The sequence below is a fragment of the Microaerobacter geothermalis genome, from assembly GCF_021608135.1.
Classification (GTDB): Bacteria; Bacillota; Bacilli; order DSM-22679; family DSM-22679; genus Microaerobacter; species Microaerobacter geothermalis.
In genome coordinates, this window is the sequence record NZ_JAKIHL010000004.1 from 57,672 (window position 1) to 115,342 (window position 57,671).

A 57,671-nucleotide genomic window follows, 5' to 3' on the forward strand; every position below is an offset into this window, starting at 1 on the left:
CAAAAAGATCAATCGGTTATTGAAGATTTCGATGGGTAAAATGGGTTCTTCTATGCTCTTCTCATAATAAATAAAAAAGAAAAATAGTAAAATACTCCCTGCAAATAACGATATACTTGGGATGGAAAGCCAAGGCCAACTCACACCGCCTTGTAAAATGGTCATAAGAAATAATGTAACACCCACCATTAAAACCACTGAACCGGTATAATCCATTCTGTGTTTTTTCTTATCCAGCTTTTCTTTTAAAAATAGAGAAATTCCAGCCATTGCTAAAAGACCAAATGGTATGTTCAGGAAGAATATCCACGGCCACGACCATTCATCGACGATATATCCTCCTAAAGCTGGACCAACGATGGAAGATACAGCCCATACACTACTTAATAATCCCTGTATTTTCGCTCGCTGTTCCAAGGAATACATATCTCCGACGATGGTGGTTGCCATAGGGATCACTGCGCCGGCCCCCAACCCCTGTATTCCCCTAAAGAAAATGAGCTGCACCATGTTCGTGGCTAATCCACATAATACTGAACCGATCAAAAAAAGAAAAGTGCCTCCAAGGAATACAGGTTTTCTACCAAACATATCGGCCCATCTTCCATACAGGGGAATCATGGCGGTTTGAGTTAACATAAATATAGAAAAAGTCCAAGTAAATTGGGAAAATCCCCCAAGATCCCCAACAATGGTAGGCATCGCAGTAGCGACGATGGTCGCTTCCATTGCTGCTAAAAACATAGCCAACATAAGGGATGCTGTAACTAACAGTTTATTTGTACTTTGATCAACCATTGGAAAGGAGCCCCTTCATTTTAAATTTTTTTCTTTATCTCATAGAGGAAATTGATAGCCTCCAAAGGAGTCATGTTTATGAGGTCCACCTCTTTTAACTTTTTTATCACTTCTTCGTGCTTATCGTTTCTTTTTTTCTCTTTCTCTAATTCTCGGGAAGAAAATAGCTCCAATTGGATGGGCTCTTCAATTGTTACAATATTTGTTTCATTAGAGGTTGCAGTTTCTTGAACCTGGTGTTTCATTTCCTCATGAACTGAAATTAATTCAATGGCCCGGTTTATAATATCATTAGGAACCCCAGCTATTTTTGCGCAATAAATACCATAGCTCTTATCTGCAGCACCTCTTTTTATTTTTCGAAGGAAATGAACCTGATCTCCTTCCTCCTTAACTGCCATGCAAAAGTTTTTTAATTTGGGTAGCTGATTTTCTAAGGCAGATAACTCGTGGTAATGGGTAGACACCAAAGCCTTGCAATGTATACGGTCATGCAGATATTCAATCACGCTTTGTGCAATAGCCATCCCATCTTGTGTAGATGTTCCCCTTCCAATTTCGTCAATCAGCACCAAACTTCTATCGGTTGCTTGGGTGGTTGTCACACAAATGTCATGCATTTCAACCATGAAGGTACTCTGTCCGCCCACTAAATCATCAGCCGCTCCGATACGGGTAAAAATACGGTCGAAAATAGGCATCTTCGCTTTTTTGGCCGGAACAAAACAACCCATCTGCGCCAATATGACAGATATGGCAATCTGCCTCATATACGTACTTTTTCCGGCCATATTAGGTCCAGTGATTAAAAGAATTTGTTGATCATCACCAATAAACACATCATTGCTGACAAATGGACCATCCTGCAGAACAGATTCCACCACCGGATGACGGTTATCTGTAAGATGAAGAACCCCCTTTTCAGTAAGAACTGGTTTTACGAAGCCATGATCATCACTTACTGTTGCCAATGATTGCAAAACATCAATTTGTGCTAAATCCTTGGCAATTTTTTTTAAACGATGAATTTGCTGGGCAACTTTGTCTCTTACTTCGCAAAAAAGATCATATTCCAGGGTTTGAATCTTCTCCTCGGCCTCAAGAATTAGCGCTTCCTTTTCTTTTAATTCTGGAGTGATAAAGCGTTCTGAATTGGCAAGGGTTTGTTTTCGTTCATAGCGATCTTTAGGTAGAAGGTGAAGATTAGGTTTGGTCACTTCTATAAAATAACCAAATACTTTATTAAAACCAACCTTCAATGAACGAATTCCCGTTTCCTGTCTTTCCCTTTGTTCCAACTGGGCAATCCAATGTTTACCTTCCTTCCGCGCCGATCTTAACTGATCAAGATAGGAAGAGTAACCATCACGAATGATACCACCCTCTTTAACGGATAATGGTGGATTATCGACAATAGCTGATTGTAGCAATTGAACAATATCTTCAGCTAAATCCATTTGATCAATAATCCGGAAAAGGTACGGATACTCGAATTTATTTCCTTCACTGTAAAAGAGGTTTGCCAGTTTGGGCAATAAGCTTAAAGATATGGATAAATGGGCTAAATCCCTTCCATTGGCATTGCCAAATGAAATGCGACTGATCAACCTTTCAATATCATAAACACGTTTTAGAATTGTGCGAATTTCATTCCGGGGAATTACATGATTGATAAAATAGGTAATGGCCTGATGCCTCTCTTCTATCTGATCAATATTGATCAAGGGCTTGTCCAACCAATGCTTCAATAACCGTCCACCCATAGCTGTCATGGTTTTGTCTAAAAACCATAGAAGGGAGCCTTCACGTTTTTTCTGGCGGATCGTTTCGATCAACTCGAGATTTCTTTTCGAAACAGGATCGATCATTAGGAACTCTTCTTTTGCATAAATCTTTACGGAGTTTAGATGACGAAGAGAGGCCTTTTGATTTTCTTTAATATATTGTAAAAGACCCCTTACTGCAGCATGAATACCAGGTGAAGCATTTTCTCCAATAAAATTAATGTCTTGATCCTCATCTTTTCCATGATTGATGGCAATGGTCGAAATGGTAGCGTTTGTCAATTGGCGAATCAATTGAATTCTCTCCTGATTTAACTCCTGTTCAGGTATCAATAGTTCAGCAGGCTGAAATTGTGCGGCTTCATCCAATGCCTGTTGAAAATTTTCTGATAGTTCCGTGGCCAAAAAATCACCGGTAGTGACATCGCAGGCGGCAATACTCCAACCCGATGGAACTGAAAATAAAGAAACCAGGTAATTATTTTCTTTTTCCAAAAGTTTCTTACCCTCCATGGTTGTCCCAGGAGTGATCACCCGAACAACTTCCCTTCTTACAACCCCTTTCGCCTCTTTTGGGTCTTCCACTTGTTCACATATGGCCACCTTATAACCTTTTTCAATCAGTTGAGAAATGTAATGTTCAGCAGCATGGTACGGAACTCCACACATGGGGATTTTTTCATCGGTGCCTCCATCCCGTCCGGTTAAAGTAATTTCCAGTTCCCTTGCTGCTTTTTCCGCATCCTCAAAAAACATTTCATAAAAATCTCCTAGGCGAAAAAACAAAAGCGAATCTTTATAATTGGCTTTAATCTGAAGATATTGCTGAATCATGGGAGTATATTGACTGCTAGTCATGATTAGTCCTCCAACGTCAAAATTACATTTATGAAGATTATACCAAAACAAAAGTTTGGATGCTAACATTCAGATAGGAGATTGCCCATATACCTAATTCTTAAATAGTCATTCATTTGGCAAATGGAGGCAATTGCCAATTTGGACGGATATCTCTCGTTTCATCCCAGGTTCTCAAGGAAAAAATCAGATCACGAAAGGGATTCAGGTATTGTTCATATGATTGATAAATAGGAAGCTGCTCCAACTGATTCCACAGGTTCTGTACCACAGGAAGTAGATTTTTCTTATCTCCCTTATAATAGGCTTCCTGAGTGTCCATATACATTAATGGATAATACTTTAATTGGCGGTAGGAAGAGACGATTACCTTTGAAAGAGCAAAAACACCCTTGGTAATTCTTGGGGAAATCAACCAACTGGGAGGGGTTCTATATTCAAATCCCCCGTGAAATTGCTGGCGAAAATCTCCCAGATATCCATATCTGGGCCTTCTAGCTGTTCCTCTGGGATCTTCATTAAGAATTAAAGGAAGGGTTAAGTAATTATCCAAAGCCCTTAATAATTGGAAAGTAAAAGGTATGCCGCTAAAATGAATATGACCGCCAATAGGGTAGCCTTTATATGGTAATCCACCTGCAAGCCATTCAATTGACGGATTATTTATTTTCCTTATCCCAAGGAGCATCGTACGATAGAGATTGATGGTAAGTTGACGGGGGTTGTTGGAAGGGTCGGGCCTTAATTCAGCTAAAGGATGTCTGTTGCGACTGTTGTCGCCTCTCATTGATACGGCATCATAACCTACTTTTCCATGTTTTTGAAAAAATTTTGATGCAAGCACCATTTTTCCTTGGGGATTTCTTAATACAAACTCGGGATCTGCTCCAAGTAATACTTGGTTATCTTCTTTATAATAACGTTTTCTAAATTCTTCAATACATTGTTTAAATTTTAAAAGAGATTCCCTGGTCATAAAAGGAGTGACATGGATATCCATTACCTTACATTTGTCACCAGGCAAGATTCCTACAAATACTCCTCCGAAATCAAGTCCCAAAGCATAGATGGTTCTCATGGATATTTTCTTTATCCTTCTGATTTCTCCTCCGGGATGATTAACAGGAATATGGATAAATTGCTTTTTGTTTTTAAATTGATCTTCATTGAACCAAATGTTTTTTCTGGAAGAACGATAGATTGAAATAATTTGATCTTGAAACAAAACGACATAATACAGACGAATAAATGATTGGCTTTGAGTAGCAGTGGCGATTCCGTTAAGCTGCAAAAAAGATAATTTCTTTTCATGTGTAGCGTATTGAATGCCTTGAGCGGTATTTAGAACAGGGACAGAAATATCTCCATGTTTAAATTCCTCTGCCCCCCATTGAACAATCAAAGAATATTGACCAGCATCTAAAGATGTAAGGGATGTTCCGTGATTCATTTGTAAAATGTCTATCAACAGGTCAATTCCCTTTTGCTGTTGATGAAGAAGATATCCTGACATGAGTTTTCTTCCTTTCCTCATCTGGCTCATATCAAGATATGCGTCTGGACAAATGAAGGTGAGAAAAAAGGAGGGATTTCCCCCTCCAATTTCCTTCCCGTTAATCTAAGTCATCAATAATGACATCTGGATCCAGTTCCGTATAATCTCCCGTTTCAAAATCATCGTTACTTAAATCAAATTCTTTGTCATCATCTGAGCATCCATGGGGACTTACAACAACACATACTTTTGTTTCTCCTATAACCTCCACTAAAAATTCCCTTTCTACCTTTACCAGGGCTGAGCCATTTGAACTTATGCTCGCTTCAACACAGTTCGGAGCTTGAGTAGCAGATGCATTTACTTCCACTTGGTCTTTCACAAGATTACCATCAAGGTATGAAAGTGGAACCCTCTCAACATAGGATACCATTTCTTTCGCTACATCCGTTTTCGTGTTGTTGTTATAGGAATACCAGACATTAATATCGTAGGTACCTACAACTTCAATCACGTCCCCTGCTTTTTCTGCGTCGAAGGAGTGGTTGATGATCCAGCAGCCGAGAATACTGGAAGGGCTATGGGTAGGTGTAATGGTATGGTTGGCAACTGAATACTTTCTACCCTTACCGCAAACAGCTTTTGTGATAATTTCCCGGAACAGCAAATCTTTATCGAGAATAGCCATCACTTAACCTCCTCCATACAATCGTTCAGTATCAATTGTATGCAGGACATTGGCCTAGAGTGCCTATTTTTTTAAAAAATTGGAACCAGAAAAAAATCACAGGCTTATTCGCAACGGCATGCAGTATCTACATGGGCCTTTGGCCCTCCTGTTTCTCCGGTAATCGGATTTCCGCCGGTGGAAACAATAATTTTTTCGGAAACTGTATTTGCAATGACATTGGTAATCAATTGCAACAAATCATTAATATCTACCTGAGTTTGCTTAAATTCTTGAACGATGGGGATTGAATCCAGTTCATCCTGAAGCCTCTCAATCTCTTCTTCCACCTTTTTAGCCAAATCGTCTTTTTTCAGATGTTCATAAGATACAAGCTGCTTTTGTTTTTTCCGAATTTGGCTTATAAGGGTTTGTACCCGTTCATTAATTTTAATTTTGGCCTCCGCTTTTTTAAAAATGTCCACTTCAGGAGAATTGGAAATCAGATCAGCCAATTCTTCAGCCTTCTTTAAAATCTGTTCTCGATTTACTACTTCCATGTTTCTATTAAACCTCCACCCTTGTTATTGCTTCTCCCTTAAGAGTCCAAGTTTTTGGCTCAGTAATTTTAACTTGTACTAATTTCCCGATATCTTTTTCATTCCCTTTAAAATTGACCAATTTATTTGTACGGGTTCTTCCGGATAGCATTTCTGGATTATTTTTGCTGACTCCTTCAACTAGTACCTCAACCACTTGATTTTTCAGGGCATCATTTTTTTTGCGGCTGATGGAATTCTGTAAATCCATCAAACGTTGAAGCCGATCTTTTTTTATTTCTTCGGGAATATCATCTTTCATCTCATAGGCAGGCGTTCCATGTCTGGGAGAGTATATAAATGTATAGGCTGCATCATACTCTACTTCACGAACCAGGGACAAAGTATCCTGGAAGTCATCTTCGGTTTCACCTGGGAACCCTACGATGATATCGGTGGTCAATACCACATTAGGGATGGCTGATTTTATTTTATTAACCAATTCCAAATATTCTTCTCTTGTATATTTTCGGGCCATTTTCTTTAAAACAACAGTGCTTCCGGATTGAACGGGGAGATGAATATGCTCCACAAGATTACCGCCTTTAGCCAGCACTTCGATTAAGTGATCATCAAAATCCCTAGGGTGACTGGTGGTAAAACGAACCCTTGGAATATCAATCTTTCGAATGTCATCCAAGAGATCGCCAAAACCGTAATTTACATCTTTCAAATCTTTTCCATAAGCATTTACATTTTGACCCAAGAGAGTAACTTCCCTATATCCCTTACTGGCAAGGTTGCGCACTTCCTGAATGATATCTCGGGGATGTCGGCTTCTCTCTTTCCCCCTAGTATAGGGAACAATACAATAAGTGCAAAATTTATCGCAACCATACATGATGTTCACCCATGCCTTTAATCCATCTTGACGGACTTTGGGCAGATTTTCTACGATATCTCCTTCTTTAGACCAGACTTCAACGACCATCTCTTTAGAGAATAAAGCGTTTCTAAGTAGATGAGGAAAACGATGAATATTGTGGGTACCCATAATTAAGTCAACATGCTGATACTTGGTTAAAATGCGATTAACAACCGCTTCTTCCTGAGACATGCACCCGCAGATTCCAAGGATCAATTCAGGTTTTTCTAGCTTCAATGGTTTTAGCCGTCCCAACTCGCCAAAGACTTTATCTTCAGCGTTTTCACGGACGGCACAGGTATTAAAAAGTATCACATCAGCAAGATGTTCATCTTCAGTAGGGGTATACCCCATTTGTTCCAACATTCCGGCAATCGTTTCACTATCATGTTCATTCATTTGACAGCCATATGTTCGAAGAAGGTAAGTTTTCCCTTCTCCAATTCGTTGCATATCTTCCGGAATTGGATCAAAATGTAGGATTTGTGTTTCTTCTTTCCCTCGTTTTTTTGCTTCCTTTAAATTAGGTCCGATAAAATATTTATCAAAATCCTTTGTTTTCGTCATCTGAATCACTTCCTTCAAAATAACAATTCAATATTCTTAATGAGAGGAACTAAAAGATTTGCACGTCCTCAAGTCGAGTTCTACGAAGAATTAACAGTCTGATTGGAGTTTAAAGAACGGAAAGGCTGTCCTTAGCAAATCCTTAGTTCCGTTGTTATATATCATACACTAATTTTCATTAAAACATTTTCAATGAAAATTTTCAATGGATGTCGTCATTTTTGAAGGAAATGATATATTCGATAAGCAACTGTTCTCCCTTAAAAAATTTCCTTTAGTTTCTTGATTACTTCTTCCACATCAGCGTTTGCCTGCTTTGCTCCCTGTTCCAATGTATTGAAAGTTCCACAGCAAGTATCAATATTAAATTGGTTTAACAATGCCATAGCGTTAGAATTAGCTTCAATAATGTCGTTAATCACCGTTTCTTTGGTAATGTTCATAATAAATCCCTCCATTGAAATTTTATTTTTTTAATGAAACATTCTGATTTGGGACTTGCCAGCTAATCGAAAAGTCATAAATATGTTAAAAGCAAAGATTAGAATACCGATCCACTGAATGATACCAAATACCCCTGCAATGGGATAAAATAGCTTATTTCCACTGTAGGCAACAAAAAGGGTGGCAATCATTCCGATTAATCCGATATTGGCAAGATAGACATGGATCCAGGCCAGTTTTTCTTTATATAAAGGATGTCCAATAAAACGGGGAAGCACATGATATAATACTCCATAAATCATCATTGCCATGAAGCCGAGCAGATTTAAGTGTACATGTATTACCCTAAATTTAATCATTTCGGGCCAAAAAAGGAAAAGCACCCCCATAAATGTCCCAACTACTAAATACGAAATGCTTCCAATGATAAAGTACTTCGTATAACCTTTCACCGATGCGGCCTCCTCTACTCCATCTCTTTTCTAGCTTATATTTTAATCTGTTTTTTTATTTCGTGTCGTGATAAATATCACATTTACCATATCATATTCATTATGTGACTAAAATCACTAAGTTTACTGTGAATATATGCTAAAATAAAGAAAATTAAAGATTAGGAAACCAAATGATTAGGAAACCACAGAAATGAGGGAAAATATATGGGTGAAAGGCTATACAAATCAGCACTTCTTTATCTTTTTTTAATTATGCTCATTGGCGTGATATTAAGGGGAAAATTTGTTATCGCATTATTTCCTGATTTAGATTTTAATTTTCTATTACAATCCCATTCCCATGTGGCTTTTTTAGGTTGGGTTTACATTGCATTAATTGGACTTGTCTTTACTTTTTCACACGTCGGAGAAAATAAAGGACATCCGATATTATTTACTCTTCTTCATATCGCAAATATCGGGATGCTGATTTCATTTGCACTTGAGGGATACGCATTTTGGTCCATTCTTTTTGCCACATTACATATATTTATTTCCTATTACGTGTTTTACCTTTTTTTAAAGGAGAGGAAAAAAGGTTCTACTAAAGCCCATCCGTTTTTCTTGATGGCATTTATATTTAATATCATATCATCAATTGGACCTTGGGGATTGGCTTACTCCATGAGCGGTTATACAGGAATCATGAATTTCTTTGATGCTGCCCTTTATTTCTACCTTCATTTTCAATATAATGGCTGGTTTACTCTGGGAATCATGGGAGCTATATATGCCTTGTTGGAGAAACTGGGAATTTCTTATTCAAAAAAATGGATGAATGTTCAGTTTTGGCTTTCTACGCTGGCGGTTATTCCCACTTACTTTTTATCCATTATGTGGCTTGACTTATCTCCAAGTCTAATTCTGATCGCTCAATTCGGAGGAATTTTATATTTTGTGGGGATCACCATGTTTTTGTTAAACGTAACGAAACCGCTTTTGTCTATAACCGCCTCCTGGGTTATACAATTAACTTTTTCCTTGGGATTACTCTCCCTTGCAGTGAAAGGGTTTATGGAGTTGATGACAATTAGCCCTTCGTTGGCAAAGAGTGTATATGAGGTGCGACAGATTATTATTGGCTACCTCCATCTGACCCTATTAGGTTTTGTCACTTTCTTATTACTTGCTATCGCTATTATTTTGTACCGATGGAAAGTGTCTAATTTTTCTCTCTTATCTATTATACTGGGAAGCTCATTGATGATAATTCTCCTTTTTCTTACTGGGCTTTTTCAATGGATAAAATCCCCTGTTTCTTATTCCTTACTGTATTGGCTGCTTTTTATATCAAGTATTTTCCCCTTTATTGGTGCAGGGGTATTGTTATTTCATAGGAAGTCATACGAAAGATGAACCTACTCAAAAAGGAGAAATATCCTTGCCCAATCATAATGATATCTTTCGAAACAAAAGAGATTTTGCCAGGGCGGAGTTTGCAACAGAATTTTACAAACCTGCTAACAGACCCGGACCATGGGAAGTAAAATCTCAACACAGACAATATGCCTCTGAGCATTATGAAGGTATCAAAGGGATGTTTAGTTTCGTTATAGATTGATTGTCAACCCGATTTCTGCGATGTAGATCTCCCCGTCGAAATAGGGGGAAGCTTCTTTCATCACTTCATCATAAGTATATTGATGGAATAAATGGGTGAGTAATAGCTTTTTGGTTCCCATTCGAGAACCTGTTTTAGCCGCTTCCTCGGCAGTTAAATGCCCCTTCAGAACTGGCGGTTTATTTTTGTTCAAGTAGGTTGATTCCACTATGAACAGATCAGGATGGTTGGCAAATGGAAACCAAGGTGTACCAGGTCCTGTATCTGCTCCGTACAGGATAGTTTTCCTATGATCCGTTAATTTCACCGCAAGGCAAGGAATAGGATGATCCGTCTGAAGGAATGAAATATCCAAACCAATGAGACGCAATGTTGAATTCTGATCAATTGGATGCAAGCTAAAATAGCGATAAAACAATTGTTTAAAAATATCTGTCGGATAATTTGGCGCATAAATAGGTAATGGTTTTTTCCTTTTTCCCTGAGTGGCTGCCATCATCATCACATATTTCAAGATATGAATATCTGTGATATGATCAAAATGAAGGTGGGATAAAATCACCCCATCCAGCAATTCAGGGTCAAAAACCTTCATTAGCTGAGAAATCACGCCGCTTCCGCAATCAAGTAATAAGGCCCCCCTTCCTGTTTCAATCAAATAACCTGGAGTAGCTCCTCCAGGTCCAGGAATGGGGGATTGATACCCCAATACTGTTAATTTCATTCGTACCTCCAAATTTTTTAACTAATAATCTCCACAAAATCGCCATTTTTTAATCCAGAAGCATTGGCTTCATCTGTATCCACATGCATTTCAAGGGCATAGGTATCATGGACACGGCAAAGAACATTTTCAAAAATAACTCCTCTTTCACCTTCCACTTTTATTCTAACCCTGTCCTTATCTATTACTCCGAATTTTTCACCGTCGCTGGTATGAAAATGAATATGCCTCGCGGCCAAAATGACCCCTTCTTCAATTTCGACCTGACCCTCAGGACCCCTGATGATGATCGATGCCGAGTCCTTGACATTTCCGGAATCTCTAACAGGTGGATTTACTCCCAACACGAAGCTATCGGTTCTGGAAATTTCAACTTGAGTCGTTCCTCTTACAGGGCCTAATATGCGAACGTTTGTAATTGTCCCTTTTGGTCCAATTAAAGTAACGGTTTCTTCTGCTGCATATTGACCCGGTTGCGATAGAGGTTTTTTTATTGTCAGTTCATAATTAGGTCCAAACAGCAATGATAAATGCTCTTTAGACAAGTGAACGTGCCGATTGGAAATACCTACTGGAATTTTGTTGTGCATGAAATCTCATCTCCTAAGACAAATATTGTTTACCAGTACTATAGTAACATTTTTTCAAACCGAATACATATAGATCAGGAACTAAACATGCATGATCCGAAGGATCTCATATTGATATGAAACTGTATTTTCATATCAAATTTATTTGAATCCCTTTACTTTCAAGAAAAATAGTTCTTTAGCATATTTGTGGTTTTGTTTTTTTAAACGAAGATTTTCCCTTTGTAATTCAGCAATCATTTGGTTGCTTTCTTCTTGGGTAATCTCCAACAGGTTCATTAATACCCGTCGACCGACACGCAGATTATCTAATGTTTCTTCCAGTTGATTAATCTTTTGTTGAAGATCTTTTATAGAAACGACCCGCTTAGCCACTTGAAATCACCCCGATAACAATCTCCTCTTTAAGTTTATGTAATTTGTAGTAAAAAAAAGACCATCATTCGATGGCCTTTATATGGAATATCACATAAATTCTTTTATTAATGAAGAGAATTGTTCTTCAGTTATTTTCAGATCCTTATAAGCCAAGGGTTCTTCAGCATAACCAACCACTCGATTTTGATAGGAAGGCTTTTCTTTGTCTTGATAAATCAAGCCAGTAATCAGTCCATTATGTTCCATTACGGTTTTCATGGCCTGGATTCTGTCTGATGGATTATAACCCTCAATGGAGTTAATGGAAACAAGATTTTCCTTAAACCAATCGTATGTGTTGATTTTATTGAAAGTCACACATGGACTAAATACATTGATAAAGGAAAATCCTTTATGCCTCATTCCCAATTCAATCAATTCAGTAAGCTCTTTTAGATCGCTGGAAAAGCTTTGGGCAACAAAACCTGCACCTGCCGTTAAAGCCATTTCGATTGGCGCAAGGGGGGATTCAATGGAACCCTTTGGCGTACTTTTGGTGACAAATCCCACCTGACTCCTTGGAGAGGTTTGTCCCTTCGTTAATCCGTATATTTGATTGTCCATCACAATATAGGTAATATCAATATTTCTGCGAATGGCATGGATCGTATGGCTTAAACCAATGGCAAAGCCGTCGCCGTCACCACCAGCAGCTACCACGGTCAAATCGCGATTTGCCATTTTTACGCCCTGGGCAATAGGAAGGGCTCGTCCATGAATACCGTGAAATCCGTAGGCATTTACGTATCCGGAAATACGTCCGGAGCAACCAATTCCTGAAATCAATGCAAAATTTTCCGGCTCTAGGCCAACGTTTGCAGCCGCTCTTTGAATGGCAGCCTGAACAGAAAAATCACCACAGCCTGGACACCAATTGGGTTTAATATGATTTCTAAAATCTTTAAAAGTAGCCATATTATATCAGCCCCTTACACCGATTATAAATTTCAGAAGGCAGGAACGGATTTCCATCATACTTTAAGATATTTTCAATCTTTTCTACCATTCCGACATGAAGCTTGATTTGATTGGAAAGTTGACCTGTTGCATTATTTTCAACCACAACCACTTTTTTGGCCTTACTCATTAACTCCTTGATTTCCTGTGCAGGAAAAGGTGCAATCAGCCGGACTTGGGCATGATTAACCTTATAACCATCCTGTTCCAACCGGGCCTTTGCTTCGTTAATCGTTCCACGGGTAGAACCAAAACCTACGATAAGGATATCAGCATCATCATATGGAGCATTGGCATAAATAGGTTCCTTAAAGTTTAACATATTTAATTTTTTCAATCGTTTTTCCATCATTGCCTTACGATTAACCGGGCTTTCCGACGGAGAACCGGTTTCACCATGCTCTACACCTGTAACATGGTGAATTCCATTTTTCGTACCGGGAATCACCCTTGGGGAAATTCCATCTTCAGTTAATTCGTAGCGCTTAAACATGGAACCTTCATTGGCTTGTACTTCTTTATCCAAAATTAATTTTCCCCTGCGAATTTCAATGCGTTCATAATCTAATGGTTCAACTGTTTGTTTTCCGAGGGAAAGAACCAGATCAGAAAGAATGATGACAGGACATTGGAATTCTTCGGCAATATTAAATGCTTCAATGGTATCATAAAAACACTCCTCTACGGTACTTGGAGCAATTACTACCTTTGGAATCTCACCATGCGTTCCATAAATCATGGCATTTAAATCACTTTGTTCCTGTTTCGTCGGAAGTCCAGTACTTGGACCACCACGCTGAGTATTTACGATTACCAATGGAGTTTCTGTCATACCAGACAATCCAATTGCTTCCATCATCAGGGCTAATCCAGGCCCTGCAGAAGCAGTCATTGCTCTTACACCACCATAATTGGCTCCAATAGCCATAGTTGCAGCAGCGATTTCATCTTCTGTTTGGATGACCGTTCCTCCAAATTGAGGTAATTTTTTAATCAGGTATTCCATAATTTCTGATGCCGGCGTAATAGGGTAGGCAGGCATAAATCGGCACCCGGCTGCAACAGCTCCCAGTGCGATCGCATCGTTACCGATCATAAACAGACGCTTCTTGCCATCCGCCTTCTCCAATTGAAATTCAGGAAGCGAACCGCCAACTTCTGTATGAATATATTGGGCTCCCCGAGCAATGGCTTCCATATTTTTATCAACCACTTTTTGCCCTTTTCGTTGAAACAACTCTTCAACAACTTCTTTAAAAGACTCAACGGGTAATCCCAATAAGGCACCAGAAACCCCTACGGCTACCATGTTTTTCATGAGTGAAGTGCCTAACTCTTCAGCGATTTGTGTAATGGGTACAGCAAAGAGCCTAACATCCATATTAGATGGAATCGTAGGCTCAAACTTAGAGTCTGCGATAATCACTCCGCCAGAACGAAGCTCTTTTGCATTTATATCAATGGTTTCTTGGTCAAAAGCAACTAAAATGTCAAGATGATCAGACACAGATTGCAACGGCTTGGTGCTTACACGAATTTTGTTATTGGTATGTCCTCCTTTAATGCGCGACGAAAAGTGACGATATCCATACAGATAATACCCGAGACGGTTCAACGCAATGGCGAAGATTTCTCCTGTACTATCTATCCCCTCGCCCTGTTGACCGCCAACTTTCCATGAAAGTTGATTAATCATAATTCCACCCCTTTAGAAATCGTTTGAAAACATCTCCACCGACTTTTATATAAAAACTCACTTTCTAAACGTAAACAATTGTAGACCTTTAACTGTAAAATTTCAAGCATTTCTACTATTCTTATTCTGTAACTTTCAATTTTTTTTTGGTAATACCCTTTGTAACAAATGATACCAATTCAAATAGGAAAATTTTTTAACCTGAGATTCGCTATAATGCTTTAATAATTCGTTGATTAAGTGATAGAAATGGCCTGGGTGTTCTAATCCTGTCACAAAGGAATCTACTCCATCAAAATCGGAACCGAACCCAATATGATTCTCCCCTCCCAGTTCACAGGCATGTTCAATATGACGAATGATATCTATGATTTTCACTACTTCTTTATTGGAAACAAAAGGAGGATAAAACACCATTCCTATTACTCCATTTAGCTCAAATAATGCTTTCAACTGCTCGTCCTTTAAGTTTCTCAGATGGGGATGGATGGTCCAGCAGTTGGAATGACTTGCGATTACTGGTTCTTTTGAAAGCTCAACTACCTCCCAAAAACCCCGTTCATTTAGATGAGAAACATCAACAATCATATGAAGGCGGTTCATTTCTTGAACTAGCTCTTTACCAAATTGAGAAAGTCCTCCGCCTGATGACTCCAATGCACCTGATGCAGCTTCATTCTGATAATTCCAAGTTAATCCAACTGCTCTTACCCCTAAGCGATAAAGGGTTCTTAAGTGAACTAAATTTCCCTGTATTGCCTCTGCACCCTCCAACGAAAGAAGTGCGCCATGTTGATTCAGGTTCATCAGTTCTTCCAGATCCTCTTGATTTAATATGATTTTCCATCTTGGTTGTGATATTACTTGTCTGTAAAATATGTCTACCATATCTAATGCAACAGAAAATTTTGCGCTTGGATGGGTTAGTGGAGGAACAAATATAGCAAAGGTCTGAAGGGCAATACTGGACTTGTCCAACCTCATGGCGTTTATTTGAACGTTTTCATTCTCCAAACTAAAGGTAACCTCAGCGTTCTCCCATGCTCTTAATAAGAAATCACAGTGAAAATCAATCACTTTCATGTTACTATCCTCCTAAACAACAAAAACCTGTTTACCCAAAAATGGAATAAACAGGTGCAAAAAAATTTATCTTGGTTCTACGATTAATTTGATGGCTGTCCGTTCTTCCCCATCGATCATAATGTCTGTGAAAGCTGGAATACAGATAAGGTCAACACCGCTCGGCGCAACAAACCCTCTTGCAATCGCTACTGCTTTCACTGCTTGATTAAGTGCCCCTGCACCTATCGCTTGAATTTCAGCTGCACCGCGTTCACGGAGCACACCGGCAAGGGCACCTGCAACAGAGTTAGGATTAGACTTTGCTGAAACTTTTAATACTTCCATTATCCTTTGTACCTCCTTAAGATGGTTTAAACCCTCTATATTTATATTCGAGATCATAGAAAAAATTCCTGCAAATAGCTTATAAAAATTCTTAAAATTCGGACCTCATCTCCTTATAGGGACGGAACTTCTTCCACAATATGTATTTTTTCAATCTGAGTAGCTTGTCCTGTTTCCGGAGAAAGTTGAATGACTACAGCATTTAATTGTGAACTTCCTTTTTCTACGACATCAAAGCGAACCGGCAGTTGGGTAATAAATTTTTTAATCACTGCTTCTTTTTCCATACCTAAAATTCCATCGTATGATCCCACCATTCCCACATCAGTAATATATGCCGTTCCCTTTGGCAGTATTCTAGCGTCAGATGTCTGGACATGGGTATGGGTTCCTACAACGGCTGAAACTCTTCCATCCAAATACCAACCCATAGCCAACTTTTCCGAAGTTGCTTCTCCATGGAAATCAACCAAAATATATTTTGTACGATTGCCAATGATTTGAAGGATTTCATCCGCCTTACGGAAGGGACAATCAATGGAAGGAAGGAACGTTCTTCCCTGCAAATTAATCACAGCTAATTCTTTATTATTTGACTTGAGAAAAGTATAGCCTAACCCCGGAGTCCCTTTTGGAAAATTAGCAGGCCTTACCATTTTTTTCTCCTCGTCGATAAAATCAAAAATTTCCTTATTATCCCAGGTGTGATTCCCTAAGGTAATTCCTTGAACACCCCATTCAAAAAACTTACGCGCAATTTTTAAGTTGATCCCTCTTCCGCCGGCAGCGTTTTCTCCATTTACAACCGTGAAGGTAGGTTGATATTTTCTCTTAAGTTCAGGCAGCAATCTTTGCAGGGTTCCCCTTCCAAGGGAACCCACAATATCGCCAATAAATAATAGTCTCAAACCATTCACAACCTTTCACATATAGAAGTGGAACGAATACTGAAATCGATGATTTCATCGATTTCGCACAGTTACACTTCTTACATCTATATGGATAGAACTGACTGTTGTTTACATTGTAGCAAAAAATGGGGAGCTAAGACAAAAAATAAAGTGGTCCATCGACCACTTTATTCTTCTTCATTTGGCATATTCTACTGCTCTTGTTTCACGAACGACGGTTACCTTAATATGCCCAGGATAATCTAGTTCTTCTTCAATTTGTTTTGTAATTTCCCTTGCCAAGCGATGAGCTTCCAGATCATCCACTTGATCTGGCTTAACCATAATCCTCACTTCTCGACCTGCTTGAATCGCATATGATTTCTCTACACCGTCAAAGGACTCACAAATGGCCTCCAACTTTTCCAAACGTTTGATATACGTTTCAAGGGTCTCTCGCCTTGCTCCAGGTCTTGCAGCCGATAGCGCATCTGCTGCCCCGACAAGCATAGAAATCAGGGAATTAGGTTCCACATCTCCATGGTGGGAAGCAATACTGTTAATAACCACAGGGTGTTCTTTATATTTTTTCGCCAATTCAATTCCAATTTCTACATGTGAACCTTCCACTTCATGGTCAATGGCTTTTCCAATATCATGCAACAATCCCGCCCGTTTGGCCAGAGTGATATCTTCGCCTAATTCAGCAGCCATCAATCCAGCTAAATAGGCAACTTCCATGGAATGTTTCAATACATTTTGACCATAACTGGTTCTAAATTTCAAACGTCCCAAAATTTTAATAAGGTCAGGATGCAATCCATATACACCTGTCTCAAAGGTGGCTTGTTCCCCGTATTCACGAATTCTTTCATCTACTTCTTTTCTAGCCTTTTCCACCATTTCCTCTATTCTTGCAGGGTGGATTCTGCCATCTGCCACCAATTTATCAAGAGCTGTTTTTGCAATTTCTCTTCTAACCGGATCAAATCCAGATAAAATGACCGCTTCAGGTGTATCATCTATAATAAGATCGATCCCTGTCAGGGTTTCCAGAGCTCTAATATTTCTACCCTCTCTACCGATAATTCGGCCTTTCATTTCATCATTTGGCAGAGTGACAACAGATACAGTGGTTTCCGCCACATGATCAGCAGCACATCGTTGGATGGCTAAAGTAATAATTTCCTTTGCACGCTTGTCCGCTTCGTCCTTTGCTTGTTGTTCCATTTCTTTTATCATCATGGCGATATCATGCTTCATCTCATTTTCTACTTCAGCCAAAATAATGGATTTCGCTTCTTCAATTGTTAATCCGGAAATACGTTCTAATTCCTGACGCTGTTTTACATAGAGATCATCCACTTTGCTTCGAGTCTCTTCGATTTCCTTTTCCCGCTGGGAAAGAAGTTCGTCCTTCTTTTCTAGGGACTCCAGCTTGCGGTCCAAAGTTTCCTCTTTTTGCAGCAAACGACGTTCCAAACGTTGGACTTCATTTCTACGCTCTTTAATGTCCTTTTCGGCTTCTATCCTAAATTTATGAATTTCATCCTTTGCTTCAAGTACGGTTTCCTTTTTAACCGCCTCTGCGTCCTTTTTCGCATTTTCAATAATTCTTTGTGCTTCCTGTTCGGCACTTGAAATTTTTGCTTCTGCGATAGATTTACGAACCAGATAGCCTATTCCAGCACCAACTAATACAGAGACCAGCAAAATGGAGATTCCAGCCGCAGATCCTAACAGCATGGGCTATTCACCTCCTGTCTTGCCAAGTCTTCTTTTAAATCCCCGTTTCATCCAAACATTTCATTTGTTTATCCATTACATATTCATTGGAGCTCTTTAGCGAAAAAATAAATAAACACCTAAACTTGTATAAAATATACACGACAATTGTATTATTGTTTGTTCTGTTTTGTCAAGGAAATCTGCTAGGTGCGGATTTGTTACAATAACCGGTCAATGACAGACTGTACCATCTCATAAGAGAATCCTCGTCTTAACAAAAAATCACCCAATTTTTTTTTCTTCTGCATGGAAGTTAATTGATTGGAAAAATACGTGATTTTTTTCTCTGCTAAGCTTAATGCCTGTTCATATTCCTTATCTTTATTAATACAAGAAACGGCCTGTTCAACAATTTCCGATTGGATCCCTTTATTTAAAAGTTCTTTTTTTAACAAAAGAGAACCTTTTTTTTTCATCATTCTCTCTTTTATCCACTGCTCTGCATATTTTTCATCGTTTATGTACCCTTCACCGATGAGGCGGGCCATCACTGCTCGGCAGTTCTTCTCATCGTATCCTTTTCTTATCAGATACATCATCACTTCTTTCTCTGTCCTTGGACGATATCCCAGATACTTTAAAGCTGCAAGATATACTTGATGCCTTTCATCATCAACCATCATTGTTTTTAAATCTTGATCAGATATGGATTTCCCTTTTATTAAACGGTATTTAATCACAATATCCTCATGTACTGAGCCCATGTACTCTTCGTTGGCATAGAGATGATAGCGATGGTTGTTATTCTTATCCTGAATGACGGATGTAATCAGAAGTTCCTTCATATTTATCACCTTCATAAAAAATAATGTGTGAAGGAAATCACCCATTCACACATTATGTAGCAGACTACTATACCGATTCTTCGTCGGGTTGGTCATCATTGGCAAAATGCTTGAAAGCATTTGGATTTAAGTTATAATACTCCCGAATTTTGCTTTCGATAGCCAGCGTAAGTTCAGGATGTTCCTTCAAATACTGCTTGGCATTCTCTCTACCTTGCCCCAATCTTTCATCTTGAAAGGAATACCAGGCACCACTTTTGGTGATGATATCTATTTCCGTTCCAATATCTAGAATGCTTCCTTCTCTGGAGATTCCTTCGCCATACATAATATCAACATCAGCCTGTTTAAAGGGAGGTGCTACCTTATTTTTAACCACTTTTATTTTGGTGCGATTTCCTACCATATCATTTCCTTGTTTAATAGTTTCCGCCCTTCTTACTTCCAAACGAATGCTGCTGTAAAACTTTAATGCTCTTCCTCCAGGGGTGGTTTCGGGGTTTCCAAACATCACTCCGACCTTTTCCCGAATCTGATTAATAAAGATAGCAATGGTTTTAGACTTATTGATTGCACCGGAAAGTTTCCTTAACGCTTGGGACATTAATCTGGCCTGCAATCCGACATGGGAATCTCCCATTTCTCCTTCAATTTCCGCTTTTGGAACCAAAGCAGCTACTGAATCAATTACCACAATATCAATGGCACCACTTCTAACCAGTGCTTCGGCAATTTCCAATGCTTGTTCGCCTGTATCGGGTTGAGAAAGAAGCAGCTCATCTATATTGACACCAAGTTTCTGGGCATAAATAGGGTCCAATGCATGTTCGGCATCAATAAAGGCAGCTTGTCCTCCAGCCTTTTGAACTTCAGCAATCGCATGCAAAGCAACAGTCGTTTTCCCCGAAGATTCTGGTCCATAAACTTCAATAATTCTTCCCCGGGGATATCCTCCAATTCCTAATGCAATATCCAAAGCCAACGCTCCGCTGGAGACAGTGGAAACTTGGGTTGTTGCACTTGCTTCACCCAATCGCATAATTGAACCTTTACCAAATTGCTTTTCGATCTGGCGAAGAGCCATCTCTAAAGCAGCTTTACGATCTGACACACAACTCTCCCCTTTATCAAAAATTTTTATCCGATGGCCAGTCGCCACTAAGTTCTCCCGTCTGTCTATTTATAATCGTACATTTGGAACCAAAAGCTCATGACATTTCGGGTCACAAATTGATATGAAAACGTATTTTCATATCAAAGAAATTACACGTCGGCGAGTCGAGTTCGAACATGAAATAATAAAGTCCACTCCGAGTCTAAATAACGGAACCCTCAAAAAACCCGGGTATTTCGATGATGGATTCAGTTTGAGGGCTAATTCCCGTTCTCTAGCTACACTGCATTGCACGAACTCGAAGGCTGTTCACAGTAAATTCATTAGTTCCATCCATATATTTGGGAGACAAGCGGCGTAATCTGTCTATTCATAATCATACCTTGTTTAGGAGAGATTGCCAAGAGTTTTTTCGAACATATTTTCGACATTTATTTCTTTTCCTTTGGTTTAGCAGGTTGGATAAATATTTTTTTATTGTCGTTGAAGCGAGATTGCTTTAATGATTCATAAACAAAAGGAGCAAATTCTTCTTCGATTTCTACGAAGGTGAATCGGTCAAAAATATCAATTCTGCCAATGGAATTTCCGGATATCCCCGTCTCACTCTCCAAAAAATGGATAAATTCTTTGGGTCTTATATTTTCATTTCGTCCAATGTTCAGATAGAATCTGACCATTCCATCCTTTGCACCTGTCTCTCCAAAATCATATTGGCCTTCATCACCCTCTACCTGATCAGAATAAAAGGCAAGCCTCAGGGCAGCAGCAGCCAAGTCTCTCAAAGAATATTGCGACTCAAGCTGATGAATCCAATCATAAAATATAGTCAGCGCCTCTTCATCTTTATTTGCAAGAACTTTATCCAATTGTTCTTTCCAGACAGGAATCTGATGTTCTGAAACTTCTTTCATCGTGGGAAGCATCTTCGCTTCAATGGGCGCTTTCGTTTGCTGGATAATGGCTTTTAAATGCTTCATCTCTCTTGGAGTTACAAAAGTAATGGCTTTACCCTTTCGTCCTGCGCGACCGGTTCTGCCAATACGGTGAACGTAGCTTTCAGGATCCTGGGGGATATCATAATTAATGACATGAGTCACATTTTCCACGTCAATTCCCCTAGCGGCCACGTCAGTAGCAATTAACAGCTCCATTTTTCCTTCTCTGAAACCTTTCATCACTCGGTCCCTCTGGTTTTGACTCAAATCGCCGTGAAGCCCTTCAGCTAGATACCCTCTCGTTTGCAATGATTCTGTTAATTCATCCACCCCTTTTTTTGTTCTGCAAAAAATAATTCCCTGATGCACTTCCTCTATGTCCAAAATACGGCAAAGACCATCCAATTTATTGCTTTCAAGTACTTTGTAATATTCCTGTGCGATGGTAGGGACAGTCACTTCTCCTTTATTCATTTTCACATGTACAGGATTTTTCATATATTTGCGGGTTAAGCGAAGAATCTCAGCCGGCATGGTTGCCGAAAACAACAAGGTTTGCCGATTCTCATTGATATGGTGGATGATCCTCTCAATATCTTCAATAAATCCCATATCCAACATTTCATCCGCTTCATCCAGAATCAAATGTTTTACTCTGGATAAATCAAGGGTTCTGCGATTGAGATGATCCAAGATTCTGCCGGGTGTCCCAATTACAATATGAACCCCCTGTCGTAATACACGAACTTGCTGCTCAAAGGACTGGCCTCCATAGATGGGAAGAATTTTCACCTTTTTGTAACGACCAATCCGACGAATTTCTCCAGATACCTGAATAGCCAACTCACGGGTTGGGGTTAGTATAATTCCTTGAATATAAGACTCTTTGGATATCATTTGAAGCAGCGGAATCCCAAATGCAGCGGTTTTTCCGGTTCCGGTCTGGGCTTGTCCAATGACATCCCTACTTTTTAAGATTTCAGGGATACATGCTTCCTGTATCGGAGAAGGTTCTTCAAAACCCATCTCCTCTATTCCCTTTAATATGGCACTATTCAAATGAAGTTCTTTAAATTGTAAACTCATAAAATTATTCCTTTCTAAAGCTGTTTCCATAAATAAAACAAAGCATACTTGGCTGCCCTCTGTTTAATCTGATTTCTTGTTCCTGCCAACTTGATTCGATAAACTTGAGTATCCGTATCATTATTGGCAATACCAATATAAATCAATCCCACTTCTTTTCCTTCAACTGGAGCCGGACCTGCAATCCCTGTTATGGATATACCAATATCGCTATTAAATATGGAACGGGTATTTTCAGCCATTTCTTTGGCTGATTCTTCACTTACTGCTCCATGCAATTTCAGAACAGAAGGAGATAATCCAAGAATAGACACCTTTGACTGATCTGAATAACTTTGAATACCGCCCAAAAAAACTGAGGAAGCCCCGGGTACTGATGTAACAAGATGTCCAAGCAAACCTCCGGTACAGCTTTCGGCGAGAGAAAGGGTTAACTTCTTTTGTGATAAACGTTCAATTGCAACTTGATGAAGGGTTTCGTTATTCACTCCATAAATGAATTCACCGGCAATCAGTCTGATTTCATCTTCTATCCGGTTGATCATTTCGAAGGCTTTTATCTCGTTTGAGGCTTTTGCTGTAATTCGTATAGTAACTTCCCCCTCGTTAGCTAAAGGAGCAATCGTGGGATTGGATTGATTATTCAACAAATGTTGTAGTTTTTCTTCCAATGCCGATTCTCCAATGCCAAAAAAGCGAAGGACTTTAGAACATATTAAGTTTGATTCCCCCAAAAGATGGTTAAGATGCGGAATAATATAATTGATAAACATTGGCTTCATCTCGGATGGCGGTCCAGGCAGCAGAATAAAATGGGTACCATCCTTTTCTAAAGCCATGCCAGGAGCTAATCCATGCTCATTGGGAAAAACTTTTGCGTTTTTTAAGATGAGCGCCTGCTTTTGATTATTTTCCGTCATTGGTATTCCGCGTTTTTCAAAATAGTTTACAATAGATGTCAAAGAAGGTTTGTCAATCTCAAGGGGGATTTGCAGATACAAACTAACCGTTTCTTTGGTTATATCATCCTTTGTTGGTCCTAATCCTCCTGTAAATATCAGAATATCCGCTCTATTTTTAGCCACAGAAATAGCCTGTAAAAGCCTGGACTGATTATCCCCCACCACCGTGTGAAAGAAAACATCAATACCGCACAAAGCCAATTGTTGAGAAATAAATTGGGCATTAGTGTTTACTATCTGTCCTAATAATAATTCTGATCCGACCGCAATAATTTCTGCTCTCAAAGAAAACCCTTCTTTACTCAATTTCTATGACTTCCTTATTCTTAATAAAATAATCATAACCTGAGAACAAAGTGATTAACACGGTCACCCAAATCATAATCACGTTGAAGGGAAAACCGAGAATGGAAAAAGGGAAGTTGTTTAATATGAGATCAACAACTGTAATAATTTGAACCCAGGTTTTTAGTTTTCCCCAGTTACTGGCTGCGATCACCTTTCCGTCTGCAGCAGCAATCAATCGCAAGCCAGTGACGGCAAATTCTCTACTAATAATCAAGATGGCAATCCATGCATCCAACCGCTGCATTTCAACCAAAGAGATTAATGCAGCAGATATAAGTAACTTGTCTGCAAGGGGATCGAGAAATTTACCTAAATTAGTAACCAGCTTTCTCTTTCTCGCAATATACCCATCTAGACCATCGGTGCTTGCCGCCAAAATGAAAATCAGGGCTGCAATCACCTCGCTGTAAGTAGTGATGCTTCCGGCAATGGAAATCCTACCTAAATCAAAGCGAACTAAAAGAAATAACATCACAACGGGGACTAAAAAAATGCGGATTAATGTAATCTTATTGGCGAGATTCACTGAATACCCTCCCCTGCCAAGTCATAATCATAGGCATGGGTAATACGTACTTTGGCCATATCCCCTAAGCTACCTTTAAAATTGGTAACAAATATCTCACCATCAATTTCAGGGGCATCATACTGGGCTCTTCCTACGTAAACATCATTTTTTCCATCATATCTCTCAATAAGGACATCCAGTATTTTCCCTACAAAGCGGCTATTCCTCTCCGCAGTTATTTCCCTTTGAACTTCCATAAGAATATTGGCACGGCGCTCTTTTGTTTCCTCATCAATTTGATCCTTAAATCGAGCAGCTGGTGTTCCTTCTTCCTGTGAATAAGTAAATACCCCTAATCTGTCAAATTTTATCTCCTTTATAAATTGGAGCAAATTGTTAAAGTCGTTCTCATCTTCTCCTGGAAATCCAACAATGATGGATGTTCGAATCGCAACATCAGGAATGGCTGTTCTGATTTTTTGTATTAATTCTCGGATATCTCTTTGCCGACCTGGTCTTCTCATCCTCTTTAATAGTTTATCTTCACTATGTTGAAGGGGCATATCAATATATTTGCACACCTTTGGATTGGTTGCAATGGTTTTAATCAACTCTTCAGAAAAATAGCCAGGATAAGAATAATGAAGCCTGATCCATTCAATACCCTCTACTTTAGACAAAACTCGAAGTAATTCAGGCAGCATCATTTTTTGATATAAATCCATTCCGTAATAGGTTAAATCCTGAGCGATAAGGCTGACTTCCTTTACCCCTTGTTTAGCCAGTTCTTCTGCCTCCCTGATAATTGATTCCATAGAACGGCTTCTGAAAGTTCCGCGAAGGGTTGGGATGATACAAAAGGTACAGGAATTATCGCACCCTTCGGCAATTTTGATATAAGCGGAATAAGTACCCTCTGCTATTTTACGGCGAGATCGGTTCTCATAAGAAAAAACCGGATTTCCAACTCTAACAGGTTTTAAACCGGCTAAAGATTCATCGATAATTTCACAGATTTGATCAAAATCTCCTGTTCCAACGATACCATCGATTTCAGGCATTTCTTTCATTAGTTCCTCTTTGTATCTTTGAGTTAAACAACCTGATACAATTAGGGATCTTAATTGTCCAGTGTCCTTCAGCTCAGCAATATCTAAAATGGTATGAATAGATTCTTCCTTTGCTGCATCAATAAAACCGCATGTATTTACGATAACCACGTTTGCCTCGTTTACCTCGTCCACTAATTGAAAACCTCTTTTATCAATTAATTCGGACATGATATCTGAATCCACCAAATTCTTTTCGCACCCGAGGGTGACAATTGCTACTTTCTCTGCCATGACCTGTTTCCTCCAACGCAATTTTTCCAGCAAAATCCCTTCAACAAGTATAATATATTGAAAAGAGAAGTGTCAAAACTACAAAATCGTGAATCACGATTTTGTAGTAACTTCATCTTCGAAACACCCGGATGTTTTCTAGAGCTCCGTTCTATAGACTTGAAGCGGATCTGAATCACTCCTTGCACGAACTCGACCAGCGGACGTGTGAATATTTGATACGAAAATATATTTTCATATCAATTTGTGACCCGTAGGGTCGTGAATGTTTAGTGCCAAATCTATAAGAAGAAATCGGCTTAAAAGCCGATTTCACGATTTTGTGTCTTATCTAAAGTTTATAAATTGCAGTTCTATGGGATAATTTTCCTCGCGCAAAAGCTGAATCACTTTTTGCAAATCATCTTTGCTTTTTCCAGAAACCCGAATCTGGTCTCCCTGAATTTGGGCTTTTGCTTTTAACTTGCTATCTCTAATTAATTTCGTAATTTTCTTCCCCATTTCCTGGTCGATTCCATTTTTTATAATAATGGACTGTCTCACGGTTCCACCTGAAGCAGGTTCGATCTTCCCATAGGAGAGATTTTTCAACGATACGCCCCGTTTTACGAATTTGCTTTGCAAGATTTCAATGACACTATGAAGCTTATATTCATCATCTGAAATTACAGTAATTTGTTCCCCATTCAGCAAAATTTCACTTTTACTCCCTTTAAAATCAAATCTGGTTTCAATTTCTTTTACAGCTTGGTGAATTGCGTTATTTACCTCTTGGAACTCCACTTTTGAAACAATATCAAAGGAATTTTCTTTTGACATGAGATGTCTCCCCCAACCTATTTTTGTCTATTTTTTAAGTGTGATATAAATTTCGAGTCCTGAACTTTGAACATCCTTAGTAGGAATGATTTGACCATTGACAAGAAGGTCAGCAGAAGGCGGCCACCCTAATTGCAGGCGGACTTGATTATTGTCCAATGTCCAAGTTTTTGTTTCTCCCATTTTTAATGTCATCATTTCAATAAGTTTCCCGTCCGTAGCATCTCTTAACTCAAACCAGCAATCCCCCCTGCTGGCTGTTAAGGATATTTCAATTTGATTGGCATTGGTTAATTCATAAAATCGATTTATTCCTTCCTCCTTCACCAGTGAAAGGGCAGGTTGCGGGGGTGGAGCAGGTTCTTCCCTATTATTTTCCACCGGAGGGTTGGATGGTCCATCAGGAATTCTGGCGGGGTTTTGATTTTCAATAATACTAGTATCGGGATCTGGCGACAATTTTTCATCTTTAGGATTCATTGTCTGAACCACTGCAATATAAATAACGATAAAAATAAGGATGACAAATGCATAAAGCAATATTTTCGTTATCCATCTGCTTACCCCTTCAAAGGGAGGACTAGAAGCTCTTTGTCTCTTAACAGGTTGAAGTTCTTCTTCCTCATTTTGGGGAAAAAGATGTTGATATTGATCCCTTAACTCATGATAATCCATCCCCAGAAATTCTGCATATTTTTTTATGAAGGCTCTGGTATAAAATTTACCAGGCAAAATATTCCATTGTCCATTCTCGATAGCTTCCAGATAGCGAACTTGAATCTTGGTGTGTTCTTGTACTTCAGCGAGGGAGATGTTTTTCTCCATTCTGGTTCTTTTTAATAATTCTCCAAGTTCGTTCATAGCATCACCGCCTATCATCCTAACTCGAATGAAGAGAACCCGGAATGAACATCCTCATAGGTAATTTCTTCATTGGGATCGTTTCTTAGTTCAACAATATAATCAAAATCGGACAGTTCATATTCAGTTTCTCGGATAAAAATGTCGGGATGTTCAATTACCTTTGTGGCAGGCATCCTCATTATCTCTCTAACCAAGTCATGATGCCTTTCGTTGGATCTGATCGTAGATACAATACCATCAATCATGTATACATTGTTTGATTGCAATTCATCATCGCTTAATTGATTTCTAACGGTCTGACGGAGAAGTGTGGATGAGATAAAGGTCCATCTTTTGTTGGCTGATACACTGGCAGCTACAACAGATTCGGTTTTGCCGACCCGAGGCATTCCCCTTACCCCTACCACCTGATGACCTTCATGTTTAAAAATTTCGGCCAGAAAATCAACAAGTATCCCAATTTCATCACGGATAAATTTAAAGGTTTTCTTGTGCTCCACATCTCTTTCGATATATCTTCCATGCCGGATGGCGAGTCGGTCAAGGATTGTCGGAGTCCGAAACCTGGTAATGGTAATGTTGTCAATCTTTTTTAATATATTCTCAAGGGCAGAAATTTTTTCGTCATCATCTGTTTGAAGCAAAAGCCCCCTTCTCCTGTTCTCAACTCCGTTTATTGTGATGATGTTGATAGATAACATTCCCAATAGGGAAGCGATGTCTCCTAATAATCCAGGTCTGTTTTTATGAATTTCATATTCCAAATACCATTCCTTCTTCTCCAATGGAAAGACTCCCTTCACTTCTTTTACACCATTCGACAAAGATATTCTACATAAGTCTGACAAGTCCTTCATTTATTTTATGAAAATCGTTTAAGATTTTATGAACCATGAATGAAGGCTAATACCCAGATGTTTCGTTCTTTAGAATTGAAACGAAATTGAATACTTCAGACGAACTCGACTAGCATACGTGTAAATCTTTGATATGAAAATACATTTTCAGATCAATTTATGTCCCTTCGGGTCATGGATATTTAGTTAAAACATCTACAGATGATAATAATGAAAAAAATCCCTTCTTGAATTCAAGAAGGGTGCGATTAAAACATTATTGATTATCAACCATTTTTACCATTAACTTGGCAAGGGTCTTTTGATCGTCTTCTGACCCGGCTTCCCACAATTCCTTTAGCAAACGCTCTTCATTATTTTTGGGATCCACTTGCTGAGACAAATAATCTCCTAATTGATAAGCCACATTTTGTATGGTGTCATCATTCATTCCCATCTTCTCTGCTTGATGGACCCTTTCTGCTAAGAAGTTTTTCCATTGGTCAAATGAATCAAGTACGGACACAATAATCCCTCCTATCCATTAATTTGTGGTCCGTCTATAAGTAATATGGTTAAAAGATATCATCTTTATACATAAACAACCAATAAGATTTTATTGAATAACTTTTTTTAAATTAGAAAAAGATACCATTAACATCGTTTGAAAGGAGAATTGTGTTGAAGGAAGAAACTGTAAAACACACTTTGGAGATCAGCCCAAGAAAATTGGGAGATGAATGGAAACATTGGACTGGGGAGACAGAAGAAAATAACGGGGATTTAGAAACGAAAAAAAGGGTTTTTTTATCCCTTTTTTCCATCACGGTGCTATTGACCGATATTTTTATTTTTTTTATCTATTATTTAATATCACCAAGATTAGAAGATATTCATCCTGCTCTAAATGAAACCGTTTATATTTTCACTGGAACTGCTATTTCCGTTCTCACCTTTTATTTAATGTCAATATTGTTAACGATTTTATTTAAAAAACCCTTTGCTTTCTTTCTCAAAGGAAAAGATTTAATCAACTTTCCTCTTGTCAGTTGGACTCTTATTCTGGGTCACAAACTTGGCTTTTCAAAGGATCGGATAAAAAATTCCCTTATCCATGTAACCAATGAAATCGTAAAGACCCTATATTTCGTCGTATTGCCCCATGAGATTCTGATTGTAGTTCCGAGATGTTTATCAAAATTTATGAGAAAAGAACTGGAGGATTTAACCGAAAAATATCAGGTGACTTTTCATACGGCAGGTGGAGGAACCCAGGCACGTCAACTTCTTATTACAGAGAACCCAAAAGCCATTATTGCCGTCGCATGTGAAAGAGATTTGTTTTCCGGAATTCAGGATGTGGCTGGAAAAATACCGGTGATTGGAATTTCAAATAAACGGCCGGAAGGTCCTTGTAAAAATACATATATACATTTGGACGAGATGGAAAAAGCCATCCAATACTTTCTATATGGTATGAACTAGATATTTACACGTCCGCTAATCGAGTTTGTTATAGATGTTATTAAAGTCCGCTTCTTGGCTAAAGAACGGAGCCCTCAAAACATCTGGGTATATCAGTTTGAGGGCTAAATCTTTCGGATCATAGATGTTTAGTTTCGTCTGTATAGCTCGTTCTTATGGTTACAAATACCAGCCACCATTAACAGAAATAATTTGTCCGGTAATGTACGAGGAATTGGGGGAGACTAGATGAGAAACAAGAGAAGCAATCTCCTCTGCCCTCCCCATTCGTCCCACTGGAATTTCTTTCACGATATCAGCGATTTCTTCAGATGTAAAGGACAGGGTGATCATTTCCGTTTCAATCACACCCGGAGCTATGGCATTTACTGTAATGCCTGAAGGGGCCAACTCTTTGGCAAGTGCCTTTGTCATGGTATTAAGCCCCCCCTTAACTGTTGAATATACAACTTCGCAAGCAGCCCCATGTATTCCCCAAACAGAAGAGATATTGACTATACGTCCAAATTTGGCCCGAATCATTGAGGATGATACCGCTTGTATAAGAAAAAAGGGAGCCTGAAGATGAAGGTGAATCATTTCATCCCATTGTTCTTTGGTAACATCAGTCATAAGACCATATAAACTGCTTCCGGCATTGTTTATCAAAATGGAAGGTGGATTGTCTTTTATTTGTTCTTCTATTTCCAGAATTCCATTATAATTTCTTAAATCAGCTTGAATAATTTTAGTTGTGACCCCATTTGATAAACAACATTCAGATACCTCTTCTATTTCTTTTTTTCCCCTATGGTAATGGAGATAAAGGGAATAACCATCCACTGAGAGCTTCTCTGCAATGGCTCTACCGATTCCCCTGGAAGCTCCAGTAATTAATGCCCAACAATTTTTTCCCATTTTCATTTCCCTCCATAGAATATACATGTTTGGAAGGACTTTAATTATTTTTCAGTTGAGGATACGATCGAAACAGCCATTTGCTCAAAATCAATATGCTCCTGAAGCCGTTGATTTACATCTTCCAAATTAAGGTCCTCTAATACTGGAACGATATGAAATAAATCAGAATCAATGAAGCGGTATCTGGTAAATTGATTGGCAATAAATTCTGGTGAATTTAGTGCTTTTAAGAAGCCGCCGATTTTTTTTCTCCGGGCTCTTTCAAACTCATCTTCAGAGATCCCCTCTTCTTTCCTTTTCTTTAATGATTCCTCCACTTTTTGTAACAGCTTATCTGGATCCTTCGTATCCCCTCCAACAACCGAAAATGCATATTGCTGTTCACAGGAATAATCTGATCCAAATGTATCATTAATAATATCCTCATCATACAGTTGCTGATATAAAATTGAACTGGGCCCCAATAAGATATCCAACAACAACTTTGTAGACAGCTCTCTCTTTAATAAAGCTTCTCCAGTAAGATTATTTCTTTTTTCTTTAAATCCAAATAAACATTTTGGAATTCCGACAGAAAGCTTTACCTCTGAACGTTTTGATTTTACTGACTGAGGTTCATTGGGATAAAATCGTTCTATTCTTTCAAGACTATTCTTGAAATCCTTCCGGTTTTGATTCTGTATTACCAGATTCATGATCTTCTTTGGTTCAACGGATCCAACCACAAATAGCAGCATATTGCTGGGATGATAAAAGGTTTCATAGCACTGATAAAGGGTCTCTTTAGTAATTTTGCTGATTGATTCAATGGTTCCAGCAATATCAATTCGGACGGGATGCTGATGATACATGTTCTGTATCAGTCCAAAATAGGAACGCCAATCCGGGTTATCTTCATACATTCGAATTTCCTGAGCGATGATCCCCTTTTCTTTTTCCACGTTTTCATCGGTGAAATAGGGGTGTTGAACGAAATCAATTAGAGTTGTTAAGTTGGTTTCAAGATGATCTGTACAGGAAAATAAATAAGCTGTTCTTTCGAAACTGGTAAAAGCATTGGCAGAAGCACCATTGGAGGAAAACTTTTGAAACACGTCCCCATCTTCTTCTTCAAACATCTTGTGTTCCAAAAAATGAGCGATTCCGTCCGGTACCCTAAGCTCCTCCCCACCCGGTGGTCTAAAGTGGTTATCAATGGAACCATACTTTGTTGTAAATGTAGCATAGGTTTTGTTAAATCCCTCTTTGGGAAGGATGTATACCGATAATCCGTTATCCAATTTCTCGAAATATAAGGTTTCCTTTAATTGGTCAAAGGTAATTTCCTTCATCCTTAAACTCCCTTCTTGTCCCGCAAAAAATAAATAGTATCCAACTTTACTTTTTTTGCGATATTTACGATATCCTCAACATCTGTTTTCCTGATTTCCCCAATGATTTCTTCAAAGGGACGCTTTCTTTCCGCAATGATACCATTATAATCCATATCGATTAATGTGTAAGGATTATCAAGATTTTCTTTTAGCTGGTTAACCAAGACAGCCTTGCTCTGGTTTAATTCATTTTCTGTAATGTTGCCGTTTTCCATCATTTGAAGTTGTTCTTTGATGATTCCAACCGCTTTGTCATAATTATCAATTTCAATACCTGACATGATCATCATAATTCCTTTATGACTTTCCAATCTGGAAACCGCATAATAGGCCAGACTTGCCTTCTCCCGCACATTTGTAAATAGCTTCGAATGAGGAAATCCTCCCAGAATTGCATTATATACCATCAAAGGGACATAATCGTCATCCTTGTAACTAGTATTGGTTCGGCAACCCATATTTAGCTTTCCCTGATTTACGTCTAGGCGTTCAATCACTTCTTTTATCTCGGTAACGTTAGTCTTAACCAAAGTATCAGGAAGGTCCATCACATCTCTTGTTGGCAAATAGAAGGATTCCTGAATCAGTTTGACCACTTCACTGCTGTTTACATCTCCAACAATATAAATATCTATGGGTGAATTCTGTAGAAGTTTCAGATAAGCAGCATACAGATCTTCTCCACTATAGGAATGAATCTTCTCCAATTCCCCATAGGCCATCAACCGATAAGGTTCATTCTTACTCATTTCTTCTGTACATCTTTGATTGGCATATTTAATCTTATCATCTATAAGGGATTCCAATCTTTTCTTCATGGATGATTTTTCAGAGGATACATACTTCTCATTAAAATGATCATTTTCCACCAATGGATTGGTCAGCACTTCTCCCAACAATTGTATCCCCTGTGCCAAAAGAGGAGTAGTGTTCTTTAAATAGGTCTCATTGGTAATTTCCATTTTAAAGGTGATCAGCTGCCTTTCCCCTTTCTTCGATACATCGACACTTAAAGTGGCACCATATAAATCATCCAATTGTTCTCTTAATTTCTTGGTAGACGGGTATTTTTTGCTTCCCCGATTCAATATGAAAGGAATCAATGCATTCTTAGTAACCAATTCTTCCTGTAAAGGTTGCTGAATTTGAATGACGATCGTATTGGTTTTAAATTTGTTGGTCTCTAGAATATGTATACCTGTTTGATTCCAATAGGTTCTTTGAAATGATATGGACAAAGAGCATCTCTCCTTTTGTTTTTACTTCCATTATAGACCAATTCGTCTCCTTTGTAACCTGTGAAGGGTTATATCTATCAATTCGTTTACATATCAGATGAAAAATCCTTAGAATATTTTTCCGAACGATTATCATCAACGACATCAACCCTTCCGCAATCAGGGTGAAGGCATAATATTCCCCTTAAATGCTGATCTTCAAATGGAATCCCGTAGTGACTACCGCAGAACGGACACGACCACATCTTATATCACCCCATCTCGACACTTTTTCCATTATTATGTGATGAAAATTGTTCATTATTCATGTCGAAGAATAGAGGAAAACGGAAAGAAATGCCCGTTTTTGCGCTTGCCATGGAAATAAAAAAAGAGAAGCACCAGATAATCCAGGTGCTTCAGCTTCAACACGACTATCTGCTTCCCTTCTCATAAGGTTTACCAATGCTGGCCGGAGCAACAGCCCTTCCAACAACACCGGCTAACACGAGTATAGTAAGAATATATGGAAGCATAAAGATAAAGTCAACCGGGATATATTTTGTAATTCCCAGAACCTGAACCAAGGAATTGAGGGCTTGGGCAATTCCAAAGAAAAGGGCCGCACCCATTGCTCCAATCGGGTGCCATTTCCCAAAAATCATCGCAGCTAAAGCAATAAATCCTTGCCCTGAAACCGTGTTATGTGAAAAATTGCTGGTTGTAGTTAGAGCAATGGTCGCTCCGCCCATACTGGCTAAAGCACCGCTGATCATGACCCCGAGATATCTCATTTTATATACATTGATACCCATCGTATCGGCCGCACGGGGGTGTTCCCCCACAGATCGGAGCCGAAGTCCAAATGGTGTTTTAAAAAGAACAAAGTAACTAACGGCTACCAAAATAAATGCAATGTAACTGGTTGGATACGCGGTGAAGAATGCTTTGCCAAGATAAGGAATGTCTGAAAGAAAAGGGATTGAGACTTTGGTGAAAACATTCTGAAGCGTTTTTGTTTGTCCTGCTCCGTTAAATAATATTTTTACCAAATAAACGGTAGCTCCTGCCGCGAGAAAGTTAAGGGCAACACCGCTCACAACTTGGTCAGCCTTAAATGTAACCGATGCTGCTGCATGAAATAGAGAAAACAATATCCCAACTACAGCCGCAACAATAAAACCGATCCATGGGGACCATGAACTGCCCCCTAAGGACATATCCACGTAATAGGTAATAACTGCACCAGTAAATGCCCCTACGATCATCAAACCTTCCAAAGCAATGTTAACAACCCCTGATCTTTCAGAGAAAACTCCGCCCAATGCTGCAAAAATGAGCGCCGTAGAAAAGACGATGGTATTGTGCACCAATTCGCTCAAAATACTTAAAATACTCATTTTTCCAGCACCTCCTCTTTACCCCTTTTAAAGAGTGAAAAAATTGATTTTACAATCCCGCTAGCCGCCACAAAGAAGATAACAGAAGCAATAACGATCCGGATGACCTCAACGGGGACTCCAGCTCCTAACTTCATACCAGGAGCACCAAAAGTAAGGATTCCAAACAATATGGCAGCCAACACCACCCCAAGGGGTGTATTTGCGCCAATTAATGCGACGGCAATCCCATCAAAACCATAGCCGGGAAAACCTGCCGAAATTGATTGATATTTAAAGACCCCCAATACTTCAACTGCTCCTCCCAAACCCGAGAATATTCCGCCAATCAACATGGCATTAATCATATTTTTGGACACATTCATTCCAGCATATTCTGAGGCATGTGGGTTAAAGCCAACAGCTCTGAGTTCATACCCTTGTTTCGTTTTCCAAAGAATGATATAAAAAACAATTGCAGCCAATAGAGCAATCAGAGTACCAAGATGAAGTCTTGCGTTATCAAACACCTGGGAAAGCCAGTTTAAGGTGATGGATGCCGAAGGTTGAATCATTTCTGACCTTTGTTGGCCGGGAGCTCTTAAGAAGTTTGCAACGACATAGTTTGTAAAGAATAGGGCAATCCAATTTAACATGATCGTGGTAATCACCTCATGTACCCCTCTTTTTGCCTTTAAGTAACCTGCAATGGCTCCCCATAATCCCCCCATTATACCGCCGACAACTATGGCTAAGGGAGCATGAATATACCACGGCAGAGAAAACTGAGTCCCAATATATACCGCACCTAAGGATCCCATAATAAATTGTCCTTCCGCCCCAATATTAAATAAACCAGTACGAAAGGCAAAGGCGACTGAAAGCCCAGTAAAAATAAGGGGAGTAATCTGTCTAATGGTTTCCCCGAAATTATATAAATCACCAAATACTTTATTAAATAAGGCTAAATAAGCTTTGATAGGATTGTAGCCCCCCATTAACATTACCAAGGCCCCAAACAGAAGCCCGAGCAGTATGGCCATTAATGGAATCAGGGAAGATTCTTTGGTAAACATTTTTATCCACTTATTCATACGCCATCTTCTCCTCCCTGCTTTTTGCACCTGCCATCATGAGTCCTAATTCTTGTTCTGAAGTTTCTTTAGGATCAACAAAACCGACAATTTTGCCTTCATAAATGACGGCAATACGATCTGAAACCCGCAGGATTTCGTCCAATTCTAGGGAAATCAATAAAACAGCCTTTCCCTTATCCCTTTGTTCTACCAGCCTTTTGTGGATAAATTCAATTGCTCCAACATCTAGCCCTCTTGTGGGCTGTGCCGCAATTAACAGATCAGGGTCTTTCGTAACTTCCCTGGCGATGATTGCCTTTTGTTGATTACCTCCAGATAAAGCCCTTGCTAGGGTTTGAACATCGGGAGTTCTTACATCAAACTCTGCAATCAATTTTTCAGCAAAACGGTTAATTTTTTGATAATCCAACAATCTGTTGGTTTGGAAATCTGGATAAAAGTAAGTTTCCAAAACCATATTTTCCCCCATGGTAAAATCTAAAATTAGGCCTCTCTTGTGCCGATCCTCCGGAATATGCGATACCCCGGACTCCGAAATCATTCTTGGTGATTGATTCGTAATGTTTTTACCATTGAGGAAGATATGACCCGATTGGGCTGATCTTAAACCGGTAATTACCTCAATCAACTCACTTTGTCCATTTCCATCTACCCCAGCAATCCCAAGAATTTCTCCAGATCTTATTTCAAAGGAGATTCCGTTTAATATTTGATAACCGCGATTATCTAAAGCAGTTATATCTTTTACATCTAATATGACTTCTCCAGGCGAAGCGGGTTTCTTATCAACCTCAAATGCGACTTCTCTCCCCACCATTTTTGCGGCCAATTCATTGGGATTAGTATCCTTTACAGGAATGCTGTCGATGACCCTACCCCTTCTAATAATGGTAACGGTGTCACAAATGGCCATAATTTCTTTAAGTTTGTGAGTGATCAAAATGATGGATTTCCCTTCTTCAACCAAGTTGCGCATGATCACTGCCAACTCTTCAATCTCCTGTGGAGTAAGTACTGCTGTTGGCTCATCAAAGATCAGAATTTCAGCGCCCCGGTAAAGGGTCTTTAATATTTCTACCCGCTGCTGCATTCCTACTGAAATATCTTCAATCTTTGCATCAGGATCAACAGCAAGTCCATATTTTTGAGATAATTGTATGACGGTTTCTCGAGCTTTTAGATAGTCGATTGTTCCGCCTTTTTTGGGTTCATGTCCCAAAATGATGTTTTCAGTGACTGTGAATTTTTCCACAAGCATAAAATGTTGATGAACCATCCCTATGCCCAAATTGTTGGCTTCATTAGGATCAGAAATGATTACCTTTTCTTCGTTTATGTATATTTCCCCTTCATCAGGTTGGTAAAGTCCAAACAGTATGTTCATAAGTGTAGATTTTCCTGCACCGTTTTCACCTAATAAAGCATGGATCTCTCCTTTTTTAACTTTAAAGGAGATATGATCATTTGCGATAATCCCCGGGAATCTTTTGGTAATATTTTTCATTTCTACTACATAGGTAATCTCTTTCATTAAATATTCACCTTTTCTTCTTCATTATCATTAGGAAAATAAGGCTATATAGAAGGAACTAAAGAATTACAAAAGACAGCTTTCGAATTTACTAACCGCCTTTAAAACCCCGTTTCTTAAGTAAGGGATAAGCGACGGTAAGACCCTGAACAAGTTCAATCAAACTTCAGAATGAAGCAAGTTTCCTTTGTTCAACCCGACTCGCCTTACGTGTAAATTCTTTAGTTCCCCTTTTAGTTCCCTTTTTTAGTTCACATTATTACTCAGATGGAACAACAATTTCTCCACTTATAATTTTTTGCTTATACTCTTCTACTTGCATTAACACATCCTCAGGGATATTGGGATTATTCTCAGGCAATCCAACGGCATTTTCCTTTAGTCCTAATGATACAATTTGACCACCTTGGTATTTGCCATCGATCAAGTCTTTTGATACGCGATAAACGGCTTCATCCACACGCTTCATCATCGAAGTAAGGGTAACATCATTACCAAAAGTAATGGATTGATCTTTATCGACTCCAATGACCCATACTTTATCTCCAGCTTGCTGACGGGTTTTGGCTTCATTAAACACACCATCCCCCACAGCTCCTGCAGCATGGAAAATGATATCAGCCCCGCGATCATACATCGTAGCAGCAGCAGCTTTTCCAAGGTCAGGTTTATCAAATGCACCCGTATAATTGATGATTACCTCCGCATCGGGATTAGCTGCTTTTACTCCCGCAGTAAAACCGGCTTCAAAACGTTTAATAACAGGAATCTCCATTCCTCCAACGAAGCCAATTTTATTAGACTTTGTCATCAAACCGGCAACAACTCCCACCAAATAGGAACCTTCATGTTCCTTAAAAGTAACAGAAGCGACATTAGGAGCCTCAACAACCGCGTCAATTATCGCCAATTTGGCATCCGGATTCTGGTCAGCCACTTGTTTGACATGGTCTCCCATTAAAAATCCAATCCCCCAGGTTAAGTTCCAACCGTCTTTTACAAATTGGTTCAGGTTTGGAATATAGTCGGCATCACCTGTGCTTTGTGCAAAATCAACCACTACTTTATCCTGCCCCAGGTCAGACTGTAAGCGCTGTAAACCTTCCCAAGCACTTTGGTTGAAGGAGTTATCATTTACACCACCAACGTCTGTTACCATACCAATTCTAACCTGTTCCCCATTGGGCGCTCCCGCTTGACCGCCTTTTTGCTCTGATTGCTTTCCTTCTTCCTTTGCTGCTCCGCATCCAGATAAAATCAATACCAAAGCCAAACTTAAAAACGCTAGAATCGAAAACCACTTTTTCATTAAAATCCCCCATTCATTTGTTTTTAATCATTGATCTGCAGCATATGGTTATTTTTTAAAATATCACCTCCTTACTATAATTCCCCTATGTCCGTTTTCTAACAACCTTAAAGCTAAATTTATCGGCACGAAAATAGTTATCTGAAAACAAGACCGGGTTATTTTCTCTATCAAAGTGAACCTGTTTAAGTAAAAGGAGTGAGATTTCCGGACCACATTTTAAGATTTCAGAGACCCTTTCGTGGTACCCCAAAGGAATGATCTCTGAAACCGCATAAGCAATTTGAACTCCTGATTTTTCAAGGGCCTCAAATAAGGATTCCTGTTCACCTTGAAAACCATTGGCTAGGATACGAGATGACAAGCGGTCCACACAATAAACTACTGGGATTTGATTCGCCGTTCGAATTCTTTTTACAAGTAAAATTTTCTCATCCTCATTTAGCTTTAATCTTGCCTTTTCTTCATCTCCAGGATCTATGATTCCTGAGTATAAAAATTTGGTTCCAGGAGTCTGTTTTTCTCTAGCAATGGTATCGGTTACACTGATTAGTTCTTCAATTCCGCTGACGAATACTGGCCGATGACTGACAAATGTTCCAATACCATGTCTCTTTTTTACCATCTTTTCTTCTTCGAGCATCCGAAGAGCCTCCCTTAATGTGGCTCGGCTTACTCCTAGTTCTTTGGATAATTGAAACTCGGAAGGCAGACGTTCGCCTTCTTTATATCGCCCGTTTTCGATATCTTTTTTAATTTTATCGATGACAAGCGCATACAAAGGACGGTTATTCATCTTTAATTTCATTTGATCCATTCCTTACATGTAAGATGTCTGACAAGTATATTCTACAAAAAATTAAATAATCCTTTTTTAAAAAAGAAGTTTTTTGAACTTTTTTATGAAGATTTAATTGAAAACGAGATAACCAGTTGTTTTGAGGGCTCTGTTCTTTAGCCCCGAAACGACTTCTATCACTTCAATGAGGAACTCAACAAGCAGATGTGGAAATCATTGATATGAAAATACATTTCTATTTGTGACCCGAAGGATCATGAGCGTCTAGTTCCGGATCTATTTATAAGTGGTGGTTAAGAAATTTGAGTATCTCCTTTTTTTATCAGTACTTCCCTCGGCTTGCTTCCTTCATAGGGTCCCACAATTCCATTGGCTTCCATACTATCTATGAGCCTGGCTGCACGTGCATAGCCAATCCTGAGTCTACGCTGCAGCAGGGATACTGAAGCAGTTTGAGCCTCAATCACCATTTGAACAGCTTGTTCATACAATTCATCATCCACTTCATTTACTTCCGAATCATCTTTGGTTTCAGGAATCATCTGTTCATGATATTTAGCTGGCTGCTGTGACTTTACAAAATTGACGACCTCTTCAACCTCTTCATCAGATAAAAAAGCGCCTTGTATTCTAGTGGGCTTTGATGCACCTACAGGCAAATAAAGCATATCTCCCCGGCCTAATAGTTTTTCCGCACCACCCATATCTAAAATGGTTCGAGAATCCGCTTGTGAAGAAACCCCAAACGCAATTCTTGAAGGTATGTTTGCTTTAATGACACCAGTGATAACGTCAACTGATGGTCTTTGTGTCGCAATAATTAAATGTATACCTGCTGCACGTGCCATCTGAGCCAATCGGCAAATCGCATCTTCTACATCGGTGGGAGCAACCATCATTAAATCGGCTAATTCATCAACAATCACAACGATATAAGGTAAACGCGGCGTCCCTTGCTTTGATGCGAGTTCATTGTATCTCTCCAAGTCCCTTGTCCCGCTTTGTGCAAACAATTCATAGCGACGTTCCATCTCGGAAACCACTTTTTTTAGGGCCATTGACGCTCTCCGAGGGTCAGTAACCACTGGAGTTAAAAGATGAGGGATTCCATTATAAATATTTAATTCTACCATCTTCGGATCAATCATCATAAATTTTACTTCATGGGGCTTGGCCTTGTACAGAATACTGGTTATGATTCCGTTAATACAAACGCTTTTTCCGCTTCCTGTAGCACCTGCCACAAGTAGGTGGGGCATTTTTGCCAAATTGGCAACAATCGGTTCCCCTGAGATGTCTCTGCCTAGACCGATAGTCAGTTTGGAAGGAGATTCATGAAAAGTGGAACTTTCCAATACTTCCCTCAAATGAACGATGGACACTTCAGTATTAGGGACTTCTATACCTATTGCAGACTTTCCAGGAATAGGTGCTTCTATCCGGATGTCTTTCGCTGCTAAGGCCAATGCTAAATCATCAGTTAAATTAACAATACGGCTTACTTTTACGCCAATATCTGGTAATATTTCGTACCTCGTAACCGAAGGTCCCCTATGAATTTGTGTCACCTTTGCTTTAACACCAAAACTATCTAATGTCATTTCCAATTTTTTGGCATTCATGGCGATATCCCGATGTTCCCTTTGGGCAATACCCTTCTTGGGTTTCTCCAGCAACAAATAGGGTGGAAGTTGATAATTGACGGAAGAGTCGGTTTCAATGACTAAACCGGAATCCTGTGATTCACTCAGAGGATCATCATTATTGTTATCTAATTTATGTTGATTCGTTGATTGGAATGTTGAGTCCATATCTGAAAAGTCCATCTCCGTTTGTTGATATGCTCGTTGTGTAAAGTCATGAATAATAGGTTCTGTACTTTGATCAATTTTGAGTGTAAGGATTTCGTGTTCGTTATTCGTGTGCATCTCGGTTTTGTTTTTTTCAGTTCTTCTTTGCTCTCTTTCGTCAGCCCATAAATACAGCCATTCCCTTAGCCGTTCTTTCAATCTATGATTTACAGATTGGAACAATCTCTTTATTTTCACGATAAAATCAACATAGGAAAGTCCTGTAATCAGTAAAAAACTAACAATGAACAAAAGAAGCAGGATCACCCTCCCCCCGATATTTCCAAACAAATAAAACAAAATAGTATAAGATAGGGCTCCAATCATTCCACCACCAATTTCAGTGGGCATGCCGGCATCCCATTCTGCCAAAATATCCAGCCATGTTTGTTTTAAAATCGAAATGTCAGGGATTTGTCCATTACCGGTCTTTAAGGAAACATACCCTGTATGAGCATAAACTAATAAACCCAGAATCGTTAATAATATCCCTGTAAACTGCCTGTTCAGTTTTTCGGGCCATTTTCTTTTTATCATAATATAGATTGATAACCCAATCGCAATAAGCGGAATAAGAAAATCCATTTTTCCGAAAAAAATACGCATTAAATATTTCAGCCATTTCCCTATTAGTCCAACACCCAAGTAGTTGTCAAATAAACCACCGGCCACCGTAATCAATGATAATGCCAAAATCACTAGCCCGTATATTTCATATTTAATTGATTTTTTCCAAGTGGTTGTTTTTTTTCTTTTTGTCAATAACAACACCCTCTTGAATAATGGTTGAAAAAGCAGCCGTCCATGAGATCAGCTGCTGTCACTAAATCCGTTGACATTATATCATAGGTTGTCCAAATAAGGTAGTTCCTTCCTAACTTGGATCCATACATCTAAGTTTCTGGACGAAAGTATATTTTTTCTCCGGGGGCCCACTTTGGATTTAAATAATCACAAGGATTAGGGCTAATGAGACGAACGATTTTTGCCTCAAAATTATTTGCTTTTTCCACTACCATTGTTATCTCTCCCATCTGTACTTCGGCATATTGCGGATGAAACTGATCCCAACCCTCAAAAATTGTTTCCAACGGAATCGTAGAGTAGATAATCACTGAATCATATCCCTCCCCTGTCTTCCTTTTTCAATCATTTCATTAAGTTCTCTTAGTGCATCCCCTAATCCACCCACTTTATCTATCAGGCCATACCTTACAGCATCAGAACCAATCACGTTTGTCCCAATATCGCGGGTAAGTTCCCCAGTTTTAAACATGAGATCTTTAAATTTCTCCTCTGTAATTCTTGAATGATTGGTAACAAATCGAATCACGCGATCCTGCATTTTGTCCAGATACTCAAAGGTTTGAGGAACACCAATTACCAATCCGGTTAGGCGTATCGGATGAATCGTCATGGTTGCTGTCTCAGCTATAAATGATTTGTCTGAGGCTACGGCTATAGGAACTCCTATACTGTGTCCGCCTCCTAATACTAGGGTTACCGTTGGTTTAGACATCGATGCAATCATTTCAGCAATGGCTAAACCAGCCTCTACATCGCCTCCAACTGTATTTAATACGACAATTATCCCTTCTATTTTTGGATTTTGTTCTGCAGCAACCAGCTGAGGGATAACATGTTCATATTTTGTTGTTTTGTTTTGGGGTGGCAGTTGGATATGACCCTCAATTTGACCAATAATGGTTAAGCAATAGATATTTGACTCCAGATTGGGTACATTGGTTTGACCAAGTGTTTGTATGGTTTCTAATATCCCCTTTTTCTTTTCGTCTTGGTCAGTCGGCGGATTCTCCGTTGTATGAGGTTGGTTGGGTTCCGGCTGATTTAAGTTTGGTTGAATGATTTCGTTCACTATTACTCCTCCTTACCTCTTTCTAGTATGGAATAAGTGAAGAAAAACCATACATGAACAACTCACAAAAGCGATTTGTTCTGGGGATGGAACTAAAGAATCTATTAAGGGTAAGAACAGACTTCGAGTTTGAAATAAGTGCATAAATTAAAAAAAGGATGCGCTTCGCATCCTTTTTTAGCTTTTCTTATACTTCCATAATTATCGGAAGGATCATCGGTCTTCTACGAGTTTGATCATACAAAAATCTCCCTAGGGCATCTTTTACACTAGTTTTAAGTGTAGACCATTCACTTACATTCTCATTGACACAACGGTTAAGGGTTGTGGTAACAATACGGTTTGCTTCCTCTAGCAGCTGTTCAGACTCTCTTACATATACAAAACCTCTTGAAATGATATCAGGACCAGACAAAATGGTGCGGGTTTGTTTGCTTAATGTAACTACAACAACTAAAATTCCGTCTTGTGATAGTAATTTGCGGTCTCTTAAAACGATATTTCCTACATCTCCTACTCCTAATCCATCAATCAGCACATTTCCCGCATGGACCTTTGAACCATAGCGGGCTTTATCCTTGCTAATTTCCACGGTATCCCCGTTATCGACTAAAAATATGTTTTCCGGTTTAACACCCACGGATTCAGCAAGATGTGCATGATGCCTTAACATACGGAACTCACCATGAATAGGAATAAAGAATTTCGGTTTCATTAGGTTTAGCATGAGCTTCAACTCTTCTTGGCTTCCGTGTCCCGATACATGGACTCCTGAGATTGAGCCAGGACCATAGATCACTTCTGCACCGATGCGAAAGAGCTGATCGACAGTTCTTCCGACATATTTTTCATTTCCCGGGATAGGTGTCGCGGCGATGATCACCGTATCACCGGGTAAAATGTCCACTTTCTTATGGGTAGCCCTTGCCATTCTGGTTAATGCAGACATAGGCTCACCTTGACTTCCTGTTGAAAGTATGACCACTTTATCGGCAGGAAGTTTATTTACTTCTTCATTTTCAATTAACATTCCTTCGGGAACATCTAAATATCCCAACTCCATACTGATGTTTACTACGTTAACCATACTTCGGCCAACAACTGTCACTTTACGATCATATATTTTGGCTGCTTCAAAAACCTGCTGAATACGGTGAATATTTGAGGCAAAGGTAGCCACAATAATTCTCTGCTTTGCTTTACGGAAAACATCTTGAATGGCTTCCCCTACCGATCGTTCTGATCCGGTCCACCCTGGTCTTTCTGCATTGGTGCTATCGGATAAGAGACATAATACACCCTTTTCGCCAATCTCAGCCATTCTGGCTAAGTCTGCCATTTCATTATTCACTGGTGTTTGATCAAATTTAAAGTCACCGGTATGAACAACAATGCCCTCAGGAGTATCTAAACAAACCCCTACGGAATCAGGTATACTATGATTGGTTTTAAAGAACGTGGCAGTAAAGCATCCCAATTTAACCACTGATTTGTTGTTGATTAGTATACGCTTGGTCTCATTTAAAATTCCTGCTTCCTTCAATTTATTTTCAACCAAACCAAGGGTTAACTTTGTACCGTATACAGGAACATTGATATGGCGCAACACATAGGTCAGACCACCGATATGATCTTCATGACCATGGGTAAGGAGTATTCCTCGAATCTTTTCACGATTTTCCTCCAAATAAGTGATATCAGGGATGACGATATCGATACCCAACATCTCTTCTTCAGGAAATTTTAAACCGGCATCAATAACAACAATATCGTCACCATACTGAATACAATACATGTTCTTACCAATTTCGCCAACGCCGCCCAAGGCGAAAATGGTTAATTTTTGATTGCCTTTTGACAATATGATACCTCCTATATTCAGTTGTAGTTACTTAATGAACCGCACCAATCACTTGCTTACAATTATAGTAAATCACATATTGAGATGCAAGTTTTCTTGAGTCTATTCTCCCCATTCACTAGATGTTTCATGTAATGAGATATCAACATAAGCTTTAGATCCTTTTGACATGGAAGCTTGTCCACTTGTGATTTGGTTCACCAATTCATGCAACCTTTCCCATTGGTTTTTTAACGCAAGTAAAGTGATCGTTACTTTATCTGTAAATTGGGTATTGATAATCAAAAATCCATTGTTCCTAAGCTCATTTTCCAATTTTCCCAAAAAATGATAATCAAATTCAATATTCACTTCTTCATGTAATACACGTTCAATCAGTTTAGCCGCACGAAGACCTAGGGTTACACCTTTTCCATAGGCCCGAACTAGCCCGCCAGCACCTAATTTTATCCCTCCAAAATATCGGGTTACCACAACGACGGTGTCCTTTACTCCTGTTTTCTTTAAAACCTCCAGCATGGGTTTGCCTGCTGTTCCACTGGGTTCTCCATCATCATCAGCCCTTTGGAACTGATCCATCTCACCGACGATATAGGCGGAACAATTATGGGTGGCATCCCAGTGTTTCTTTTTGATTTGCTGAATAAAGGATAACGCTTCTTCTTCCGTTTCTGCCCGTTGAACATAAGAGATAAATCTGGAGCGATTAATTGTGATTTCGGCTTCGCCATATCCAGAAACAGTCACATAACGTTCTAACATGGAAATTTTCCACCTCTTCTTATCAAGCGGCAATATGAGGAAAACAGAAATCAAAGAAAAAAGGGATCAAACAAATCCCCCAAACAATTTTATTCTACTCAATAGAAGGCACTAAAGAGTACGGACTCAACATGCGGATGTGTAAATCTTTGATATGAAAATACATTTTCATATCATTTTGAGATCTTTCGGATTATGCATGTTTATTTCCACTACTTACCTCTTAACTGTACGGGCGAGAAGATTTTCAATAAATTGCGATTCCGATTCTGTAAGTGACACAAGGGGCAACCGGACACCACCTACAGAGATTCCACTCATTTCTAAGGCCGCCTTTAATGGTACAGGATTAGATGTGATAAACATTCCTTCAAAAAATGGAAGTAATTCCCGATGCAGTTCTGCCGCCCTTGTCGTTTTTCCGTCAACAAACGCTTCAATCATTTCTTTCATCCTTAAACCAACAAGATGACTAGCTACACTTACAATCCCATAGCCGCCGACAGACATACAAGGAATGGTTAATTTATCATCACCGCTATATAAGCGAAAATCTTCAGGAGTTTCCCTAATGATATCGCTCATTTGAGTAAGATCGCCACTTGCTTCTTTTATGGCAACAATATTATCAACAGCAGCCAGTCTCTTCACAGTATAAGTGTTCATATTCACTCCAGAACGGCCTGGGATATTATAAAGCATAATCGGCAGGGATGTATTTTCTGCAATGGTTTTAAAATGCTGGTATAACCCTTCCTGACTGGGCTTATTGTAATAAGGAACAACTAACATGATTCCGTCAACACCAACTTGTTCTGCCAGCTTGGTCAATTCAATGGATTGAGCGGTATTATTGCCGCCAGTGCCGGCAATAATCTTTCCTCTTCCTTGGGCGATCTTTACTACATGTGAGAACAGCGAAACTTTCTCTTCCTTTGTCAAAGTTGGTGATTCTCCTGTTGTCCCTGCAACCACAATACTCTCTGTCCCGTTTTCGAAAAGATAGTTGACGAGGTCAGTGGTTTTGTTTAAATCCACCTCCCCTTTTTCATTAAATGGGGTAACCATCGCCGTTATCAGACGTCCGAAATCAACCACATGTAAACCTCCTTAATTTTCCTTGCGATTCAAATCAAATTTCCGGTGTAAAGCATTGACCGCTTTTGCCATATCCTTTCCATGTACTAGCACCCAAATTGTAGTATGGGAGTCTGCAGATTGCAAGATTTGGATATCTTCAGCTGTTAATGCTTCTGTAATTTTTGCCATTACCCCTGGGACTCCTGCCATGCCTGCCCCGATGGCAGAAACCTTAGCACAGTTGGGAAGAAGATGGGGTTCAAACCCTAATTGACGCAGTATACCTTCCGCCTTATGAGCCATTTCATCATGGACTGTATAGACTACACTTACAGGGCTTACATTGATAAAATCAACGCTGATATTATTTTCAGCCATTGATTTAAATACCTTTAGTTGAATATCGTAAGGGCCTCCATGATTAAAGACCTTAATTTGCGTAATATTGGAAACATGAGCAATTCCAGTTATCGGGCGATCGATAAAGGTTTCTTTCTCTCTTTTTATTTGATGGTCATCCCCGACAAGGGTACCCTCATGATCAGAAAAGGTGGATCTGACTCGAATGGGAACATGACCCTGCATGGCAATTTCCACCGCACGTGGGTGAATTACCTTTGCCCCTTGATGAGCCATATTGCAAATTTCCGTGTAAGTGACCGAAGATATATACGCTGCATCTTCTACAATGCGTGGATCTGCTGTCATAATTCCTTCTACATCTGTAAAGATGTCCACATACTCGGCCTTTAAGGCAACACCAAGGGCAGTAGCGGTAGTGTCACTGCCTCCCCTTCCTAAAGTGGTGGGTTCTCCATTTTTTGTAATGCCCTGAAAACCAGTGACAACGACTACGTTTCCTTTTATTAATTCAGATAAAATCCTTTCAGGATGAATAGTAAGAATTTGTGCACTTGAAAATTCATTATTGGTGATAATTCCAGCCTGGCCTCCGGTTAAAAAGAGGGATGGAACTCCGCAGCGTTTTAATTGATGGGTAAAAGTTGCCGCCGAAATGATCTCGCCACAGCATAAGAATTGGTCTAATTCTCTTTTTGTCATAAGATTCTCGTGTCCTTCTATTAGGGAAAGCAAAGTGTCTGTCGCATATGGGTCTCCTTTCCTTCCCATCGCAGAAACAACCACGACCACATGATACCCTTGATCCAGAGATTTCTGGATATGCCTGATGGCCATTCCTCTTTTATTTTCATCAGAAAGAGAGGTTCCACCAAATTTCTGCACGATCACTTTCATAGAACGAGCATCTCTCCCTAGCGCTGAACAAAATGTTCAGCAATTTGCACAGCATTCCATGCAGCTCCCTTTAACAAGTTGTCAGAGACAATCCACATGTTGAGACCCCGTGAATGATTTAAATCACGGCGAATTCTTCCCACAAATACATCCAGCTTACCGGCCGCATCTGTTGCTAACGGATATTTTTGTTCTTCTGGAGAATCAATGACCGTTACACCGGGAGCATCATTTAAAAGGCGATATACTTCATCTAATTCAAATTCTTCCTTTAATTCAACATAGACAGATTCTGAATGTCCGTATATTACGGGGATCCGAACGCATGTGGAGGTTACAGCAATATTTGGGTCTCCCATAATTTTCTTTGTTTCATTCACCATTTTCATTTCTTCCAAAGTGAAACCATTATCCTGAAAAACGTCAATTTGTGGAATAGCGTTAAAAGCAATTTGATAATGCTTGTCAAGCTTACCCACTGGCAATATGTTGCATTCCGGTTCCCTGCCTTCCAACACAGCCCTGCTTTGGTCAAGCAGTTCTTCAATCGCCTGACTTCCTGCACCGGAGACCGCCTGATATGTGGAAACGATAATTCTGGATATTCCGTATTTATCATACAAAGGCTTTAAAGCTACAACCATTTGAATGGTTGAACAATTGGGGTTGGCAATAATTCCAGGTTTATCGCCAATGATGTCCATATTAATTTCAGGTACAACCAGAGGAACATCCGGATTCATACGAAAGGCATTGGTATTATCAATTACCACAGCGCCCCGTTTAACGGCTTCAGGAGCCAATATTTTGCTTACAGAACCACCGGCACTGAAAAGGGCAATATCCACTCCCTCAAAACTTTCTGGCGTTGCTTCCTCTACGGTAATCGGTTCTCCTTTAAACATCACCGTTTTTCCGGCAGAACGGCTGGAAGCCAGGCACTTCAGTGAAGCAAGGGGGAAGTTCCTTTCTGCTAGTAAATGTAAGATTTGTTGTCCTACGGCACCCGTTGCTCCGACAACAGCAACATGAAAAGTGGATTTTTTCATCAATTTACTCTCCTCCCCAGAAGCTTGATTTTCATCTAATTCATATATTTAAATTTTTCCACGATAACAGGTTGAAGCTGCTTTCCTTCCAATGCTTTTTCACAGGTTTCTTTGATTAATTCCATTCTGGAAACCAGAGAATTTGGTTTTTTATTCGGGGCATCTTGGCCAAAGGGTACAAAATAAATGTGTTTTGCTGCCAATAATTTTGCAATATTTGCTGCATTTAAGCCCAATCCGTCATTGGTAGAGATAGCTAAAACAATCGGACGCAAATTACGCATTTGAGCTTTTGCTGCCATTAGCACAGGACTGTCTGTAATGGCGTTTGCCAATTTACTCGTTGTATTCCCTGTGCATGGAGCAATGACCATGATATCCAATCCTTTAGAAGGCCCTAACGGTTCAGCGTCAACGATGCTGGATATGATTTCATGCCCAGAGATTTCCTTTAACTTTCCTTGCCAATCTTCAGATTTTCCAAATCTTGTATCAGTCGTCATCACGGTATGCGAGACGATGGGAATAATCTTTGCTCCTTCATTCACCAGTTTTTCGATTTCCGGAATAACTTCTGAAAATGTGCAATGGGAACCTGTTAAACCAAAACCAATTGTCTTTCCTTTTAGATTCACTTTGATTCCTCCCGGATGCCTAGTTGTTCCACTAACAATCGAGTGATCGTGTTGGCAATAATTCTACCTGCTGTTTTTGGAGCAACGATTCCAGGTAACCCGGGAGCAAGTATTGCTTTAATCCCTCTTTTTTCAGCATAACGGAAGTCTGTTCCGCCGGGGCTTGATGCAAGATCAATGATCAGTGAATGATGAGGAAGATTGGCGATGACTTGTGCAGTTACAATTCTGGATGGAACGGTATTAAACAAAAGGTCTAAATCCTTGACCTCATCAGCCAGATTATTAATATGAAAGGGTAAAAATCCCATTTCAAATGCTCTGGCAACATGCTCTGGTTTCCTCGTACCTACTTTTACATGGGCCCCCATCGCTTGCAATATTCTCGACAAAGTCATCCCAGTTCTTCCAAATCCGAGAACTGCCAATCGGCAACCATGTATGGTGATCTCGGTATTTTGAATCGCCATCATGATAGCGCCTTCTGTAGTAGGAATGGAATTATAGATGGCTACATCATCCCGATCAAGAAGTTTAATCACTGGAAGCTGTTTTTTTGTGCAAAGATCCGCTAAATAATTTGAAGCCATCCCTGTATAGAGTATACAATGTTTTGGCAGAGATGATAAATGTTCTTCTGTCAACTTTAATGTGTTGGAGCAGAAAATACTTTCCACATGACCTTTTTCATCGGTTCCCACAATAGGCAGAATGACAGCATCAACCTCTTGTAGTGATTCGGGTACCAGCGTTTTCTTGGTTGCCCCGACAAAATTACTTTCCAAGTTGTCAAATCCGATTAAGGTAATGGTTGCATCAAGTTCACTGCACTTTTTTATCACTTCCAATTGGCGAGCATCCCCACCGATGAAGGCGACATGAATTCCAGTTAACATCCATAGTTCCCCTTTCAGAACATTTTACTTTAAATGAATAAAATTGCAACTGTAAATCTTCATATTGGGTAACCCAGAATTCGTTGCATCTACCTTCATCCTATTCTCGCGCCCACAAATGGTGAATCATTCGGCAGCAAAACCTCTGGCACTTAATTCTACAATGATCATTTCCGGTCCGATTTTTCGAATGGCTTGCCATGGTATGATAATATCCTCTTTTTTCTTTCCCAGCCCGAATAAGGAAACTCCCGGTAAGATAATGGCTTCCACTTTTCCTGTTCCGGGGTCAACCATCAGATCGGTTTGTCCGATCACCCCAATTCGCTCACCATTATCTAAGTTAATAATTTCCTTTCCACTAAATTCACTAAATCTCAAAACCATTTCCCCCTTTTCTTTTTGTACCTTTTATGCATTATGGCAAAAAAAAATGCCCCCTATTATCAAGGGGGGCTTGCACAAGACGAGCATGTCTTTAACGGATAATTCTAACAACAAGTCCTATCTGTTCTTGTAGTATAAGAGAATTAACTCGTCCAATTCTTTACTGATCGGTATGATTTGATCGTCTGTTAACTTGGACAGATCATCTCCTACCGCCTGATAAAGCCTTGATCGCAGTTTTTCTACCTTTTCCAAAAGATGAGTAATTTCTTCCATCTTTAATTTTTTCTCCATACCCTGTTCTCCCCACCTAATTAAATTCCGGTATGACCAAAACCACCCTTACCACGATCTGTTTCAGAAATTTGCTCTGTCTCAGTGAATCTGATTTCAGGTACATGCTGAAAAACCATTTGGGCAATTCTGTCTCCCCGATTTACAATAAAAGTTTCTTTTCCATGATTGATAAGGATAACTCCAATCTCTCCACGGTAATCTGCGTCAATTGTTCCAGGGGAATTCAGGGTTGTGATTCCTTTTTTTAAGGCTAAACCACTTCGAGGCCTAATCTGAGCTTCCAATTGTGCAGGCATCTCCAAATAAAATCCCGTTGGAATCAGCTTCCACTCTCCTGGAAAAATGGAAACAGGTTCCGAAACAGCAGCAACTAAATCAAATCCACTGGCTAATTGCGACATTTTTCGAGGAATAGGAATGTCCTCATTTCCTGGCAACCGTTTAATCTTTACTTCAAACAAACAAATTCCTCCTATACCCTTTTGGCAACTGATCTTTTGGAGAAACCATCGATAAAGCTAATGGTTGAGAAAATAAATCATGTGATACTTTTTTTATATCTTCAAGGTTTATTTCATTAATTTTTTGGATCATCTGATCCAAACTTATATGATATCCCAGTAAAAGTTCATTCTTACCAAGACGGCTCATTCGGCTGTTTGTACTTTCAAGACTTAACATTAAACTCCCTTTTAACTGTTCTTTTCCTTTATTCAGCTCTCCTTCCGTAATACCTTCATCTTTTACTTTCTGAATATTTTCTGTAATGATTGAAAAAACCTCATCCAATTGATGTGGAGCCGTTCCGGCATAAATAGTAAATAATCCACTGTCTTTAAAAGAAGAATGATATGAAAATACGGAATAAGCAAGTCCCCGTTCCTCCCTAATTTCTTGAAAGAGGCGGGAACTCATGCTCCCCCCTAAAATATTGTTTAACAGAATAAGGGGATACAATTTGGAATCTCCAACCGCATATCCTGGAAAAGAGAGACAAAGATGGGCTTGTTCTGTGGTTTTTTGACGAACAACCTGACTGCCTAAAAAAGTTGGCAATGGAACAATATTTTCCTGTATCTTATTGGAAAAGAAAGAAAACTTTCTTTCCACTTTTTCTAAAATGGTTTCTGATACGTTTCCTGATATGGTAATGACCGTATTTTCAGGAAGATAATGCTGTGATATATATTGGATAACATCTTCCCTTGTAAAACGGTTTAAATTTTCTTCTGTGCCTAAAATGCTATAGCCTAAAGGATGATTCCCATATGATGCTTCTGCGATCAGGTCATGTACAAGATCATCGGGCGTATCTTCATACATATTTATCTCTTCAATCACTACTTTTTTCTCTTTATTTAACTCAATGGGATCAAATGTTGAATTAAAAAACATGTCTGCAAGCACATTTAAGGCAATATCGAAATGTTCATCCAAAACCTTTGCATAATAACATGTGTACTCCTTTGATGTAAAGGCATTGACGTGTCCTCCAATACTATCAAAGGACTCTGCAATTTCTTTGGCATTCTTTGTTTGGGTTCCCTTAAATAACATATGTTCAATAAAGTGTGAGATCCCATTATTTTTCTCTGTTTCATATTTGGATCCTGTTCCAACCCAAACACCCAATGAGACGGAGCGGACGGATGGCATTTTTTCAATTATAATTCGAACTCCATTGTTTAAAACATGTTTATTTATCAAAAAGATTCCCCCTCATTCACTCTCCAACCATTAATCATACCGATGCGATAGACACTGATACTATACCAGAATTAGCATCTACTTTCAATTGATACGGTTGGATGAAAGAACCTCGCTTACAGTTCCGATCATTAACCCTTTTGCTATGATTCCATCCACCATTTGCTCCAGTCCTTTAGAGGTTGGTTCAGTTGGATGCATCAATACCAGGTTGCCATTGTCTATTTTGTTAAGTACGCGATGAACAATCACCGAAGAATCAGGCTTCTTCCAATCAATCGTATCAACCGTCCAAAGAATGGTTTTCATCCCTTGTTGATAGGCTACGTCAACAACCTTTTGGTTAAAGTCTCCGGCAGGGGGAGCAAATAACAGAGGTTTTTTCCCCGTTGTTTGTTGAATCACTTCATTTGTCTTTAAAATTTCTTGACGGATTCTGGATAAGGTAATTTTTGACATCAACGGATGAGAATAACCATGATTTCCTATTTCATGCCCTTGATCAGCAATAAGTCGGGCTAATTCTTCATTCTTTTTTACCCAGGAACCATCTAGAAAGAAGGTGGCCTTTATTTTTTTCTTATGCAAAATTTGAAGGATATCCGGTATCCATTCTTCACCCCAGGACACGTTAAACATTAAAGCCACCATTGGTTTTTTTAGATTTCCGCGATATATTGGACCAGGCGGAAGATCTTTCAATTGAATGGTAGGCAAAATCTCTTTGTACATGGGAGTATATACCCCGTTTTGCAAGGTTAGGTAATAGGTATATCCCACGTCCAGCTTTCTTCCATTATATCCAGGAATCACTTTCCACACCCTATCCATTTTGGCATTGATCGGTGGGATGAATTCCTCCTGTTCTTTTCCGATAATTTCAGTTAGCAAAGGATCTTCTTTCACTTGCTTAGAATTGACGCTGGCCGTTTGCTTTACTATTTCTATATATTGATTGACCGGCTTTGTATTGATGAGATAAAGAAGAAATGAACCAAACAAAAGAAATACCCACCAATGTTTCTTCCCATTCATATTGGCCTCCACAATTTCTACTGTTTTATTCTACGGCTCATCTATAATATATGTGTGGCTAGTCCCAACTAGACCTTTTTAATTCCAAAGTCTGTCACATAGGTAGAACTAAATGCTCATGCCCCTTCGGGTTATGGAATATTAGTTCCACATCTATAGTTCAGTTCGACAAAGAAAACAAATAAAAAAGAGCCAGATTTCTCTGTCTCTCTCGTTCATCATGGTACATCCATCTGATTATGTTTTAGATATTTCTGCAGATTCTCCCTTTTGCTCTATTAAAGCAGCTTTTCTGGAAAGATTGATCCGACCCTGGGCATCAATTTCTGTCACTTTTACCAGGATAGAATCTCCGATGCTAACCACGTCTTCAACTTTATTGACTCTCTGTTCAGCCAACTGGGAAATGTGTACCAATCCTTCTTTTCCTGGGATAACCTCAACAAATGCCCCGAATTTTTCAATTCGTCTTACCGTTCCCAGATAAGTTTCCCCCACCGCCACTTCTTTTACCAGATTTTCAATCATAACCTTTGCTTTATCATTCATGGCGGGATTGACAGAAGCAATATAGATGCGCCCGTCTTGTTCAATATCAATTTTTACCCCGGTTTCATCAATAATCTTATTGATCATTCTTCCGCTGGGACCAATTACCTCTCTGATTTTTTCAGGATCAATTTTAAAGGTAATAATTTTAGGCGCATAGGGAGAAAGCTCTGATCTTGGTTTAGAAATAGCTCCTTTCATTTTTTCAAGGATATACATTCTTCCCTTATAGGCTTGCTCCAAAGCTTGTTTCAATATTTCACGGTTGATATCCTCAATTTTAATGTCCATTTGCAGGGCGGTAACTCCCTTTTCAGTCCCTGCCACTTTAAAGTCCATATCACCCAAATGATCTTCCATCCCTTGAATATCTGTTAATACAGATACCTGGTCATTATCTTTAATGAGTCCCATAGCGATACCAGCTACCGGTGCTTTAATGGGCACACCTGCATCCATAAGCGCCAAAGTACTGGCACAAATGCTTGCCTGAGACGTGGAGCCATTGGATTCTAAAACTTCTGAAACCAGTCTTATCGTATAAGGAAAATCACTTTCTGAAGGAATTACGGGTTCCAATGCCCGCTCACCCAATGCACCATGTCCAATTTCTCTCCTTCCAGGTGCCCTCATCGGCCGGGCCTCTCCTACACTAAATGGTGGAAAGTTGTAATGATGCATAAATCGTTTTGATTCTTCTAATCCCAGCCCATCAAGGATTTGCACGTCGCCTAATGCTCCTAAAGTACATACCGATAATGCCTGTGTTTGTCCCCTTGTAAACAAGCCTGAACCATGGGTTCTAGGCAACAGAGAAACCTCACAGGATATGGGTCTGATTTCATCTAATGCTCGTCCATCTGGCCTTTTCTTTTCATGGGTAATTAACCGTCTAACTTCTTCTTTTACAATGTTTTCAAGAACTTCCCTTACTTCGGAAACTGACTCTTCACCAAGGATCTCCAAAAAATGGGCCTCCGCTTCTGCCATAATATCATCGATGGCACTCTGTCTTGCCTGTTTTTCTTCGATCTGTATGGCATCCTTCAATTTAAGATAAGCAAATTCCCTAACATCCCGATTAATCTCCTCAGAGATGCGATGTAATTGAACTTCCATTTTTTCTTGTCCGACCTCATTAACAATTTCCTCTTGAAAGGCAATCAACTTCTTAATGACTTCATGTCCATACATAATGGCTTCTAACATAATTTCCTCGGGTACTTCATCTGCTCCAGCTTCCACCATATTTACACCGTTTTTGGTTCCGGCCACAATCAAGTGGATGTCACTTTTTTCTGCTTGTTCCACAGATGGATTAATCACAAACTGGTTATCCACTCTCCCTACAATTACACCGCCGATGGGTCCAGAAAAAGGAATATTGGAGATGGAAAGAGCAGCGGAAACCCCGATCATTGCTGCAACTTCCGGTGAACAATCTTGGTCAACCGATAAAACAGTACTTACCACCTGAACTTCATTTCGGAATCCATCCGGAAATAACGGACGGATTGGTCTGTCAATAAGACGTGAAGCTAAAATTGCCTTTTCACTAGGCCTTCCTTCCCTTTTGATAAACCCACCTGGAATCTTCCCAACAGCATATAGCCTCTCTTCATAGTTTACAGTAAGGGGAAAGAAATCTAGATCCTTCGGTTCCTTTGATGCGGTTACTGCGGATAAAACTACAGTATCTCCATAGCGAACCAATACGGCTGCATTGGCCTGTTTGGCTAACTTTCCAGTTTCTAAAATAATTTTACGGCCAGCTAATTCCATTTCATACGTTTTTACCATGTTATGTATAAATCCTCCCTTCTAAATGATTATAACTCCATTAAAATTCGTCATCTATCCATTATTTCCTCCCTACAGGTAAAGTAAAAGCAAAAAAAGAAAAATGTTGTCGTAAGAAAAGCGGGGACACATTCCCCGCTTTTTCTTCATGCAAAGTTATTCCTATCGACGAAGACCTAACTTGTCTACAAGGTTACGATAACGTGTAATATCCTTGTTCTTTAGGTAGTTTAACAAATTGCGACGATGACCAACCATTTTTAATAACCCGCGACGAGAATGATGATCTTTCTTGTGTTCACGCAAATGCTCGTTAAGATAGTTGATCTTTTCCGTTAGGATAGCAATTTGAACTTCTGGAGAACCGGTATCCGTTTCATGTACCCTAAACTCATTGATGATTTCTAGCTTACGCTCTTGAGTTAAAGCCATCCCCTTCACCTCCTTATCTTTATCCCCTATAACCTAGAATATCGTCGGTGAATCGCTATTCCAAGCCATGGTTTACCTAAGGTATTCCAATACCCTGAAAAAGTATAACATAGGTTCATCAAATAGTAAATGAATGATTGAATTAACGAAATTGTTTTTTTATTTTATCCTTGGCGAAGGCAATATCTTTTTTTATTTGAGAAAATAATTCATTAACGGAGCAAAATTTTTTCTCATGCCTGATAAAAAATAAAAGATCAACTTCCAATATTTCATCATAGATTTGCTCAGCAAAATCAAAAATATGTACTTCTATAGTTAATGGCAGTTTTCTCTGATGAAAAGTAGGTTTAAATCCAATATTCATAACTCCGTTATAAGATTTGCCATGAAGAGTAACTCTTACTCCGTAAACCCCAGAAGCTGGAACAATAAAATTTTCATTTAAGTTCAGGTTTGCTGTCGGAAAACCTATGGTTCTTCCTCTTTTCTCACCTTCAACAACAATTCCGGTTAGCTGATAATACCGGCCAAGGTAACGGGGGATCTTCTCCACCTCACCCTTGGACAGATACTCTCTGACTAATGTGCTGCTTACTTTATCTCCCATGAGATTCACCGGTTGTATCACATGAACGGAAAACTTACCCTGACTTCCGTTTTTTAGGGAATCAGCTGTTCCCTGACCTTTGTGTCCAAAGGTAAAATCATACCCTACAACAACATGTCTAACAAATAACTGATTAATGTAATCATTAATAAAGTCCTCGGGAGAAATAGAGGCAAAGTCTAAATCAAAATGAACAACATAAGTTCGGTGTATCCCCATATCTTTCAATAACTGTAATTTTTTTTTCAATGGAGTAATGTAACGGTTATACCCATCAATTCCTAGGACTTC

57 protein-coding genes (2 of these 57 cut by a window edge) are annotated in these 57,671 nt (G+C 39.3%); 3 read left to right on the forward strand and 54 right to left on the reverse strand.

Features of this window, described 5'->3' with window-relative positions; genetic code table 11:
• The 8 genes from L1765_RS03870 to L1765_RS03905 form a co-directional block, all read right to left on the reverse strand.
• Window positions 1-798, reverse strand: partial view of an MDR family MFS transporter gene (locus L1765_RS03870; RefSeq protein WP_236405275.1) — the 5' portion only. It extends 690 nt beyond the left edge of the window; the window shows 798 of its 1,488 coding nt (coding positions 1-798); it begins with the start codon at window positions 796-798; its stop codon lies off the left edge, out of view.
• A 20-nt stretch (window positions 799-818) separates the two neighbouring features.
• Window positions 819-3,440: a DNA mismatch repair protein MutS gene (gene mutS / locus L1765_RS03875; protein WP_236405277.1), complete on the reverse strand. Its 2,622-nt coding sequence runs from the start codon at window positions 3,438-3,440 to the stop codon at window positions 819-821.
• Between the two features lie 112 nt (window positions 3,441-3,552).
• Complete coding sequence (locus L1765_RS03880) at window positions 3,553-4,953, reverse strand: putative amidoligase domain-containing protein (protein ID WP_236405279.1); 1,401 nt, start codon at window positions 4,951-4,953, stop codon at window positions 3,553-3,555.
• A 100-nt stretch (window positions 4,954-5,053) separates the two neighbouring features.
• Window positions 5,054-5,623 carry an outer spore coat protein CotE gene (locus L1765_RS03885; protein WP_236405280.1) on the reverse strand — a complete coding sequence of 190 codons (570 nt, stop codon included), beginning with the start codon at window positions 5,621-5,623 and terminating at the stop codon, window positions 5,054-5,056.
• A 104-nt stretch (window positions 5,624-5,727) separates the two neighbouring features.
• Entirely contained in the window at window positions 5,728-6,162 is a 435-nt protein-coding gene (locus L1765_RS03890) for a RicAFT regulatory complex protein RicA family protein (protein WP_236405283.1), read from the reverse strand.
• 7 nt (window positions 6,163-6,169) lie between these two features.
• Window positions 6,170-7,633, reverse strand: a complete 1,464-nt coding sequence (miaB, locus tag L1765_RS03895) for a tRNA (N6-isopentenyl adenosine(37)-C2)-methylthiotransferase MiaB (protein ID WP_236405285.1) — start codon at window positions 7,631-7,633, stop codon at window positions 6,170-6,172.
• Between the two features lie 260 nt (window positions 7,634-7,893).
• Window positions 7,894-8,076, reverse strand: coding sequence for a DUF542 domain-containing protein (locus tag L1765_RS03900; RefSeq protein WP_236405287.1), 183 nt, complete (start codon window positions 8,074-8,076; stop codon window positions 7,894-7,896).
• 30 nt (window positions 8,077-8,106) lie between these two features.
• A complete protein-coding gene (locus tag L1765_RS03905) occupies window positions 8,107-8,529 on the reverse strand; it encodes a hypothetical protein (RefSeq protein ID WP_236405290.1) in 423 nt (140 codons plus the stop codon).
• Between the two features lie 207 nt (window positions 8,530-8,736).
• Between L1765_RS03905 and L1765_RS03910 the strand changes: the two genes are divergently transcribed.
• Window positions 8,737-9,927: a hypothetical protein gene (locus tag L1765_RS03910; RefSeq protein WP_236405292.1), complete on the forward strand. Its 1,191-nt coding sequence runs from the start codon at window positions 8,737-8,739 to the stop codon at window positions 9,925-9,927.
• A 25-nt stretch (window positions 9,928-9,952) separates the two neighbouring features.
• Window positions 9,953-10,132, forward strand: coding sequence for a hypothetical protein (locus tag L1765_RS03915; RefSeq protein WP_236405294.1), 180 nt, complete (start codon window positions 9,953-9,955; stop codon window positions 10,130-10,132).
• Here L1765_RS03915 and L1765_RS03920 read toward each other — a convergent pair.
• The 19 genes from L1765_RS03920 to L1765_RS04010 all read right to left on the reverse strand — a co-directional run bounded on the left by L1765_RS03920 (window position 10,122) and on the right by L1765_RS04010 (window position 28,733).
• Window positions 10,122-10,856 (reverse strand): MBL fold metallo-hydrolase, encoded by a 735-nt coding sequence (locus tag L1765_RS03920; protein WP_236405296.1) that lies wholly within the window; start codon window positions 10,854-10,856, stop codon window positions 10,122-10,124. The genes L1765_RS03915 and L1765_RS03920 overlap by 11 nt on opposite strands.
• A 17-nt stretch (window positions 10,857-10,873) precedes the next feature.
• Window positions 10,874-11,446 carry a phosphate propanoyltransferase gene (locus L1765_RS03925; protein ID WP_236405298.1) on the reverse strand — a complete coding sequence of 191 codons (573 nt, stop codon included), beginning with the start codon at window positions 11,444-11,446 and terminating at the stop codon, window positions 10,874-10,876.
• A gap of 141 nt (window positions 11,447-11,587) precedes the next feature.
• Window positions 11,588-11,821 carry a hypothetical protein gene (locus tag L1765_RS03930; protein WP_236405300.1) on the reverse strand — a complete coding sequence of 78 codons (234 nt, stop codon included), beginning with the start codon at window positions 11,819-11,821 and terminating at the stop codon, window positions 11,588-11,590.
• A 90-nt stretch (window positions 11,822-11,911) separates the two neighbouring features.
• Window positions 11,912-12,778, reverse strand: a complete 867-nt coding sequence (locus L1765_RS03935) for a 2-oxoacid:ferredoxin oxidoreductase subunit beta (RefSeq protein WP_236405302.1) — start codon at window positions 12,776-12,778, stop codon at window positions 11,912-11,914.
• A 1-nt stretch (window position 12,779) separates the two neighbouring features.
• Window positions 12,780-14,516, reverse strand: coding sequence for a 2-oxoacid:acceptor oxidoreductase subunit alpha (locus tag L1765_RS03940; RefSeq protein ID WP_236405304.1), 1,737 nt, complete (start codon window positions 14,514-14,516; stop codon window positions 12,780-12,782).
• A 135-nt stretch (window positions 14,517-14,651) separates the two neighbouring features.
• A complete protein-coding gene (locus L1765_RS03945; RefSeq protein WP_236405305.1) occupies window positions 14,652-15,599 on the reverse strand; it encodes a dipeptidase in 948 nt (315 codons plus the stop codon).
• A 66-nt stretch (window positions 15,600-15,665) separates the two neighbouring features.
• Window positions 15,666-15,926, reverse strand: coding sequence for a stage V sporulation protein SpoVS (gene spoVS / locus L1765_RS03950; protein WP_236405396.1), 261 nt, complete (start codon window positions 15,924-15,926; stop codon window positions 15,666-15,668).
• Window positions 15,927-16,039: 113 nt separating this feature from the next.
• Window positions 16,040-16,834 carry a TIGR00282 family metallophosphoesterase gene (locus tag L1765_RS03955; RefSeq protein WP_236405308.1) on the reverse strand — a complete coding sequence of 265 codons (795 nt, stop codon included), beginning with the start codon at window positions 16,832-16,834 and terminating at the stop codon, window positions 16,040-16,042.
• A 180-nt stretch (window positions 16,835-17,014) separates the two neighbouring features.
• On the reverse strand, window positions 17,015-18,562 hold the full coding sequence (gene rny, locus L1765_RS03960; protein WP_236405310.1) for a ribonuclease Y: 1,548 nt from the start codon (window positions 18,560-18,562) through the stop codon (window positions 17,015-17,017).
• Between the two features lie 200 nt (window positions 18,563-18,762).
• Window positions 18,763-19,389: a regulatory protein RecX gene (locus tag L1765_RS03965; protein ID WP_236405312.1), complete on the reverse strand. Its 627-nt coding sequence runs from the start codon at window positions 19,387-19,389 to the stop codon at window positions 18,763-18,765.
• 67 nt (window positions 19,390-19,456) lie between these two features.
• A complete protein-coding gene (recA, locus tag L1765_RS03970; RefSeq protein WP_329609984.1) occupies window positions 19,457-20,500 on the reverse strand; it encodes a recombinase RecA in 1,044 nt (347 codons plus the stop codon).
• A 434-nt stretch (window positions 20,501-20,934) separates the two neighbouring features.
• Window positions 20,935-22,527 carry a DEAD/DEAH box helicase gene (locus L1765_RS03975; RefSeq protein ID WP_236405314.1) on the reverse strand — a complete coding sequence of 531 codons (1,593 nt, stop codon included), beginning with the start codon at window positions 22,525-22,527 and terminating at the stop codon, window positions 20,935-20,937.
• A 14-nt stretch (window positions 22,528-22,541) separates the two neighbouring features.
• Entirely contained in the window at window positions 22,542-23,774 is a 1,233-nt protein-coding gene (locus L1765_RS03980; RefSeq protein WP_236405316.1) for a competence/damage-inducible protein A, read from the reverse strand.
• 13 nt (window positions 23,775-23,787) lie between these two features.
• Entirely contained in the window at window positions 23,788-24,363 is a 576-nt protein-coding gene (pgsA, locus tag L1765_RS03985; RefSeq protein WP_236405318.1) for a CDP-diacylglycerol--glycerol-3-phosphate 3-phosphatidyltransferase, read from the reverse strand.
• On the reverse strand, window positions 24,360-25,688 hold the full coding sequence (rimO, locus tag L1765_RS03990) for a 30S ribosomal protein S12 methylthiotransferase RimO (protein ID WP_236405320.1): 1,329 nt from the start codon (window positions 25,686-25,688) through the stop codon (window positions 24,360-24,362). The genes pgsA and rimO overlap by 4 nt, the downstream gene beginning before the upstream one ends.
• A gap of 327 nt (window positions 25,689-26,015) precedes the next feature.
• Window positions 26,016-26,507, reverse strand: coding sequence for a YajQ family cyclic di-GMP-binding protein (locus L1765_RS03995; RefSeq protein WP_236405322.1), 492 nt, complete (start codon window positions 26,505-26,507; stop codon window positions 26,016-26,018).
• A 27-nt stretch (window positions 26,508-26,534) separates the two neighbouring features.
• Complete coding sequence (locus tag L1765_RS04000) at window positions 26,535-27,368, reverse strand: helix-turn-helix domain-containing protein (RefSeq protein ID WP_236405324.1); 834 nt, start codon at window positions 27,366-27,368, stop codon at window positions 26,535-26,537.
• 14 nt (window positions 27,369-27,382) lie between these two features.
• Complete coding sequence (locus L1765_RS04005) at window positions 27,383-28,156, reverse strand: DUF3388 domain-containing protein (RefSeq protein WP_236405398.1); 774 nt, start codon at window positions 28,154-28,156, stop codon at window positions 27,383-27,385.
• 328 nt (window positions 28,157-28,484) lie between these two features.
• Window positions 28,485-28,733 (reverse strand): DUF3243 domain-containing protein, encoded by a 249-nt coding sequence (locus L1765_RS04010; protein WP_236405326.1) that lies wholly within the window; start codon window positions 28,731-28,733, stop codon window positions 28,485-28,487.
• 155 nt (window positions 28,734-28,888) lie between these two features.
• Here L1765_RS04010 and L1765_RS04015 point away from each other — a divergent pair, with 155 nt between their 5' ends.
• Complete coding sequence (locus L1765_RS04015) at window positions 28,889-29,692, forward strand: DUF116 domain-containing protein (RefSeq protein WP_236405328.1); 804 nt, start codon at window positions 28,889-28,891, stop codon at window positions 29,690-29,692.
• Between the two features lie 159 nt (window positions 29,693-29,851).
• Here the strand turns inward: L1765_RS04015 and ymfI are convergent, their stop codons facing one another.
• The 27 genes from ymfI to L1765_RS04150 form a co-directional block, all read right to left on the reverse strand.
• Window positions 29,852-30,589 carry an elongation factor P 5-aminopentanone reductase gene (gene ymfI, locus L1765_RS04020; RefSeq protein WP_236405330.1) on the reverse strand — a complete coding sequence of 246 codons (738 nt, stop codon included), beginning with the start codon at window positions 30,587-30,589 and terminating at the stop codon, window positions 29,852-29,854.
• A 44-nt stretch (window positions 30,590-30,633) separates the two neighbouring features.
• Window positions 30,634-31,923 (reverse strand): EF-P 5-aminopentanol modification-associated protein YfmH, encoded by a 1,290-nt coding sequence (gene yfmH / locus L1765_RS04025; RefSeq protein ID WP_236405332.1) that lies wholly within the window; start codon window positions 31,921-31,923, stop codon window positions 30,634-30,636.
• 2 nt (window positions 31,924-31,925) lie between these two features.
• Entirely contained in the window at window positions 31,926-33,203 is a 1,278-nt protein-coding gene (gene yfmF, locus L1765_RS04030; protein ID WP_236405334.1) for an EF-P 5-aminopentanol modification-associated protein YfmF, read from the reverse strand.
• Between the two features lie 86 nt (window positions 33,204-33,289).
• On the reverse strand, window positions 33,290-33,448 hold the full coding sequence (locus tag L1765_RS04035) for a hypothetical protein (protein ID WP_236405336.1): 159 nt from the start codon (window positions 33,446-33,448) through the stop codon (window positions 33,290-33,292).
• A gap of 168 nt (window positions 33,449-33,616) precedes the next feature.
• Window positions 33,617-34,582 carry an ABC transporter permease gene (locus tag L1765_RS04040; RefSeq protein WP_236405338.1) on the reverse strand — a complete coding sequence of 322 codons (966 nt, stop codon included), beginning with the start codon at window positions 34,580-34,582 and terminating at the stop codon, window positions 33,617-33,619.
• A complete protein-coding gene (locus tag L1765_RS04045) occupies window positions 34,579-35,655 on the reverse strand; it encodes an ABC transporter permease (protein WP_236405340.1) in 1,077 nt (358 codons plus the stop codon). Before L1765_RS04045 ends, L1765_RS04040 begins: the two co-directional genes overlap by 4 nt.
• A complete protein-coding gene (locus tag L1765_RS04050; RefSeq protein ID WP_268928706.1) occupies window positions 35,648-37,189 on the reverse strand; it encodes an ABC transporter ATP-binding protein in 1,542 nt (513 codons plus the stop codon). Before L1765_RS04050 ends, L1765_RS04045 begins: the two co-directional genes overlap by 8 nt.
• 259 nt (window positions 37,190-37,448) lie before the next feature.
• The gene (locus L1765_RS04055) at window positions 37,449-38,498 is read right to left on the reverse strand and encodes a BMP family lipoprotein (protein WP_236405342.1); all 1,050 of its coding nucleotides are present in this window, start codon (window positions 38,496-38,498) and stop codon (window positions 37,449-37,451) included.
• Window positions 38,499-38,583: 85 nt separating this feature from the next.
• Window positions 38,584-39,306 carry a GntR family transcriptional regulator gene (locus L1765_RS04060; RefSeq protein ID WP_236405344.1) on the reverse strand — a complete coding sequence of 241 codons (723 nt, stop codon included), beginning with the start codon at window positions 39,304-39,306 and terminating at the stop codon, window positions 38,584-38,586.
• Window positions 39,307-39,590: 284 nt separating this feature from the next.
• Window positions 39,591-41,909, reverse strand: coding sequence for an FtsK/SpoIIIE family DNA translocase (locus L1765_RS04065; protein ID WP_236405346.1), 2,319 nt, complete (start codon window positions 41,907-41,909; stop codon window positions 39,591-39,593).
• Window positions 41,910-42,040: 131 nt separating this feature from the next.
• Window positions 42,041-42,262: a YlzJ-like family protein gene (locus L1765_RS04070; RefSeq protein ID WP_236405348.1), complete on the reverse strand. Its 222-nt coding sequence runs from the start codon at window positions 42,260-42,262 to the stop codon at window positions 42,041-42,043.
• A complete protein-coding gene (locus tag L1765_RS04075) occupies window positions 42,259-43,014 on the reverse strand; it encodes a ClpP family protease (protein WP_236405400.1) in 756 nt (251 codons plus the stop codon). Before L1765_RS04075 ends, L1765_RS04070 begins: the two co-directional genes overlap by 4 nt.
• Before the next feature lie 196 nt (window positions 43,015-43,210).
• Complete coding sequence (locus L1765_RS04080; protein ID WP_236405351.1) at window positions 43,211-44,884, reverse strand: ribonuclease J; 1,674 nt, start codon at window positions 44,882-44,884, stop codon at window positions 43,211-43,213.
• A gap of 102 nt (window positions 44,885-44,986) precedes the next feature.
• The gene (locus tag L1765_RS04085; RefSeq protein WP_236405353.1) at window positions 44,987-45,646 is read right to left on the reverse strand and encodes a YigZ family protein; all 660 of its coding nucleotides are present in this window, start codon (window positions 45,644-45,646) and stop codon (window positions 44,987-44,989) included.
• 216 nt (window positions 45,647-45,862) lie between these two features.
• Complete coding sequence (gene dapA / locus L1765_RS04090) at window positions 45,863-46,744, reverse strand: 4-hydroxy-tetrahydrodipicolinate synthase (RefSeq protein WP_236405356.1); 882 nt, start codon at window positions 46,742-46,744, stop codon at window positions 45,863-45,865.
• A gap of 12 nt (window positions 46,745-46,756) precedes the next feature.
• A complete protein-coding gene (gene dapG, locus L1765_RS04095; protein ID WP_236405357.1) occupies window positions 46,757-47,983 on the reverse strand; it encodes an aspartate kinase in 1,227 nt (408 codons plus the stop codon).
• A gap of 17 nt (window positions 47,984-48,000) precedes the next feature.
• Window positions 48,001-49,032 carry an aspartate-semialdehyde dehydrogenase gene (locus L1765_RS04100; RefSeq protein ID WP_407942195.1) on the reverse strand — a complete coding sequence of 344 codons (1,032 nt, stop codon included), beginning with the start codon at window positions 49,030-49,032 and terminating at the stop codon, window positions 48,001-48,003.
• A gap of 35 nt (window positions 49,033-49,067) precedes the next feature.
• Window positions 49,068-49,667: a dipicolinate synthase subunit B gene (locus L1765_RS04105; RefSeq protein WP_236405361.1), complete on the reverse strand. Its 600-nt coding sequence runs from the start codon at window positions 49,665-49,667 to the stop codon at window positions 49,068-49,070.
• Window positions 49,664-50,563, reverse strand: a complete 900-nt coding sequence (gene dpsA, locus L1765_RS04110) for a dipicolinate synthase subunit DpsA (protein WP_236405363.1) — start codon at window positions 50,561-50,563, stop codon at window positions 49,664-49,666. The genes L1765_RS04105 and dpsA overlap by 4 nt, the downstream gene beginning before the upstream one ends.
• 126 nt (window positions 50,564-50,689) lie before the next feature.
• Complete coding sequence (locus tag L1765_RS04115; RefSeq protein ID WP_236405365.1) at window positions 50,690-50,944, reverse strand: YlmC/YmxH family sporulation protein; 255 nt, start codon at window positions 50,942-50,944, stop codon at window positions 50,690-50,692.
• A 123-nt stretch (window positions 50,945-51,067) separates the two neighbouring features.
• On the reverse strand, window positions 51,068-51,244 hold the full coding sequence (locus L1765_RS04120; protein ID WP_236405367.1) for an aspartyl-phosphate phosphatase Spo0E family protein: 177 nt from the start codon (window positions 51,242-51,244) through the stop codon (window positions 51,068-51,070).
• Between the two features lie 20 nt (window positions 51,245-51,264).
• Window positions 51,265-51,708 (reverse strand): dUTP diphosphatase, encoded by a 444-nt coding sequence (gene dut / locus L1765_RS04125; RefSeq protein WP_236405369.1) that lies wholly within the window; start codon window positions 51,706-51,708, stop codon window positions 51,265-51,267.
• Window positions 51,701-52,954: a M16 family metallopeptidase gene (locus L1765_RS04130; RefSeq protein WP_236405371.1), complete on the reverse strand. Its 1,254-nt coding sequence runs from the start codon at window positions 52,952-52,954 to the stop codon at window positions 51,701-51,703. The genes dut and L1765_RS04130 overlap by 8 nt, the downstream gene beginning before the upstream one ends.
• Window positions 52,955-53,038: 84 nt before the next feature.
• Window positions 53,039-53,989 carry a polysaccharide deacetylase family protein gene (locus tag L1765_RS04135; RefSeq protein ID WP_236405373.1) on the reverse strand — a complete coding sequence of 317 codons (951 nt, stop codon included), beginning with the start codon at window positions 53,987-53,989 and terminating at the stop codon, window positions 53,039-53,041.
• Between the two features lie 237 nt (window positions 53,990-54,226).
• Entirely contained in the window at window positions 54,227-56,338 is a 2,112-nt protein-coding gene (locus L1765_RS04140) for a polyribonucleotide nucleotidyltransferase (RefSeq protein ID WP_236405375.1), read from the reverse strand.
• A gap of 162 nt (window positions 56,339-56,500) precedes the next feature.
• A complete protein-coding gene (gene rpsO, locus L1765_RS04145) occupies window positions 56,501-56,770 on the reverse strand; it encodes a 30S ribosomal protein S15 (RefSeq protein WP_236405377.1) in 270 nt (89 codons plus the stop codon).
• A 142-nt stretch (window positions 56,771-56,912) separates the two neighbouring features.
• Window positions 56,913-57,671 carry the 3' portion of a bifunctional riboflavin kinase/FAD synthetase gene (locus L1765_RS04150; RefSeq protein ID WP_236405379.1) on the reverse strand. Its footprint extends 183 nt past the window's final position, so the window shows 759 of its 942 coding nt (coding positions 184-942); the start codon falls outside the window, past its right edge — the gene reads right to left on this strand; its stop codon occupies window positions 56,913-56,915.

Bases quoted from the DNA above. Each gene is read 5' to 3' on its own strand.
- L1765_RS04035 (WP_236405336.1), bottom strand. From the start codon at position 33,448: ATGTGGTCGTGTCCGTTCTGCGGTAGTCACTACGGGATTCCATTTGAA.
- ymfI (WP_236405330.1), bottom strand. From the start codon at position 30,589: ATGGGAAAAAATTGTTGGGCATTAATTACTGGAGCTTCCAGGGGAATC.
- L1765_RS03910 (WP_236405292.1), top strand. From the start codon at position 8,737: ATGGGTGAAAGGCTATACAAATCAGCACTTCTTTATCTTTTTTTAATT.
- L1765_RS03890 (WP_236405283.1), bottom strand. From the start codon at position 6,162: ATGGAAGTAGTAAATCGAGAACAGATTTTAAAGAAGGCTGAAGAATTG.
- L1765_RS03995 (WP_236405322.1), bottom strand. From the start codon at position 26,507: ATGTCAAAAGAAAATTCCTTTGATATTGTTTCAAAAGTGGAGTTCCAA.
- L1765_RS03965 (WP_236405312.1), bottom strand. From the start codon at position 19,389: ATGAAGGAACTTCTGATTACATCCGTCATTCAGGATAAGAATAACAAC.
- L1765_RS04045 (WP_236405340.1), bottom strand. From the start codon at position 35,655: ATGAATAAGTGGATAAAAATGTTTACCAAAGAATCTTCCCTGATTCCA.
- L1765_RS04050 (WP_268928706.1), bottom strand. From the start codon at position 37,189: ATGAAAGAGATTACCTATGTAGTAGAAATGAAAAATATTACCAAAAGA.
- L1765_RS04060 (WP_236405344.1), bottom strand. From the start codon at position 39,306: ATGAAATTAAAGATGAATAACCGTCCTTTGTATGCGCTTGTCATCGAT.
- rpsO (WP_236405377.1), bottom strand. From the start codon at position 56,770: ATGGCTTTAACTCAAGAGCGTAAGCTAGAAATCATCAATGAGTTTAGG.
- L1765_RS03920 (WP_236405296.1), bottom strand. From the start codon at position 10,856: ATGAAATTAACAGTATTGGGGTATCAATCCCCCATTCCTGGACCTGGA.
- yfmH (WP_236405332.1), bottom strand. From the start codon at position 31,923: ATGAAGGAAATTACCTTTGACCAATTAAAGGAAACCTTATATTTCGAG.
- L1765_RS03900 (WP_236405287.1), bottom strand. From the start codon at position 8,076: ATGAACATTACCAAAGAAACGGTGATTAACGACATTATTGAAGCTAAT.
- L1765_RS04085 (WP_236405353.1), bottom strand. From the start codon at position 45,646: ATGTTAGAACGTTATGTGACTGTTTCTGGATATGGCGAAGCCGAAATC.
- L1765_RS03975 (WP_236405314.1), bottom strand. From the start codon at position 22,527: ATGAGTTTACAATTTAAAGAACTTCATTTGAATAGTGCCATATTAAAG.
- L1765_RS04000 (WP_236405324.1), bottom strand. From the start codon at position 27,368: ATGAACGAACTTGGAGAATTATTAAAAAGAACCAGAATGGAGAAAAAC.
- spoVS (WP_236405396.1), bottom strand. From the start codon at position 15,926: ATGGAAGTATTAAAAGTTTCAGCAAAGTCTAATCCTAACTCTGTTGCA.
- rimO (WP_236405320.1), bottom strand. From the start codon at position 25,688: ATGGCAGAGAAAGTAGCAATTGTCACCCTCGGGTGCGAAAAGAATTTG.
- dpsA (WP_236405363.1), bottom strand. From the start codon at position 50,563: ATGTTAACTGGAATTCATGTCGCCTTCATCGGTGGGGATGCTCGCCAA.
- L1765_RS04140 (WP_236405375.1), bottom strand. From the start codon at position 56,338: ATGGTAAAAACGTATGAAATGGAATTAGCTGGCCGTAAAATTATTTTA.
- L1765_RS03940 (WP_236405304.1), bottom strand. From the start codon at position 14,516: ATGATTAATCAACTTTCATGGAAAGTTGGCGGTCAACAGGGCGAGGGG.
- mutS (WP_236405277.1), bottom strand. From the start codon at position 3,440: ATGACTAGCAGTCAATATACTCCCATGATTCAGCAATATCTTCAGATT.
- L1765_RS03880 (WP_236405279.1), bottom strand. From the start codon at position 4,953: ATGTCAGGATATCTTCTTCATCAACAGCAAAAGGGAATTGACCTGTTG.
- L1765_RS04040 (WP_236405338.1), bottom strand. From the start codon at position 34,582: ATGAGTATTTTAAGTATTTTGAGCGAATTGGTGCACAATACCATCGTC.
- L1765_RS03925 (WP_236405298.1), bottom strand. From the start codon at position 11,446: ATGCACAACAAAATTCCAGTAGGTATTTCCAATCGGCACGTTCACTTG.
- miaB (WP_236405285.1), bottom strand. From the start codon at position 7,633: ATGACGAAAACAAAGGATTTTGATAAATATTTTATCGGACCTAATTTA.
- dapG (WP_236405357.1), bottom strand. From the start codon at position 47,983: ATGAAAGTGATCGTGCAGAAATTTGGTGGAACCTCTCTTTCTGATGAA.
- L1765_RS03945 (WP_236405305.1), bottom strand. From the start codon at position 15,599: ATGAAAGTGATTGATTTTCACTGTGATTTCTTATTAAGAGCATGGGAG.
- L1765_RS04135 (WP_236405373.1), bottom strand. From the start codon at position 53,989: ATGAATGGGAAGAAACATTGGTGGGTATTTCTTTTGTTTGGTTCATTT.
- L1765_RS03935 (WP_236405302.1), bottom strand. From the start codon at position 12,778: ATGGCTACTTTTAAAGATTTTAGAAATCATATTAAACCCAATTGGTGT.
- L1765_RS04055 (WP_236405342.1), bottom strand. From the start codon at position 38,498: ATGAAAAAGTGGTTTTCGATTCTAGCGTTTTTAAGTTTGGCTTTGGTA.
- L1765_RS04100 (WP_407942195.1), bottom strand. From the start codon at position 49,032: ATGAAAAAATCCACTTTTCATGTTGCTGTTGTCGGAGCAACGGGTGCC.
- L1765_RS03885 (WP_236405280.1), bottom strand. From the start codon at position 5,623: ATGGCTATTCTCGATAAAGATTTGCTGTTCCGGGAAATTATCACAAAA.
- L1765_RS04120 (WP_236405367.1), bottom strand. From the start codon at position 51,244: ATGGAGAAAAAATTAAAGATGGAAGAAATTACTCATCTTTTGGAAAAG.
- rny (WP_236405310.1), bottom strand. From the start codon at position 18,562: ATGCTGTTAGGATCTGCGGCTGGAATCTCCATTTTGCTGGTCTCTGTA.